Genomic DNA, 56,592 nt, shown 5'->3' with positions numbered 1-56,592 from the left:
GCGGAACTGGTCGACGAAGGACGGATCACCTGGAACGAAGCCTTGCTCAGGGTCGGCGGCGGACAGCTGACCCAGTTGATGTTCCCCCGCTTTGACGAACGGGCCGCGGCGCGGCCGCTCACCCGCGGCATTCCGGCCTCGCCCGGGGCCGCGGTCGGGCAGGTGGTGTTCGACAGCGCGGAGGCGGTCCGCCGGGCCACGGCGGGCGAGCGGGTCGTCCTGGTACGCGAGGAGACCACACCGGACGACCTGCCCGGGATGATCGCGGCGCAGGCCGTGCTCACCAGCAGGGGCGGCAAGACCAGCCACGCGGCGGTGGTCGCCCGCGGCATGGGCAAGGTCTGCGTGTGCGGTGCCGAGCACATCCAAGTCGACCCCGTCCGACGCCGGTTCACCACCGGCGACGGGCAGGAAGTGACGGAGGGCACGGTCCTCTCCGTCGACGGAGCCGCCGGAACGGTGCACCTCGGTGCGCTGCCCCTGGTCGACTCACCGGTGATGCGGTACCTGGAGACCGGTGAGCGGTCCGCGGGCCCGGCCGAGGCGGTGGACCGGATGCTGCGACAGGCAGACGCCGTGGCCCGGCTGGAAGTGCGCGCCAACGCCGACACTCCCGAGGACGCCGCACGGGCCCGCAGGTTCGGAGCGCGGGGCATCGGACTGTGCCGCACCGAGCACATGTTCCTGGGGGAGCGCCGGCACCTCGTCGAAGACATGATCCTCGCCCGGACCGGCGGCGAACGGCAGAGCGCGCTGGACGCGCTGCTGCCGCTCCAGCGGGCGGACTTCACCGAGATCCTCGCGGCGATGGACGGCCTGCCGGTCACCATCCGGCTGCTGGACCCGCCCCTGCACGAGTTCCTGCCCGACCGTACGGAACTGGCGGTGGACATCGCCTCGGCGAAGGCGGCCGGACGCGCTCCGGATGCCCGCGAGGTGCGGCTGCTGGAGGCCGTCGAGCGGATGCGCGAGCAGAATCCCATGCTGGGCCTGCGCGGAGTACGTCTGGCGCTGGTCGTTCCCGGGCTCACGGCCATGCAGGTACGGGCCATCGGTGAGGCCGTCGTCGCGCGGGTGCAGGCCGGGGGCGATCCGCGTGCGGAGATCATGGTGCCGCTGGTGGGTACCCATGAAGAGCTGCGCGTGATGCGCGAGCAGATCGAGACGGCACTGTCCGATGTCTTCGCGGCCGCGGGATGCGCGGTGAACTGCCCGGTCGGCACCATGATCGAATTGCCGAGGGCGGCGCTGACCGCGGCCGGGATCGCCCGGTACGCCGACTTCTTCTCCTTCGGCACCAACGACCTGACCCAGACGACCTGGGGCTTCTCCCGGGACGACGCGGAAGCATCCTTCTTCGCCCCCTACCTCGACCAGGGAATCCTGCCGGCCTCACCGTTCGAGAAACTGGACGAGGACGGCGTGGGCCGCCTGATCCGCATGGCCGTGGACGAGGGCCGGGCCGCCCGCCCCGGTATAAAGATCGGTGTCTGCGGTGAGCACGGCGGAGACCCGGACTCCATCCGTTTCTTCCACGCCGCGGGGCTCGACTACGTCTCCTGCTCCCCGTTCCGCGTTCCCGGCGCACGCCTGGAAGCGGCACGGGCCGTCCTGCCGTCAGCGGGCCGGGACGAGGGCCGCGGGGCGTAGGCGTGAGCTGATCGTCCTGGTGCGCGTGCCGCCGGGCTTGAGCGTCGGCCGGCGTGCGCCAGGGACCGTACGGGCCTTGTACCGCCCCGGACGGCCCCAGGCGGGGCACCGCATCCTGGCGGCACGCTGAGACTGACTTGAGCGCATCCGTCTTGGGGGTGGGTTTCCGTGACCGGTCACATAGCCGTCGGACTGGACGGTTCACGCGAGAGCCTGGCGGCCGCCGACTGGGCTGCCAGGGAAGCCCGGCGCCGCGGACTGACCCTGCGGCTGGTCCACGCCTGGGAAGGACTGACGGACCCGGACCGGGGGCCCGGCCTGAGCGAACCGGTGCTCCCCGAGTTGGCGGTGCCCAGGCACTGGGCGCGCCGCATCCTGCGCTCGGCGGAGAACGACCTGGGCCTGCGGCATCCGGGGCTGCCGATCGTGGCGGACCTGGTGGCCGAACCGCCACCGGCCGCCGTGGCCGAGGCGGGGCGGGAAGCCGATCTGCTGGTGCTCGGATCGCGGGGGCTGGGCGGGGTGACCGGGTTCCTGGTCGGCTCGGTGGCACTGTCCGCCGTGGCCCGCGCGGACCGGCCGGTCGTTCTGGTCAGGGCCGGGTACCGCGCCGAGGACGAACGGGTACCTGACGTGGAGGGGCACGCCGCGTCACCTGCGCCGTACCGGGCAGTGGTACAGGGGCTGGATGCCCGGCGCCCGTGCGACCCCGTGACGGAGTTCGCCTTCGATGCCGCCGCCCGTCGTGAGGCACCGCTGCACGTCGTACACACGTGGAACCCGCCGTCCTCGTACGCCGACCTGGCGGGGGCCCCGCATGAACGCGGTGCCGACGCGCGATTCGAGGAGCGAGCCCGCCGGTCGGTCACCGCGGCGCTGCAGCCATGGCGGGAGAAGTACTCGGGGCAGGCAGTCACCGAAGAACTGCGGACCGGCAAGCCCGCCCGTAACCTGATCGCACTCAGCGCGGGCGCGGGGCTGCTGGTCGTCGGGCGCCGTAGGCGGCGTTCTCCGGTCGGTGCGCATCTGGGGCCGGTCGCGCACGCGGTGATCCATCACGTCGGCTGCCCGGTCGTCGTCGTGCCGCACGACTGAGCGGACCATACGTGCGGGAAAGAAGGAGGACCGGGCCCTGCCCGGTCCTCACCTGTCTGTTCGGATCGTGTCATTGTTTGCTGATGTCGGTGGCAATGGTGTGGGCCCAGGCGCGGATCTGGTCGAAGTCCCGCCAGTCGTGGGCCATTCCCCGTTTGGCCATGGAGCGGGCGAGCCGGCCTTCGGGGTGGGGGCCGAGGCGGTGGCGGAGGCGTCGAGCGGGCCGCTGCTGAAGCACCACACGGGGCGCTCCCGCAGCGGGGCCTTGAGCCTGCGGGCGAAGCGCCGGGCGTCGTGCTGCCGGCGGCCGGCGTACAGTCCGCCGCCGAGGACGACCGCGTCGTAGGAGGACAGGGCGTCGATGTCCGCCGCCGAGCGGACCTCGGCGGCCAGGCCGTCCTTTTCGAGTACCGCCGCGATCTCGTCGGCGATGCCGGCGGGTCATGGGTGTTCAGCTCCGTCCGAAGATCCAGGCTGCGGAAGAGGTCAGATCTTCCGCAGCCATTCCTCGGTGATGCCGTGCAGGGCGATGGTCCGCGCTCGGGTGTGCGGGCCTTCTTGAGGCCGTATGTCAGGTGTCGGGCAGAAGTTCGACCAGCCCGCGTATGACGTGGCCGGCGCCCCGTTCGCAGAGTTCGACGGCGTGCTCCGCCCGGCCCGCCCGGTCCAGGCCGATCACGGTGCCGAAGCCGCCGCGCCGGGCCGCCGTCACCCAGGCCGGCGCGGCCACCACCACAGCGGTGCGCAGGGGCGTGGCCCGCAGCCGCCTGGCCGCCTCCTGCAGCTGGGCCGGGTCCGGACCGGCGGAGCGGTGCAGCACGCCCGTCCACCACGGCGTCGAAGCGGTGCTGCACGCCCGCCGCCGCCAGCAGGGCGTGCGCGCGGCGGGAGGCGGACACCGCGGCGACCGGCACCGCGTGCCGGCGCAGGGCGCCCACCAGCCGCAGGCTGTCCGGCCAGACCGGCACACCGTGGTGCTGCATGTACGCGGCGAAGAGTTGGTCTTCCTGGGCGACGAGCGTCCGGACGGTACGGCTTTCCGGTGTCCAGGTACCTTCGTCCTCCGGCGGTGGAATGCCCCGCGCGGTCAGGAACGCCTGGACGCCTTCGGTGCGGGCGCGTCCCTGGAAGAACCGCCGGAAGTCCCGGTCCGGGTCGAAGGGCCGGGTGGCGTGCCGCGGGAGGTGGTCGGCCTGCCGGAGGAAGGCGTCGAAGGCTCGTTGCCAGGATGTGGCATGGATGCGCGCGGTGTCCGTGACCACACCCTCGACGCCGATGATCAGCGCGTGGTACCGGGTGAGCGGCGTAAGGCGGGCCTCGACCGGAATGGGCGTCTCACAGACGCCTCGACGGGCGGTCGGTCCGTAGGGGAGTGTGGGCCGGTCCTGCTGGGGTGAGACGGTGGTCATCGTCCTGCCTCCTTGGTGGGTTCGGCAGGCAGTGGTTCGCCCAGTTCGCCTGCCACGGCGTCCGCCATCGCCCGCAGTACGGCGAGCGTGCGGGCCGCCTCGGCCTCGTCGACGGTGGTGATGGCGAAGCCGACATGTACGACGACGTAGTCGCCGACGGTGGCCTCGGGGGTGTACTCCAGGCACGCTTCGCGGCGGATGCCGCCGAAGTCCACACGGGCCATGCGCAGTCCGGCGTCCGCGTACGTCTCCAGGACGCGGCCCGGGATACCCAGGCACATCGGAGTCACCCCCTTCTCAGGCGGGCGGCGGCGACCGCTGCCTGGCCGTAGCTGATGCCGCCGTCCCCGACGGGCACGGCACTGCCGACCACGACCCGCATCCCCTGGACGCGCAGCAGCCGGGACACCTCCGTCAGCAGGCGGCGGTTGACGAAGCAGCCGCCTCCCAGGCAGACGGTGCGCGGGGCGCCGCCGGCCACGGCCCGCTCGGCCAGCGCGGCGGTCACTTCGGCGATCGTCGTGTGGAAGGCGGCGGCCAGCAGCGGTACGGGCGTCCCGTCGCCGAGCCGGCCGAGCAGGGCGGTCAGGGTCGGCGCCGGGTCGTAGACCCACAGCCCGTCCGCGCGCACCAGACGCCAGGGAAGGGCGGCGCGCCGCGCAGGGCCGGCGGCGTTTTCCAGAGCGACGGCGGCCTGCCCCTCGTACGAGATGCTGTCGGCGAGCCCGAGCAGCGCGGCAGCGGCGTCGAAGAGACGGCCGGCGCTGGAGGCACGGGGGCAGTTGAGGCCGCGCCCGACCATGGTGCGGATGGTGGCGACCTCGCGCGCGTCCAGCCGTTCGGTGAAGTGGCGGGCCAGTTCGAGTGACGGGGGCGGCACGCCGAGCGGTTCGAGGCCGTACAGGTAGCCGAGCGCCATCCGCGCCGGACGGCGCACCGCGGCCTCTCCGCCGGGCAGCGGCGCGGTGGCGAAGCGGCCGATGCGACGATAACCGGTGTAGTCGGCGACCAGGACTTCCCCGCCCCACAAGGTGCCGTCGTCACCGAACCCCAGGCCGTCGTAGGCGATGCCCAGGAAAGGACCGCGCAGCCGGTGCTCTGCCGCACAGGCGGCGATGTGCGCGTGGTGGTGCTGGACCGCGACGCGCTGCTCGGGCGCGAAATGCGCAGCCGCCCACTGGGTGGACAGGTAACCGGGGTGCAGGTCGTGTGCCACGACCAGCGGCGCCACACCGGTGAGGGCCACGAGGTCCGCGTAGCAGCGCTCGAAGGCTTCCATGGTGCGGGCGTCGGACAGGTCCCCGGTGTGCGGGCCCGTCACGGCGCGGTCGCCGCAGGCCACCGTCACGGTGTGCTTGCTCTGCGCACCGGCCGCCACGACCGGCGTACGGGTCGGCACCGGGAGCGGCAGGGGAGCAGGGGCGTACCCGCGGGCGCGCCGGATGGTCAGGACCCGGCCCCGTACGGCTTGCGTTACGGAATCGTCGTAACGGGCTGCGATCGGACGGTCGTGGGCCAGGAAGCCGTCGGCGACCTCCGCGAGGCGTGTGCGCGCGTCGGCGTCCGCGGTCGCGATCGGCTCGTCGGAGAGGTTCCCGCTGGTGACCACCAGCGGCCGGTCGAGATCGCGCAGGAGGAGATGGTGCAGACCGGTTGCGGGCAGGAAGAGCCCGATGCGTCCGGTGCCGGGGTGCACGGCCTCGGCGCTCGCCCTGCCGCCCGGCCCGTCCGCGACCAGCACCACGGGCCGGGCGGGCGAGACGAGCAGACGGCTTTCGGTACGGGTGAGCCGGGCGGTGCGGTGCGCCGCGGCCAGGTCGGCGACCATCACGGCAAACGGCTTGTGCGGCCGGTGCTTGCGCCGGCGCAGCAGCAGAACGGCCGCCGGTTGCCGCGCGTCGCAGACGAGTTGGTAGCCGCCCAGCCCTTTGACGGCGACGATGCCGCCCTGCGCGATCAGTTCCTCGGCGGACCGGAGAGCGGCCGGACCGGTCGCACTCCGACCGCCGGAGTTCCATGACAACCGGGGCCCGCACACGGGGCAGGCCAGCGGCTCGGCGTGGAAGCGCCGGTCGGACGGGTCGCGGTACTCGGCCGCGCACGCCGGGCACAGCGGGAAGGAGCGCATCGTCGTACGGGGCCGGTCGTAGGGAAGACCTGTGATCACGGTGGCGCGTGGCCCGCAGTCGGTGCAGTTGATGAAGGGGTAGCGGTACCGCCGGTCGGCCGGGTCGAACAGTTCGGCCAGGCAGGCGTCGCAGGTCGCCGCGTCCGGCGGGATCTCGCGCGGCGTCGCCCGCCTGTCGGCGGCGGCACTGGATCGTACGGTGAATCCGGTGCCCGCTATGGGACGTTCAGGGACATCGGCGGAGCTGTGAATGCGGCGCACGACGGACAGCGGCGGTGCCTGAGAGCGCAGGGCGACAGTGAAGCGGTGCAGTGATGGTGCGGGTCCGGCGGTGTCGATGACGACGTGGCCGTCGACGTTGCGTACCCAGCCGTCCAGGCCCAGCCCGGAGGCGAGGCGCTGGACGAACGGCCGGAAGCCGACGCCCTGCACCGTGCCGTACACCTCGAAGCGCCGTGCTTCCCGGTCGCTCTCCATGGGGCTCACCCGCCCGTCGGGCGGGGCTCGCCGCCCGAGTGGTGGTCCGTGTTCCGTGCGCGCGCGTCCCGGTGCCGGGTGATCTCCGCTTCCACGGTCTCGGCCAGACCGTCGACGACGGCGGCGACGGCCGGTGACAGGCCGGTGCCCAGGGACGCGTCCGCGCCTTCGACGGCGAAGACGATCAGCCTGTCCGGCAGACGTCCGAGCACGTCGGACAGCTCGACGGCTTCCCCCAGGCCCAGGCCGTGCGAACTGGTGGCGGCCGGACGGGCGTAGGGACCTTCGTGGTCGAAGCGGTGGACGCGGCCGGGGTGGCCGGGGTGGGCGTGGGCGGCGTCGATCACGATGGCCAGCTCCGCGCCCTCCCATACGGATATCAGCCGTCCGGTCTCACCGTCGCTGTCGACGAGGGCGACCGACGGCGGCAGCGGACGGTCCACGGCCCGCTCGCGCAGGCGTCGCACGACGGCCGGCCCGATGCCGTCGTCGTGGCGGAACGCGTTGCCGACGCCGATCACTGCGATACGGGGCGGCGCCTTCATCACGGGACTCTCCTGTCCGGGAAGCGGCCGGTCGGTGGGCCGGAGCCTGGTTCCCCGGAACCGCCGGCACACCAGGGCTCCGGTCCCTTCTCCGTCAGAGTGCGCCCCCGCACCGCTGCCCGCTTGGGGCCGAACGGCCCTCGACATGCCCCGAACCACCCCTGCGCGGCGGCAGCACGCGGGCCCATGCTGTGGGCAGCCGGACTCCGGAAAGGCGGTGGCTGAGGTGGAACGACCTGTCGTGGTGGGTGTGGACGGTTCCGACGACAGCATGCACGCGCTGGACTGGGCGGCCGAAGAGGCCCGGCTGCGCGGCCTGCCGCTGCGCATCGTGCACGCCTCCCTCTGGGAGCGTTACGGGGAAGGGGCTGCCGAGGAGGGAGAAGCGGAGGAGCGGGTGCTCTCCGACGCGGTCGAGCGGGCCGCACGGTGGGCCGGCGGCCCGCAGGTGACGGCCGAGGCGGTGCCGGAGGAGCCCGCCGTGGCACTGACCGTGGAGTCCCGCGCCGCCGCGCTGCTGGTCGTGGGGCACCGGGGCCGCGGCGAACTGGCGTCCCTGCTGCTGGGGACGGTGAGCCTGACGGTGGCGGGACGGGCGCGCTGCCCGGTCATCGTCGTACGCGGAGATGGCCGGACCCGGTCTTCAGCAGGCCGGGGCGGCCGCATCGTCGTGGGCGTCGGCGAGGGTACCGGCAGCGGGGCCACGGTCGCTTTCGCGTACGGCGAGGCGGCCCTGCGCCGCGGGGAGATCGAGGCCGTACACGCCTGGCGGTGTCCGGGCAGTGGCCTTGCCGAGGAGAGCGGGCCGTACAACAAGCGCCGCGAGGAACACATCCGCCGCGCTTCGAACACTCTCGAAGCCGCCCTCGCTCCCGTGGCGTGCGAGCACCCGGAGATACCCGTGGCGCCTCGCCCGGCCGAAGGCAACCCCCGCGACGTCCTCCTCGCCGCCTCGGTTGGCGCTGACCTCCTGGTGGTCGGCGTCGAACGCCACCGGCACACTCGCGGCCTGCAACTGGGACCGGTCAACCACGCCGTGCTCCACCATGCGCACTGCCCGGTGGCCGTCGTACCGCGCGCGTAGCGAGAGCCGTCCGGCCTGAAGACAGATGACGCCGGACGGCCGGACCGCCCCGGTGGCTCATCCCGGTTCGTCGTGTTCCGTGTCGCGGTGGCGGAGCTTCTCGGCCAGGACCGCGGCCTGGACGCGGCGCCCGACCCCGAGCTTTCCGAGGATGGAGGAGATGCGGTTTTTGACGGTCTTCTCCGCCAGGTACAACCGCTGGGCGATCTGGCCGTTGGTCAGGCCCTCACCGATCAGTTCGAGGATCTCGCGTTCCCTGGGGGAGAGGCGGGCCAGTTCGGGTGGTACAGGATCTTCTTCGCCGCGGACCCGGGCCATGACGCGCGCGGTGGCGCCCGGGTCGAGCAGGGACGCGCCGGCCGCCACTGTACGGACGGCCGAGACCAGGTCGAAGCCTTTGATCTGCTTGAGGACGTAGCCGGCGGCCCCGGCCATGATGGCGTCGAAGAGGGCCTCGTCGTCGTCGAAGGACGTCAGCATCAGGCAGGCCAGGTCCGGTAGACGGGCGCGCAGTTCGCGGCACACCTCGATGCCCCCGTGGTCACCTTCGGGGCTGCCCGGGTCGAGCCGTACGTCCAAGAGCGCGACATGCGGACGCACCGCAGGGCCCCTGGCCAGGGCTTCGCGCTGGTCGGCGGCCTCGCCCACCACTTCGATGTCCGGTTCGCCGTCGAGCAGTTCGCGTACGCCCCGGCGGACCATTTCGTGGTCGTCCAGCAGGAAGACGCGGATCGGGTGCGGGGCGGCTGGTGCGTGCATGAGGCATCGCTCCGTCCATGAGCGTCGGCGGGCCGCTGCCGAACCCGGCCCGCTGAGTCAGAGGACCCGGAGGCTTGGCGCGGTTGCGTTTTGATGGTGCTCCTTCTCGGACGGGGCCGACAGAAGTCGGTGTGCGATGTCCCTGGCCCACGCGTCGATTTCCTGCCAGTCCCGGTGGTCCCCGTAGTGGCCGCCCATCGCCCGGAAGATCAGGTGACCGGGCAGGGAGGTGTGCTCCTGCTCGAAAGCACCGGCCAGCAGGCGGTGGTCCACGGGGGAGAGGAGGTCGCGTACGGCGGGCAGTGGGTCCGGGTTCCGGGACCACCGTTCGAGGGGACCGCCGAAGACGCGGGCCAGGCCGACGCTGAAGAGCCACAGGGGCTGCCGGGCGAGTTCGGGGGTGTAGCGGCGTACGTACTCGGCGGCCGCGGGCATCCAGCGGCCGCTGTGGATGGCGCTGCCGAGCACGCAGGCGTCGTGGTCGGGGGAGGCGGCACGCTCGTCGGCCAGGTCCGTCAGGTCGGCCTGGAGTCCCTGCTCCGCGAGCGTGGCCGCGATGCGTTCGGCGATGCCGCGGGTGGACCCGTGCTCTCCCGCATAACCGATGAACACGCGCATGCTTCCTCCTCGGACAGTGGTCAGCAGATGCGGGGCAGTTGTTCGCCCAGCGGCATGTCGATGACGCGGTGGGAGCCGACGCGGGTGCGCAGCTCCACGCGACCAGGGTGCGCGGCGGTGGTTCGCCCGATAGGCACCGCCGCCGCTCCTTCGGGCACGCCGCGCATCGCGTCCAGGACGTCGTCCGCCCGGGCTTCCGGTACGCAGGCGACCAGGCAGCCTTCGTTGGCGACATGCAGGGGGTCGAGTCCGAGCAGGTCGCACGCGGCGGCGACGGGCCCGGGGACGGGAACGGCGGTCTCCTCGATCAGGGCTCCGGTGCCGGACGCCGCGGCGATCTCGTTGAGAGTGGCGGCGAGCCCGCCGCGCGTCGGGTCCCGCAGCGTGTGGATGTCGCTGCCGAGTGGGGCGAGGGCGCGTACCAGGCGGTGCAGAGGACGTGAGTCGGAGGCGATGTCGGCCTCGAAGCCCAGACCCTCGCGGGTACTGAGCACGGCGGTACCGTGCAGGCCGATGGGCCCGGAGAGCAGGATCGCGTCGTGGGGGCGGGTGCGCGCCGCCGAGGGGTGGAGAGCGGGGATGCGCCGCCCGACGCCGGTGGTGGTGATGAACAGCCGGTCGGCGGCGCCACGCCCGACGACCTTCGTGTCCCCGGTGACCACCGGCACTTCCGCCTCGGCGGCGGCCTTGCCCAGCGATTCCACCACCGACCGCAGCTGGGCCAGCGGCAGACCCTCCTCGATGACGAGAGCCACCGCCAGGGCGACCGGTTCGGCGCCGCGCATGGCGAGGTCGTTGACCGTGCCGTGGACGGCGAGGGAGCCGATGTCGCCGCCGGGGAAGAACAGCGGGCTGACGACGAAGCTGTCGGTGCTGATGACCGGCAGGCCCACGGGAGGCAGTACGGCGGCGTCCTCCAGCGGGCCGGGCGGCGCCCCCAGCGCCGGAAGCAGAAGGGTGTCGAGGAGTTCCGCGGTGAGGCGGCCGCCCGCGCCGTGGCCGAGCAGGACCCGCTCGTCCTCGTGTCGTGGTGTGGGGCACTGGATCGTCATGGTGGGCTCCCTGCGGGGGCGGCACGGGTGCGTCCGGCCGCGAAGTAGGCGGCGCAGGTGCCCTCGGCGGAGACCATGGGGGCACCGAGCGGGGTGCGTGGGGTGCAGCGGACGCCGTAGGCGCCGCAGTCGGTCGGTTCCCGGGCGCCGGTGAGGATGGCGCCCGCGATGCATCCGGGGTGCTCGGCGGAGCGCACGTCCATGACGCGGAAGCGGCGCGCGGCGTCGTAGGAGGCGAACGTCGGGGCGAGTTCGAGGCCACTGGCGGGGAGCGGTCCGATGCCGCGCCAGGTGCGGTCGGTGATCCGGAAGGCCTCGGCCACAACCTGCTGTGCGTGGCGGTTCCCGGCACGCCGGACTGCGCGCGCGTACTGGTTCTCGACCTCCTTGCGGCCCTCTTCCAACTGTTCGACCGCCATCAGGACGCCTTCGAGGAGATCGAGGGGTTCGAAGCCGGTGACCACGATGGGCACGCGCCAGCGGGCGGCGATCGGCTCGTACTGCCGCCAGCCCATCACGGCGCACACGTGCCCGGCGGCGAGGAAGGCTTGCACCTCGCAGTCCGGATCGGCGAGCAGTGCCGTCATGGCCGGTGGCACGAGGACGTGGCTGACCAGCACGGAGAAGTTGGCCAGCCCCAGCCGGCGGGCGTGCAGGACGGCCATCGCGTTGGCGGGGGCGGTCGTTTCGAACCCGACGGCCAGGAAGACGACCTGGCGGTCGGGTTCGGCGACGGCGATCCGTACGGCGTCCATCGGGGAGTACACGACCCGTACGTCCGCGCCTCGCGCCCGCAGCGACAACAGGTCGGTGTGCGTGCCGGGGACGCGCAGCATGTCCCCGAAGCTGGTGAAGGTCACCTCGGGGCGGGCGGCGATGGCCATGGCCCGGTCCAGGGTCTCCAGCGGTGTCACGCAGACCGGGCAGCCGGGGCCGTGGATCATGCGGATGCCGGCGGGCAGCAGTTCGTCGATGCCCTGGCGCACGAGCGTGTGGGTCTGGCCGCCGCAGACCTCCATGATGCGCCACGGGCGGGTGGCGATGCGCCGGAGCCGGTCCAGCAGGCTGCGGGCCAGCTCGGGATCGCGGTATTCGTCGAGGTAGCGCATCAGGGTTCCGTCGTGCCGGAGGCCGGTCCGCCGTGTGGCCCGTCGTGTTCCCAAGTGACGTCGACGACGCCCTCGACGGCACGGCACAGCCGGGCCGCGACGGGCACGAACGTACTGTCGCGTACTCGTCCGCCCAGCTTGACCACGCCGTCTTCCACGGTGACGTCCACGCTCTGCCCGGGGAAGACCCGGTCGATCACCACGCGGCGCACCTCCTCGGCGATGTCGGTGTCGGAGCGCAGGAACACCTTGAGCAGGTCGCTGCGGCTGATCACGCCTTGCAGCAGCCCCTGGGCGTCGGTGACGGGCAGGCGTTTGACGTGCCGTACGGCCATGATGCGGGCGGCCTGGGGGAGGGCCGCGTCGGCGTGGACGCAGATGGCGGGCGCGGTCATCAGCTCCCCTGCGGTCAGCGCTCCGGCCTTGGCCAGATCCTCCAGCCGCCGGCGCTGCTCGAACCGGGAGGGGTCACTGTCGCGGAACTCCTCCTTGGGCAGCAGATCGGCTTCGGAGACGACGCCGATCACCCGGCCCTCGCCCTCCAGCACCGGCAGGGCGCTGACCTTCCACTGCTCCATCGTCTGGACGATCTCCTTGAACGACGCGTCGCGGCCGACGGCCACGACGGTGTGGGTCATCACGTCGCTCACGGTGTGCAGACCGTGCTCCTGCGGGTTGCCGGGGTCGGTCACGGGCATGGCGGGCTCCTTCGTGCGCGGTCGACGGCCTCGACGGTGAGGTCGAGGAAGTGGGCGGAACAGGAGATGCACGGGTCGTGGTTGCGGATGCCTCGTTCGCACAGGGCGGTCAGCTCCGCCTCCGTGCCCCCCGCGCCGGCGTCCAGCCGGGCCTGGACGAGGCGGCGCAGGTCGTCCTCGATCGCGCCCTGGTTCTGGGAGGTGGGCGGCACAAGGGTGGCGGCGGCGATCAGTCCGTCCGCGTCCAGCGTGTAGCGGTGGTAGAGCAGGCCGCGGGGGGCTTCGGTGGCGCCGTGCCCGGTCGCGGCGCGCGGTGGCACGTCCACGTAGGGGCGGCTCGGCGGCTCGTACGCGTCGATGATCCGCAGGGCCTCGTCGATCGCGTACAGCGCCTCGACGGCCCGTACGACGATGCTGCGGAACGGATTGCGGCACACCTTCCCGGCCGCCGGGTCGCCGAGCCCGCCCTCCCGCGCCGCTTCCTGTGCGAGCGGCGACAGCCAGCGCCCGCTGACCGCGTAGCGGGCCAGCGAGCCGGTGAGGTAGCGCTCGCCGTCCAGCGTGGCCTGGAGGGCGGTGGAGTAGGGAACTTGCTCCTCGGTGACCTCGGACGGGAACGCGTACACGGGGAACTGGCGCAGGGGCAGGGGAGCGGCCGATGTGGACGGCAGGCCGTGGGTGTGCGGGGCGGCCATGACAGTGGGGGTGCCGGAGTCGATGGCGTAGCGGCCGGGTTCGGCGAGTGCCAGCAGGGCGTGGTCCAGTCCGGCGTCGGGGAAGTCGAAGCCCGCGACCCAGCACACGGTCTCCCACGCGTCGTCGCGGGCCCGGCGCAGCCGCTCGGCCAGTGGCTTCAGTTCTCCGGCGGCCGGTACGCGGTGGAAGCCGCCGAGCCGCACGTTGACGGGGTGGATGGCGCGCCCGCCGAGCTGTTCGAGGATCGCGTTGCCTGCCTGCTTGATGCGCAATCCGCGCTCCACGTGGGCGCGTTGGGTACGGGCGAGTTCGATCGCGCCGTCCACGCCGAGGAAGTCCGGGGCGTGCAGCAGGTGGATGTGCAGGATCTGGCTCTCGATCCACTCGCCGCAGTACAGCAGCCGCCGCAGCGCGGCGATCTGCCCGGCCACCGTGACGCCGCAGGCGTCCTCGACGGCCCGGCAGGCGCTCATCTGGTACGCGACCGGGCAGATGCCGCACACCCGGGCGGTGATGTCCGGCGGCTCGGTGTAGGAGCGGCCGCGCAGGAACGCTTCGAAGAACCGCGGCGGCTCGTAGATGCGCAGCTCGGCGCCGGTGACCGTGCCGTCGTCGACCGTCAGGTGCAGCGCGCCTTCCCCCTCGACCCGGGCGAGCGAGCCGACGTGCAGCACGCGCGAGCCACGGTGCGTCATGACGGCGCTCCCTTCACTCCGGCTCCCCCGGCCCCGGCTCCCTTCACCTCGGCGAAGGACGCGGCGTTGTACGTGCGCAGGGCGCGCCGTACGTCGTCCTCGCTCATGCCGTCCCGCCGCAGCAACGGGATCAGCGCGGGCAGGTTGACCGAGCCGGACGGCCCGAAGCAGCCGTAACAGCCGCGCCCGTACGCCGGGCAGATGGCCCCGCACCCGGCATGGGTGACCGGTCCCAGGCAGGGCGTGCCGTGCGCGACGGTCACGCACACGGTGCCGCGCCGCTTGCAGGCGAAGCAGACGCTGTGGTTCGGCACGTCCGGCTTGCGGCCCGCCAGGAAAGCCGTGATCACTTCGAGGAGCTGGCCGCGGTCGATGGGGCAGCCGCGCAGCTCGAAGTCGACCGGAACATGGGCGGAGACAGGCGTGGAGGTGGCGAGGGTGGCGATGTAGTCGGGCCGGGCGTAGACGGTGGCGCGGAACTCCTCCACGTCGGCGAAGTTGCGCAGCGCCTGGATGCCGCCCGCCGTGGCGCAGGCGCCGATGGTGACCAGGAAGCGCGCGGCGGCCCGGATCTCCCGTACGCGCTCGGCGTCCTGCGGTGTGGTGACGGACCCTTCGACGAGGGCGAGGTCGTACGGGCCGGGCCGTACGGCGCTGGACGCCTCCAGGAAGTGCGCGATCTGCACCCGCCCGGCCACGGCGAGGAGTTCGTCCTCGCAGTTGAGCAGGGTCAGCTGGCAGCCGTCGCACGAGGCGAGCTTGAAGACGGCGAGGGACGGGCGGCGGCCGCCGTCGGGAGGACCGGGGCGCGGGGCGCTCATCTCACAGCTCCTTCACGGCGAGGAGGGGTTCGGCGCGGTCCCAGCCGGTGACCGGCCCGTCCCGGCAGAGCAGGAGGGGGCCCAGCTGGCAGTGGCCGCAGTTGCCCTCGCCGCAGCGCATGTTGCGCTCCAGCGACACCTGGATGCGGTGCGGCGGGACGCCTGCTCGCATCAGGTCACGCGCGGTGGCGTGGATCATCGGCTCGGGGCCGCAGACGAAGGCGGTACTGTCGGCGGGTGTCCATCGGACACGCGGCAGCAGCCGGGTGACCACGCCCACGTCGCCCTGCCAGCCGGCCTCCGGCCGGTCCACCGTGACCGCCACCCGCGCCGCCGTACGCCACGCGCGGGCCTGGAGCCGGTACAGCAGATCGCTCGGTGTGCGGGCACCGATCAGGACGCTGATCCGCCCGTAACGTCCGGGCTCCGCCAGCATCCGCAGCACGAGCGGGCGCAGCGGCGCCAGACCGATCCCACCGGCGATCATGAGAACGTCCCGTCCCAGGGCCGTCTCCGGGTCCCAGCCGGTGCCGTACGGCCCCCGCACCCCCACGGTCTCGCCCACACCCAGCCCGCACAACGCCCGGGACACCGCGCCGACCGCCCGCACGGTGTGCACCAGCGCGTTCTCACCAACCGGAAGACCGGACACGGAGACCGGTATCTCGCCGACCCCGAAGGCGTACAGCATCGCGAACTGCCCCGGCCGGAACTCCGGCAGCGGCCGGCCGACCGGACGGACCTTCATCGTCACGGTGTCCGTGGCCTCCCGCCGACGCCAGGTGACCCGGTAGGGCACCGGCACGGAAGAGACAGGGGCCGTGGTCATCGTGGCAGCCCGCTTCCGTACGGCCCGTACAGGTCCAGCAGCCGGGTACGGGCGCACTCCAACCGGTGCCCGATGACCTCGGCCACCGCCAGCACCAGCGCGTACCCCAGCTTCGGGTCCTCCCGGCACAGCCGGCGTACGGCCTCGGCGTCGAACTCCCAGGCCCGCACGGGGCTCTGCGCCTCCGCCCCCAGGTGCCAGTTGCGCGGCGGGAACAGCCAGGACCAGCCCACCAGGTCTCCAGGGCCCAGGGTCTCGATCACCGCGGCCCGGCGGCCCGGGACGTGGAGGTCCAGCACGACGCTGCCGGTCCGCACGATCCAGAACCGGTCGGCGGCGCGGCGCTCCTCGAAGAGCCGCGCACCTGCCGGGAAGGACACTTCGCGGGCCAGTCCCATGAGCCGGTCGCGCTGGTCGTCGGTGAGGGCGTCCAGCCGGCACAGCATGGTCTTCAGCCCGGTCCTGGTGGTCATGACGTCTCCTCCTCGTCGGTGGTACGCGAGCCCCGGGCCTCCGCGTGCAGGGCGGCGGCCTCCTCGGTGATGTCGATGCCGACCGGGCACCACACGATGCAGCGCCCGCAGCCGACACAGCCCGACTCCCCGAACTGGTCGTGCCAGGTGCCGAGTTTGTGGGTGAGCCACTGCCGGTAGCGGCTGCGCGCGGACGCGCGGACCGGGCCGCCGTGCAGATGGCTGAAGTCCAGATCGAAGCAGGAGTCCCAGCGCTGCCACCGCTCCGCGTGGTCGCCCGTCAGATCGGTGACGTCCTCGGTGGTGGTGCAGAAGCAGGTCGGGCAGACCATCGTGCAGTTGCCGCATGTCAGGCAGCGGGCGGCGACGTCGTCCCAGCGGGCGGCGTCGTGCGAGCCGGCCATCAGGGCGTGCAGGTCGACCGGCGGCATCGCCTTGTCCATGTGCTGTACGGCGGCGGTGACGGTCTCACGGGCAGCGGCCCGCGTCGATGCGTCGCAGGTGCGGCGGGGGAGCCGGGCCAGGACGCGCTCACCGGCCGAACTGCCCGCCCGTATCCGGAAACGATGCCCTTCCTCGTCCAGCACCTCGGTCAGCGCCAGGTCGTACGCGGCCGGGCCGTCCTCCCCGACGCCCGGCCCCGTGCCCATCGACGTGCAGAAGCAGGTAGCACCCGGATCGGTGCACTCCACGGCGACGATGAACGTACGGTCCCGGCGGCGCCGGTAGGCGGTGTCCGCGTGCGGGCCGCCGCCCAGCACCCGGTCCTGGATGGCAATGGCCCGCAGATCGCACGGCCGTACGCCCAGGAACGCGTACGCGGGCGGCTCGCCGTCCTCCTCATGGAAGGCGAGCCGGCCCCGCGCGTCCCGGTCCACCGTCCACAGCCGCTCGCGCTGCGGGTGCAGGTACGCCTTCCACGACTGCGGCCCGGCACTGTGCGCGAAGATCATCGCGTCCGGGCGGCGCACCAGCCGGTACCGGCCGGCCGCCAGCTCCACACCGCAGCCGTACGGCAGCTCGTCCGCCGCGGCAAGCTCCGCGAGCACGATCGCGCCGTCACGGACGGTGGGGCCGATGACGGTGTGCTCCTCGGCGAGGACACCGACCAGCGTGGCCAGCCCGTCCGTCGCCGAGATCACCGCGTCCCGTACAGCTGCGCTCTGGGACATCAGCGCCTCCTCGGCAGCGTCCCATGGGGTCCGTGTCCTCATCGTCGGCCGGAGAACTCCGGCGGGCAGGGGGCCGAACGGCCCTGGTGCGCGCCGCCCGGCCCGGGAGTCACCGGCGGTGGTGGGTGGGCGGGTCACCGTAGTAGTGCCGCTCCTCAAGGACCGTTCCGCTCCCGCCGGGGTGGCGGTGCGGCCCGTACCAGAGGCCCGAGACGGTGAGGGCGATGATGCCCACGAAGATCAGGAGCCACGGGAACGCGGCGCTGTCGGCTCCGCCGATGATGGTCACCCCGCCCCAGAGGATGGCGGCGATACCGAATCCGATGATCCACATGGCTGCCTCCTGCCCCCTCACCAGAGACGGGTGCGGAACTCCGTCTGCTGTCCCCGTCCCTTCAGAGTGGGCCGTCGCGGCCCGTCTGCCGAGGGGCCGTCCAGCCCGGCCGGAGGGTTGCTCGGCGCAGGCCACGCCGTCACTGGCCCGGACCGTCAGTCAGGGACGGGATGGTCCGGCACCCGGGTCTGGGCGTCTCGCGGCGGGCGGCGGTAGCCGGTGGACGGCGGCCGGGGCGGGAGGCTGAGGGCAGGCCCCGCCACCTCGTGATAGGGAAGCGTGGACAGCAGGTGCGCGATCATGTTGATCCGGGCCCGCCGCTTGTCGTCGCTCTCGACGACGTACCAGGGGGCCTCGGGGATGTCCGTGTGCGCGAACATCGTGTCCTTGGCACGGGAGTACGCCTCCCACCGCGTGATGGACTCCAGATCCATCGCGGACAGCTTCCAGCGCCGCGTCGGGTCCTCCAGTCGGCTGCGGAACCGCTGCTCCTGCACGGCGTCGCTCACCGAGAACCAGTACTTGCGCAGCAGGATGCCGTCCTCCACCAGCATCCGCTCGAAGACCGGGCACTGCCGCAGGAAGCGCCGGTACTCCTCTTCGTCGCAGAAGCCCATGACGTGCTCGACGCCGGCCCGGTTGTACCAGCTGCGGTCGAACAGCACGATCTCCCCGGCGGTCGGCAGCCGCTCCACGTACCGCTGGAAGTACCACTGCCCCCGCTCCCGCCCGGACGGCGCGGGCAGCGCGACGATCCGCGCGACCCGTGGATTGAGATGTTCGGCGACGCGCTTGATCACACCGCCCTTGCCCGCCGCGTCCCGCCCCTCGAAGACGACCACGAGCCGGGCACCCTCGGCGCGCACCCACTCCTGAACCTTCACCAGTTCGGTCTGCAGATGCAGTAACTCGCGCTTGTACGCAGCCCGGGGAACGGAACCCGGCCGCCGGGCCTGACGCACAGCGGCCTCCGCGTCGGACTCGGATCTCCTGCCCACCGCTTGCCTGGCCTTCGTCTCGGTATCCGGAATTTTCCTGGAGGGGCGTGTGGGGGCGAGGGCGCACCGCGTGCCGTGTCCAGGAAGATCCCCTCCTTCGCCTGGGTGCATGACCCGTTGGCCCTGCCACTGTGGCGCTGCGGGCATCCACGTCACACCGGGCCGGCCGTCTCCAGCCGCGGCCCGTACGACCCCTTGACGGCCGCGTGCTCGCATTCCTACGACTGCCGGGCCCCCGCCTTGGTGACCGAGTTGACCGGTGCGATCCGAGAGGGAAACAAAGCCGCGGGGTGGGGCAGTGCCGCTGTCCGGCGGGTTCCCGTCTCGCCCCACAGGCCGCGAGCGCGGCAGTCTCGGTGGTCCGGGCCAGTGACAGCCGCCGTCCGAAGGTGGCGCACAGCGCCTCCGGGAGAGGCGTGGTGAGAAGGAGCCGTGCTCCGTGCGGCGCCCTGGCGTCCTAGTCGTTCCTGGACTTCCTCTCGGCTCCCCGGCTGTCGTCGGCCGGTTCCCCGGCGCCCAGGTCGAGCCGGAACGGCGGGTAGACGTCGGTCAGCAGGGCCGCGTAGGCCGCCACCCGCATCACCCAGCGATTGAGCCCCATGACCAGGGCGAAGATGCCACCGGGGTACCGTCCGGTGAACAGCACCGCCACGGCGGCGAAGAGCACCAGCAGCCCGATGAGCCCGCCCCAGTTCCCGTAGCCGGAGGTGAAGACCGCTACGAGTGCGTAGTGCGGCAGGGCCAGCAGCCACCATTTGACCAGGGCCAGGCCGCGGGACAGGTGCTCGGGATACGCCACGTCGAAGTGCGCCGGGTAATCGGGGACGTCGGCCAGGCGGAACGGCGGGTAGCGGTCCGTTCCGAGCGCGGAGTAGCTGTAGAACGACACTCGCCAGGTCCAGCGCAGTACCCCGACCTGGAAGTCGAACAGAGCCCGCGGGTACCGGGCCGTGAACAGGATCGCGAACCACCCCACCACGCTCACGGCGAGGAACGCGACCCACAACAGCGACAGCACGATCGCATGCGGGACGATGAGCAGCCATTTCACCAGCCACAACCAGCGGGACACCCGCGCGGGGAAGTCCGCTTCCAGACGGGCCGGGTAGGCCTGACGGGGCGGATAGGACGGATAGGGCATGACGTCCCTCCTTCACCCTTTCTGCGAACGTTCCATGGAACGCGCGGCGTTCGCGCACCCTTCGTTTCTCGCCGTCCTCGTCCCCGTAGCGTCCGCCCGGTGCGCTTCGCGGAGCAGGGGCCGATATTTAGACGTACGTGCGCGACACTCCGCTCCGCTGTGTCACGCGTCCATGGTTTCTGTGCCGGCCCTCATCACTTCTTGGCTGCGAAGTAGCTGCTGAGGATTGCTGCGAGGGCGAACAGCGCGGCGATGACGACCACCGCGGTGGGCCAGTTCATCGGTTCCTCCCCGTGCTCGTGGGTACGGCTGGGGACCACGCCCATGACCCGGCGGGCGCCTGACCCGCGAGTCGAGCAGCGTGTTCGTACCTCCATCGTCGGTCCGGTGTGCCGGGACGGTGCCAGGTGCCGAACGGCCCTGTCCTGGGCCGGGTCGGCCCCTGGGCCCGGCGGGATGGTGGGAAGACGCTGGCGCCATGAGCGGAAACCGACCGATGTTCCGGTCCCTCCCTCGGGCGGGCGCCGTCATGGCGGCCGTCACCTACGGCGTCGTCATCCGTCCGCGGCTGCTGACCTGGGGTGCCACCCGGGCGGAGGCCGCCGGCGATTGGCCCGGTGACGAGCTGATTCCCCAGTACGACGGGCAGTCGACCATGGCGACGACGCTGCCGGCGCCGCCGGATGCCGTCTGGCCCTGGCTGGTCCAGATGGGCTGCAACCGCGCGGGCTGGTACAGCTTCGACCGGCTCGACAACGCCGGGCGCCCGAGTGCCGAGCGCATCGTCGCCCAGTGGCAGGGCTTGAAGGAGGGGCAGCGCCTGGAGGCGGTGCCCGACGGCGGCGCGTGGTTCACCGCCGCGCTCGTCGAGCCGGAACGGGACCTGGTGCTGCGGATGACCCTGGAGCTGCCGTCCGGTCATCCCTTCGACGCGCGGTTCGGGCCGTTGTCCGGGGCGTACACGGACGCCGTCTGGGGCTTCCATCTGCGCCGGACCGAGCAGGACGGTACCCGGCTCGTCGTCCGGACGCGGGGCCGGAGCCGCCCGCGGCCGATCACCCGGCCCCTGGACCTGCTGCTGTGGGAACCCGTGCACCTGTTGATGCAGCTGCGGCAGTTCCGGAACCTGCGCACTCGCGTGAGTGCCGACCCGCAGTCGCGTACTGACGCCACCACAGCCCGGTGACAGGCAGCCGTGGGCGCGAAATGAACTCCGAGAGCCCCGACAGCCGTTCCCGTGCGGTGCCGACGGGGCCCGGGGGCTTGGACGGCAACGAGGGGCGGGGAAGCCGGCCAAGCAGCTCAGCGTGTCCGCGGGCAGCAGATCACCAGCCGATCGGAAACTTCGCCTGACAGCCGTGGTGGCGGTGGACGACACGCTGTTCAGACGGCGTGGGAAGAAAGTTCTCGGCGCGGCCGGGCGGCACGACGGCGCCGCGCGGGGCAAGCGGCCCGTCAGGTACGGCACGTGCTGCGTCGTGATCGGCCTGATCGTCCAGCTGCCGGTCCTCCAACGGCCGCTGTACCTGCCGGTACTTTCCCGGCTGCACCGCCCGGGCAGGGCCCGTCGAAGGTCGAGCAGGCCGCGCAGATGATCCGGTTCCTGTCCGCGTGCCACTGCCGCCGCTTGGCGCTCAAATGGGGATGAAGCTGTTTTGGTGTGAACCCTGGCCTGGCGGGCTAGAAGTGCCCGGGTTTCGTTGGCACCTAGGTCGTTTCTGACGGCTTTTGCCGGGTGGGGTGGATCAGGTTTCGGGCCGGGCAGGCGTCGGGCATGGTGCGGGGACATGAACTGACCGATGCGCAGTGGCGGGTGATCGAGCCCTTGCTGCCGGCCAATGATGTGGCCCAGGCGACTGGCTCAGGACCGATCGGGTCGCTCGTGTGACGTACGCAAGCACTGTCACGTCCCCACGGGAGTGAGAACGGACAGCCGCTCAGAGCGCCACGGAAGAGAATCCGACGGCACGAACCGGCTTCGGGCGCTCTCGTCCTCGTAGCGGGCAGCCGGCGGGCCAAGCCGGCGCCGCGCCCGGTGGTGCTTCACGGTGTGGCCCGGTCGGCTGCTTCCCGGGTGATGTCGGCGTAGAGGCGGAAGAGGACGGGGCGGGTCCGGCCGTGGTCGCGTTCGTGCAGCGCCGCCCAGCACCGGGCGACCAGTTCCCGGGCCTGAGTGCCGGGCCAGGGGTGGGGCAGGAGCTGGGGCGGCAGCAGTGGGTCGGGCTCCATGGCGCGGGTGAGTTCGGCGGCCAGCTCGACCGCGATGGTCACCAGCGCGGACGGGCAGAGGCCGGTGTCGTCGGTGAGCCGGGCGAGGCGGGACCGGGCGAGGCGGCCGAGGCGGTGGTAGCGGTCGGCGATCTCCGCCAGCGGCCACAGGCGGCGGGCGAGTCCGGTGGGGTCTTCGGTGCCGCCGCTGCGCAGGTCCGTCGTGGTCAGGAGGGTGAGCGCGTCGTGGGCGCCGAGGCGGTGGGCGGCGTCCTCGACGTACGGTTCCCAGGCGTTGGCGCAGACGTACAGTCCGCCCTGGAGCGGGGCGCCGCCGAGGTGGACGAGGGTCTCGCGCAGGGCGTCGCGGGCCGTGCGTGCCGCTTCGGGCACCGCGAAGGCGGCCAGGTGCCAGACGCCGTCCCAGGGGGCGAGTCCGGCGTCCTGGCGGAACGCGTGCCGCAGGAAGTCCGCGTTGGGGGCCAGGGCGTGCCTGGTGTCCTCGGTGGCGTGCAGCACTGCTCTGCGGCCGCGGCCTTCGTGGGTGAACCGGCCCTCGGCCACGAGGCGTTTGATGCACAGCCGTACCTGCTGGTCGCTCATGCCGAGGGCGGCGGCCACGGTGTAGAGCTCGCCGGCGTCGACCGTGCCGTCCTCGCGGATCAGGGCGTGGACGAGCATGCGGGTGGGGATCTCGACGTGATCACTCATGGTGTGCACCGGCCTTACGGCTGCGTCGTCCCGACGGGGCGGCACATGGTGGTCACCGCGCCGAATCCCAGCAGCCCGCGCAGGCAGGGCGTGGGCCGGGTCCGTACGGCCGTGAAGCCGCGCCGCCGGTAGAGGGCCTCGGCGCGCGGGTTGGTGTCGATGACGTCCAGTCTGATCTCCCGGCAGCGCCGCTCGGCCGCGACGGCGGCCACTTCCTCGATGAGCAGGCTTCCGATGCCGTGGCCCCGCAGGTCCGTGTGCACGGCGATGCCGTCCATGACGAGTTGCCCCGGGGCCGGGCGGCGTTCGAACAGGGCGAGGAGCAGGAGCCGGTGCAGCCCTCGCAGGTGTCCGTAGGCGCGTAGCACGGCGGCGGCCGATCCCCCGGTGAGGGCCCGGCCGTCGACCTGGTAGCCGGCGAGGCCGACGACCCGTTGGTCCAGAAGCGCGCAGACCGCGCGATCGGCGTTCAGGTGGGCGGCGAGGAAGGCCACCGCCTGGTCCGGCGGGTTCAGGGCGGGGCCGAGTTTGCGGCCGAAGGCGCCCCAGTACAGCTCGGCGGCCTGCTGCTCGGCGCCGGCCGGAAGCCCCCGCCGGAGCGTCACCCGCCCCGCGCCGGTGCCCGTCGTGTCCGGTTCCATCCCCGCCCCCTTCTCGGTGTTGCCCTCCGACAAAAACTATCACTTGCGATACGGCCGTATGAGCAATGATAGTTTCCATGTCGCTGTGCGACCCCGAACGGAAGCGGCCGGATCCCATGCACCCAGACACCAAGCCCCGAAGACGCCTGCTGCGCACCACCGCCTGGGCCCTCGTCACGATCCTGGTCGTGACCGCCGGCCTGGTCGGCGTGGCGCTGTGGCAGCACAGCTACGAGATGCACGAACAGCGGGTCTCGATCCGCTACGGCGGCCACACCCTCAACGGCGTACTGGCCACCCCGAAGGACGGACGCGACCGCCACGGCCTGGTGGTCCACGTCCACGGCGACGGGCCCATCGACGCCACCCACGACGACGGCTACCGGCCCCTGTGGGAAGCGAACGCCAAGGCCGGCTACGCCTCCCTGTCCTGGGACAAACCGGGCGTCGCCGGGGCTCCCGGCAACTGGCTCGACCAGTCCATGGACGACCGGGCCGACGAAACGGCCGCCGCCATCGCCTGGGCACGCACCCGCCCCGACATCGACGGTGACCGGATCGGGCTCTGGGGCGCCAGCCAGGCGGGCTGGGTCCTGCCGAAGGTCGCCGCCAAAACACCGGTGAGCTTTGTCATCGCCGTCTCCCCCGCCGTCAACTGGCTGCGGCAGGGCCGCTACAACCTCCTCGCCGAGCTACGCGCCGAAGGCGCCTCGCCGGCCCGCATCGAAGCCCGGATCGCCAGAAGCGACGCCATCCGCCGGCTGCTGGAACGCCACGCGACCTTCGGCGAGTACGCCGCGGCCCTGCACGGCGACACCGACGGCATGACCGCCGGACGCTGGGGCTTCATCTCCAAGAACTACACCGCGGACGCCACCCGGGACCTCCGCGCCCTGCGCGGCGTACCGGTCCTGCTGACCCTCGCCGGCCACGACCTCAACGTGGACACCGCCGACACGGAACGCACCTACCGCAGACTGCTGGACGGGGGCGACGCGCTGACCGTCGAGCGCTACCCGGACGCGACCCATTCACTGCTCAAACAGTCCATCGAGCAATCCGACGTCAAGACCACGCTCACCGCGCTCTTCTCCCCCCGCTCCCTCTTCGCCGCCGGTTTCCTGAACGACCAACGACGGTTCTTGAAGGGGCTCGGTTGAGGCACCGACGTCACTTCCTGACGGCATGGCGCCAAGAGGCCCCACAGAAGTCGGGCCGCGGCCTCCGGGTGTTGCCGGGCTCGATCCGGCCGTGCTCGACCTCCCGGTTCCGGGCCCGGGTCAGCCCGGTGGCCACATGGGCGTGGGTGACGAGTTCCGCCCCGGTCAACAGCAGCTGCGCTCCGCATGACCGGCGCGGGGCGGCTGCTACGGCCGCAGCGGCGGCGGACAGGACACGGAAGCGGCCACCCCGAACCGACCCCTCGTCGGCCGGTATGACGAACCCGCGCGTCCGCTTGATCGCCGGAGCGACCGCGAACGGGTTCTGCGCGAGGAGGTCACGCGCTGCCGCGCCGGTTGCCCACTTCGACGGCACTGCATCCATCGCATACCCGGTGTTAAGGACCGCTCGTTCGACGCGCTTCAGGACGCTGAAACGTGACTTGCCCAATCACAGACGGACGCCGGGCGTGGCGAGTTTGTTGACCCGCGAGACGGCGCCATTTCCCTTAAGGATTACATCGGCAGCCACTGGTGGCCTACGCAGAGCGGGGACCCATCCACTCTCGAACGTGTCGAGCAGCGAGTGCGCCTTCACGCCCTCCCTCATCTCGGTCCTCAGCCGCTGAACCACATAGGGGTCTGGGCGTCGCTCTCCGGCATCCTTCAAAACGCCGTCGAGGACCGTCGCCTCGTACACAACCCGTGCCGCTCCGGCACGGTCGGCCCGCCGGCGGCCGCACCAGGCAGGGTCGGGGCATGGCCGCCTGAGCGGCTGAGTCTGGAGGACATCGGCTTCGCCAAGGAGGCCGTCCATGTCCGGCGTCAGGTAAAGCGCGTGGGCTCCAGCCTGTGCTTCGCGCTTCCCAAGGGCCGCAAGGTCAGGGACGTCAACCCGGACGTGTGGAAGCCGGCCTTGGCCAGAGCAGGTGTGATCGATCCGCTGCAAGAGGGCCGCTCAGGGCGTTCTCGTGTGTGGGAGCCGTCCAGGGAGCACGGCTCTCATGCCTTGCGCCACTTCTACGCCTCCGAGGAACTTGAGGCCGGCGAGTCCGTTGTGTCCCTGGCGCGGTGGCTCGGGCACTCGGATCCCGGCTTCACGCTGCGGACGTACTCCCACTTCTTGCCCCGCGCCGGCGCACGGCACCGCCGCCATCGATGCGGTCTTCACGTAGATCGGATTGGGGCGCACCGAGTCCGGCCTTGGCCCGGGGGGAGTCAGCTGGTCTCGGCCGGTGCGCAAAGTCCCAGAGAAGTCCCACAGCTTCGTCGCCCCTCAGGCTGCCCTGCGTTTTCGCAGGCCAGAGAGCTTCCGACGCTCCTCCTCGTCCATACCACCCCAGATGCCGTAGTTCTGGCCGATCTCCAGTGCCCATTCCAGGCACTCGGCGGTCACCGGGCATTGTCGGCATACCGCCTTGGCGTCCGCTTGTTGCTGGGCGGCGGGGCCTGTTACTCCTACGGGGAAGAAGAGTTCCGGGTCCTCGTCCAGGCACGCCGCTTGTTCCCACCACTCCATGTCTGCTTTCCCTCGCCGAGTCGCCAGGAGATTGCTGTCGGATTCCGCAGGCTCCGCGGCGGCGCGCACCGGGCCGGATCCGCGCGGCGGGGCGGCACACCGGCCGGCCCGGCGCCAAAGGCGCGGCGGGCTCTGATGATCGGCCGGTGCGGCGCCCTGGTGTACGGGACCGCACATGGAGCCTGGGTGTCCCGGGTTCCCTGGTGGGCGGGATTCAACCGCGTGATGCGGAAGGGAATGCGCACACGGCCAGGGCGCGTTCGTGGAGGCTGCCGAGGACCAGATGGCCGTCGTGCTCGTGGACGCTGGTGACCATGCGGTAGTCGGGGCTGCGGCGGCGCAGGTCGTGGACGATGCGGCCGGAGGCGTCGAGCGCCAGGACACCGGTGAGCGGACCCGGCTTCGGGCGGACGTGCCGGGCCACGCTCCCCACGGCCTGGCGCAGCGCCGGTTTGCCGCGGTGCAGCCGCTCCAGGCTCGCGGAGCGCGGTCCGGCCAGCGCCACCCAGAACAGGCCGCCGGACCCGCGCGACATGTTGTCGGGGTAGCCGGGGAGATCGTCGGCGAGTACGTCGCGCTGTCCTGCCCGCGGTCCGGTGAGCCAGAGCCTGGTCAGCCGGCGCGAACCGGTCTCCGCCACCGTCACGAAGGACTCGTCCGGCGCCAGCGCGACGCCGTTGGCGAACTGGAGCCCGTCCAGGACGACTTCGGGCCTGCCGCCGGGGCGCAGCCGGACCAGCTGCCCCGTGCCGGAATGCTCCAGGATGTCGCCGAGCCAGTCCTCCAGCGGGTAGTGGCGGCTGGAGACGCTGAAGTAGACCGTGCCGTCGGCGGCCGCCGTGGCGTTGCTGCAGAAGCGCAGCGGGGCGCCGTCGACGGTGTCGGCGAGCGTCCGTACCGTACCGTCGGACGGGTCGACGCGCAGCAGGCCCCGGCGCGCGTCGCACACCAGGACACCGCCGTCGGGCAGCGGTTCCAGCCCGAGCGGCCGGCCGCCCGTGCGGGCGATCACCTCGGCCCGCGGCACACCGGCCACCACGCCCTGCGGTCCCTTCGGGAAGAGGTCCAGCCGCAGCACCCTCCCGTCCTCCACCCCGGTCAGCACCCGCCCGACCGCGTCCACCACCACGTCCTCCGGGCCCCTCCCGTCCAATGGCACCGTCCGCAGCGGCGGCATGGGGAGGGGGATCCGGTTCGTCTGCTGTGTGTTGGCCATGTCCCCCTGACTACCCGGGTGCGACGGCCCGTACCAGAGGTGGCGGAACGGTCAGGGGGCGGTCCGGTTCGCGTCGTGCCGCGGGGTCGGGGGTTCGGTGGCGGCGGGCGGGAGTTCGTACGTGCGGCGGCCCGATACGGCCCACCAGGCGGTGGCCAGGGACAGGACGAGGAGCAGGGCCACAGGCGCGTAGTTGAAGGTGGCGAGGGAAATGGGAGCGGACTGCGGGAGGCAGAAGAGGACGGTCACGAAGGCCACCCAGACGACGGCCACCCAGCCGACCGGGACGCCCCAGCGGCCCAGGTTCCAGGGGCCGGGGCGGAAGCTGTCGCGGTGGCGCAGGCGCAGATAGATGGGGATCGCGTAGGCCGGGGTGATGCCGATGACGTTGATGGAGGTCACGGCCGCATACGCCGCCGAGGAATAGAGGGAGGGCAGGGCGAGGACGAGGGCGACGGCGACGGACAGGAGGACGGCGCGGGTCGGCGTGCCCGTACGCGGCGACACATGGCGCCACCAGGCGGAGCCGGGCAGCGCGCCGTCGCGGGAGAACGCGAACACCATCCGCGAGGTGGCCGCCACCTCCGCGTTGCCGCAGAACAGCTGCGCGACGATCACCACCAGCAGCAGCGCCTTCGCCCCGCTGACGCCCAGCGCGTCCAGGAAGATCTGCGCGGGCGGCACCCCGGTCGGCGTGTTCCGTACGCCCGCGTAGTCCTGGATGGCGAAGGTGAGCCCGGCCAGCAGGACGAAACCGGCGACCCAGGACCAGCGGATGGCGCGGACGATGCCGCGGGCCGCGTTCACCTGGGCCCCGGTGGTCTCCTCGCTCAGGTGCGCCGAGGCGTCGTACCCGCTGAAGGTGTACTGCGCCAGCAGCAGGCCGATCAGCGCCACGTACAGCGTGCTGTGCCAGCCGGTTTCATTGACGAACGTGGTGAACACGAAGGAGACCGGCTGATGGTGGGACGGAACCAGCCACAGTACGCCCACGATCAGGGCGACTCCGGCCAGGTGCCACCACACCGAGACCGAGTTCAGGATGCCGACCAGGCGTACCCCGAAGAGGTTGAGGGCCGCGTGCAGGGCGAGGACGCAGACGTAGATGACCATGAGGGAGCCGGGGGTGGGCTCGAAGCCCCACTGGAGGCCGGCGAACGCGCCCATGAACAGGGCGCATCCGTAGTCGATGCCGGCGATCGCGCCGAGCAGGCCGAGGAGGTTCAGCCAGCCGGTGTACCAGCCCCAGCGCTTGCCGCCGAGCCGGTCGGCCATGAAGTACAGGGCGCCGGAGGTCGGGTAGGCGCTGGTGACCTCGGCCAGGCCGGCGCCGACGAACATCACCATGATGCCGACGCCGATCCAGCCCCACATCATGACGGCGGGGCCGCCCGTGGACAGCCCGAATCCGTACAGCGTCAGGCAGCCGGACAGGACGGAGATCACGGAGAAGGAGCTGGCGAAGTTCGCGAAGGGGCCCATCCGCCGTTTCAGCACCGGGGTGTAGCCCAGTGTGCGCAGGAAGTCGTGATCGTCCGGGGCGGGGGAGCCGGACGGTGTCCGGCCGTCCCGGCGGAGTTGCCTTGTACGCGTCACGGAAGCTGCCTCCATTACGGGATGGACGGGCCGTTGGCGCAAGGAAAGGGCCAGGGAGGCGCATGTGTCGAGGATCTTCCGGCCGGATGTCCGGATATCTGGCCGGTCCTCGTAGGTGACCGGTTCTTGTCCGGTCGCGTCGGCACGTACGCCCGCCTCCGTTGCGTCGCTACGGACCCGTAGCGACGCAACGGAGGCGGGCGAGATGAGCAGCCGGTGGTACTTACGCGATCAGCAGTCGCAGCAGCCCCCGTCACAGCAGCAGTCGCAGCCGTCGCAGCAGCAGGAGTCCGGGCAGCAGTCACAGCTGTCGCAGCACTCCTGGCACCAGCCCTCGCGCTTCTTGCGCGACCACGCTCCTTCGTACTCCGAAGCGCAGCAGACCTTGCACGTGCAGCACAGACCGACGGCGACCACGCAGCCGGCCAGCAGGCCCCGGGGCTTCTTCGGCGGCTGGGGAGTGAAGTTCGGCATCCCGCCGCCCCCGAAACCGCCGCCCTGGCCCCCGGAACCCCCGGAACCGCCCGGCCCGCCGCCGTATCCCGCACCCGAGCCGCCCCCGGGCGGCACCGGCCCGCCCGTCGCGTACGGATTCTGCGGGCCGTTCAGATGCTGCGGACCGTGGGCGTACGGGGCGCCGGCCGGCACCTGCCCGTAGCCGGGTGCGGGCTGACCGGGCTGGACCGGCCCGTACCCGTTGCCGTACGGGTTCCCGTGCCCCTGATGCGCGCAGGCCCCCGTACCGAAGGCCCGGTCCACCGACCGCCGCAGCTCGTGCACCAGCAGGACGTGGACCAGCTTGGAGTCCGCGAATTCCACGTCGCGCAGCGCGAGGCGAATGCCGTGCAGCGCGTCGTCGCACAGCCGGCGGGCCTGCGCGAGGGAGGCGCCGGTGGCGGTGATCGGGTTCCAGGCGCCCTCGGCGGCGTCCGCTGTACGGTCCTCCACCGCGTCCAGCAGGTGGGCCAGCCGCCCGAAGAGCCGGCCCGCCTCGGCGAGCGGCGCCGCGTTGCCGGGCCGCCCGGCGAGCGCGGCGGTGTGTGCGAAGGCCGCCGCGGTCGCCGTCTCGGTCGGCTCGGTGATGACCGTCAACGGCGTGCCGGGGCCCGCCAGTTCCTCGATGCCCACCTGCCGGTCGACCGCGTCGACGAGGACGGACGTGTCGAAGCCCAGCGTGGCGCCGGTGCGCGCACCGGCCCGGTCCCAGCCGGCCGCGACCTTGCGTGCGGCGGCGGCCACGGGGCGGCGGCGCAGCAGCCCGTTCCGGTCGGCGACATGGTCGCGGATCTTCGCCGAGGCGAGCACGAGCGAGACCGAAGCGGCCAGCCGGGCGCCCTCACCCTTGGCCACCGAGGCGGTGCGCATGCCGCGCAGCGGGCAGGGCCCGGCGGTCCGGCGCCGGTCCGCCACCCGGCCGGTCTGGGCGTCGGTCAGGACGGACACGATCAGCCCGTCGTAATTGGTGACCACCCGGGCGAACTGCCCGTGATCGGCGCGCAGGGCGAGGCACAGCCCGCACAGGTGGGCCATCCACTCCGCCTTGAGCCCCTGGGACAGGCGGTGGGTGCAGGGCCGGACGATTCCGAACACGTGAAAGAGACCCCCGTAAGACTTCGGTGACGATCGGTTGTGGCTGGAAATCGTATTACCCGGCATGGCGCGGGCCGGTGGGGGTGGTGCGGCCCGGTCGGCGCAGGGGGCCGCCGGGTCGGCGGGCGGGCGTGCCGGGGCGTGCCGGACGGGGCAAGCAGCAGGCACGACGACCGAAGCCGGAGGAGCAGCCATGAAGGATGCCGCGACGGCGACGACCGGGCCGGACCCCGCCCGGGTCCGCCCGTCCGCATGTGCCGTCCGGGTCGCCCGTACCCGTACAGCACCCGCCGCACGCCCGGAGGGACGATGAAGAGCCGCCGCGTCAGGACCCGCGCCGGGCTGCCGGTGTCCGAGAGCGAACGGGTGCTGTTCGGCGGCGCCCTGCGCTACGACCTGTCGTTCACACGGCACGAGATGCCGCTGCTGCGGATGGGGCTGTGGGCGATGGCCCGGCAGTTTCCCGCCATGATGGGCACCGTGGCCAGGGCCGCCTGGCGCGAGGACCGCTGCGCGCTGCTGGCGCTGCTCGGTGCCGAGGTGGGCCAGGGCGTGCTGCGCGCCTTCACGCTGGTGGCCACCAACCAGGTGCTCGTCGCGCTGTTCGCGGCCGGGCCCACGCCCGCGCGGCTGCGCCAGGCGCTGCCCGCCCTGGCGGCCGTGGCCGTCGTCGCGGTGCTCTCGTCACTGCTGTCGGCGGTGTCCACCGCGGCGTCCGGGCAGCTGGAACCGAAGATCGAGCGTGTCTGCACGGCCCGCTTCTACCAGGGCGTCATCCGCGTCGAACTCGCCGCCCTGGAGGACCAGAAGGTGCACCGGGCCCTGGACGCCGGCCGGTTCGGCACCGACTCGATCCGGATGATGCTCGGCTCCTCCGTGCTCGTCCTCAACGCGCTGATCGGCCTGATCGCCGCCGCCGGGGTGCTGCTCCTGCTGCACCCGCTGCTGGTCCTGATGCTGTTCCTGGTCGCCGCGCCGAAGGGGTGGAGCGCCGTGCTCTCGGCCCGCCGCCAGTACGACTCGCGGCACACCTGGATCGAGCACCGCCGCGCCATCTCCGTCATCACCCAGAAGCTCACCGACCAGGCGTGCGCCGCCGAGATCCGGGTGCACGGCGCCGGGCGCCTGCTGGTGGACGCGTACGCGGACATGTCCCGCACGATGGAGCGCGAGCAGCAGCGGCTCGCCCGCGCCGAGGCCGCCACCCAGACCGTCGCCTCGGCGGGCTCGGGCCTGGCGGCGCTGGGCGCCTACGGCGTGCTGTGGCTGCTGCTGACCGGCGGCGGCATGCCGCTGGCCGTGGCGGGCACCGCCGTGATCGCCGTACGGACCTCCAGCGCCGGCCTGCTCGCGCTGGTCATGCAGTTCAACCGGCTCTACGAGGAGGCCATGTACCTCAAGGACTGGGAGGACGCCTGCACCCTCGCCGAGCGGCACGCCATCCCCGACAGCGGGGACGCGCTGTCCGGGCCGCTGGAGGAGGTCCGCCTGGAGACGGTCTCCTTCACCTACCCCGGCGCCGCCTCGGCCGCCCTGGACAAGGTGGATCTGACCATCCCGCGCGGCACGGTCGTGGCGCTGGTCGGGGCCAACGGCTCGGGCAAGTCCACGCTGGCCAAGCTCGTCGCCGGCCTGTACCTGCCCAGCGACGGGCGGCTGCTGTGGAACGGCACCGACACCCGCGACGCCGACCGCGAGGCCGTCTTCGGCCAAGTGGCGCTGCTGGCCCAGGACTTCCCGCACTGGCCGATGACCGCCCGCGCCAACGTCCACATCGGCCGCAGCGACCAGCGGCTCGACCAGTGGCGCGTCGAGCGGGCCGCGGACGGCGCGGACGCCACGGACATGATCACCGCGCTGCCGCACGGCTGGGACAGTCTGGTCGTCAAGGGCTTCGAACGCGGCACCCAGCTCTCCGGCGGGCAGTGGCAGCGCCTCGGCGGCGCCCGCGCCCGCTACCGCGAAGCTGCGCTGCTGGTCGTGGACGAGCCGACGTCCGCGCTCGATCCCCGGGCCGAGATCGAGACGTTCCGTGCCCTGCGCGCCCTGACGGGCGGGGGCACCACCGTCCTGCTGATCACCCACCGGCTCGCGGCCACCGCGAGCGCCGACCTCATCTACGTCCTCGACGCCGGCCGCCTCATCGAGCAGGGCACCCACACCCAGCTCATGGCCCTCGCCGGCGGCCACTACCGGTCCCTCTACGAGATCCAGGCGGCCCAGTACGCGACCGCCGCACCGGACGGCTCCGGGAGGCGCGACTCCGCGGACGGTGAAAAGCACCCGAAGACCGCGGATTAGCGGATCGGCGGTCGTGCGGCAGCGGACCGCGGGGCCCCGGACCACCCGGTCCGGAACCCCGCGGTCGCGTCCGTGCGGAGCCGCGGCTATTCCGTCAGTGACTTCGCGAAAAGGCCGTACAGTTTCTTGTACGCGTCTTCCTGCGTCGGAATGAGCACCAGGACGCGAATGGTCAGATGTCCCTTCGCCGGGACGATGTGCACGCCCTCCGGAGGCGAACCGAGGACGACATTTCCGTCCGAGCCGTCACTGATGATGAGCCCCCAGAAACTCGCCTCGAATTCCGGGGCCAGCACCGAACCGTCCGGGAGCTGGCCGAATCCGACGTTCCAGTGCTTCACATCGGTCTCCCCGGCGTACAGGGTGACGTCGTAGGAGTAGATGTACTTGTGGGTCTGCCAGTCCTGCCAGGAAGAGTTGAAGGTGAACTCGACCTTCAGATTCTTGTTGGCCGCCGTGAAGTCGACGGTGTCCGGCTCCGACTCCTGGCTGCCGCTGACGGCGGTCGCCGTCACACTGTGCTTTCCGGGCGGCCAGCCGCCCTCGCGGCCGAAGCTCCAGAGGTTGGTGGTCACCTTGACGCTGCCGAGCGGACTGCCGCCCTCGGTGAGCCGCACCGTGTCGGCGTTGAACGCGACGCCGTCGACGGTGACGCCGCTGTCCACCTCGGCGCCCTCCTGCGGGGACCTGATGTCCACCACGGGCGTCGGCAGGGTGACGTAGAAACGTAACGGTGCCTTGCCGGACTGCACGTCGTCGCGCACGGCGATGGCGGAGAGGTCGTGCTGGCCGAGCGGCCAGTCGGTGTCCGGGGTGTACTCCCACGCGCTGTCCTTGACCGGGCAGGTGCCCAGCGGCTTCGCGCCCTCGTACAGCAGCACCTGCTGGACGTCGGGGGCCGCCTTGCCCTGGACGGCCTGCCGGCGGTCCTCGGTCTGGGCGCTGGGCCGGGGAGCGGTGAACACCGGCAGCGGCACCGGCTTGTTGAAGGCGAGCGCGGACTGGGCCTGGTCGTTCCAGGTGCCGGTGGAACTGCCGGACAGCGGGATGCGCGTCAGGTCGCCGACCGAGGAGTTGGCGGACACCGGCAGCTGCGAGCCGCCCTGGTTGGTCCGCGTGAAAAGGATGTTGTCCCGGTCGGTGTTGTTGACGACGCTGCTCACCCCGTCGTCGCTCTGGTCGAATCCGTAGTCGCTGAAGTTGTTGGCCGTGCCGTTGACCGGGATGACGAGGATTTTGGTGCGCGGCCCTCCCACGTTGTAGTTGATATCGGCGAACAGGGAGAAGGCGTTCGCGGGGGCGGCGTCCTTCCCCCGGCCGGTGATGACGTACGGTTCGTCGGCGGACTTGCCATTACCGTTGGCGGTCACTCGCGTCCCCATCTCGTCGCTGTTTCGGTGCCCGCAAGGCTGCCCGTGGCATGTGGTGCCGTCAATTGCGGAAGGCGTGTTCGACGGTGTTCCGGCCATACGGGGCGCTGGCTGAATTATGGGGGTGAACGGCCGGGAAACGCCGTCGGGATATCGGCGAACTCATTCTCGGCAACCTCGTGTTCGAGCGTACGGCCACGCAACCTGCGGGGTGTCGTATGGCCCGCCGCGCTTCCCGCCGGACCGGCTCCCGTGATTCATCCCCGTACCGCGGGGCACTCGCAGCCCCATGACGCGCGGGGGAGCGTCGGCCCGCACGGGTTTTCCGACCAGGAGGTCACAGTGAGAACAGCGAGCACACGTCCGCGTCTCTTAGCCGTGGCGGCAGCCGGGACGCTGTCCCTGGCCGCCGTCGCCGGCTGCGGTGGCGCGGACGGCAAGGCATCGGGCAAGCCCTCGGACCAGCAGTCCGGGTCCCCGGCCGCGCCGGGCGGGGCGGCGGACGGCCCGCAGGCGGTACGGGCCGCGCACCAGAAGACCACGAGCGCCGGGACCGCCAAGATGACGCTGGTCACCAAGGCGCAGAGCGGCGGGACGAACGCCGAGGTCCGCGGGTCGGGTGTGGTGGACCTGGCCAAGGGCAGCAGTGAGCTGGTGCTGCTGACCGGCAACCAGCGGATACACCAGCGGATGGTGGAGGGCATCCTCTACCAGCAGCCGCCCGCCGCGCAGCGCGAGCAGCTGCCGCAGGGCAAGTCGTGGCTGAAGGTGGACGTGAAGAAGCTGCTGCGGCAGACCGGCAGCAGCTCGCAGTACGAGGACCCGACCTCCTCCTTCGGCTACATGAAGGGCGTCAGCGACAAGGACGTCAAGAAGGTCGGCACCGAGACCGTCGACGGCACGGCCACCACCCACTACAAGGTGTCCGTCGATGTGACGCAGCTGGCCAAGGACAACGCGCGGCAGGCGAAGCAGCTCCGGGCCCAGCTCGGCGACCGGCTGCCGCTCGACGTGTGGCTGGACGGGCAGGGCCGGGTCCGCCAGGAGAAGTTCGAGGTCAGGCCCAGGACCGGCCAGCAGGGCAACAGCGGCGCACGGGCCGCCGTCACCACCACGCTGAAGTTCAGCGACTTCGGTACGGACGTGAACGTCACCGCGCCGCCCGCCAAGGACACCGTGGACATCACGGACAAGGCAGCTAAAGCGGCACAACAGGCGCAGCAAGGGCAGCAGGGTGCCACGCAGTCCTGAGGGGTGAGGGGCTGACGCGGGAGTCCGCCGAGGGCGCCGGGTGATGATCCGGCGCCCTCGGCTTCTGCATGTTCGGCCGCGCCCCTGAAAGTGAGCCGCATCACAGGCGGTCGCGGATGCCGTCGTGGGGTGAGGTCGTCCGGCCCGTGGTGCGGGTGGCAGACTGAGGCGGGTGGGAAACGCGGTGTCCGGCGGCGCCGGCGGGGCCGGCGGCCGGCAGGACCGGGCGGCGGCGACGTACGGGCCAGGTGCGGGCCACGGGAGCGGAGGAGTAGCAGCGGTGCGGGTCGAGGCGGTCTCTTGAGATTTCTGCACACCTCCGACTGGCACCTCGGCCGCTCGTTCCACCGCGTGAACCTCCTCGGCGCCCAGCGTGCCTTCCTCGACCACCTGGTCGAGACGGTCCGTACGGAGGACGTCGACGCGGTGCTCGTCGCGGGCGACGTCTACGACCGCGCCGTACCGCCGCTCGCCGCCGTGGAGCTGTTCGACGACGCGCTGCACCGCCTCGCCGGCCTGGGCGTGCCCACCGTCATGATCTCCGGCAACCACGACTCGGCCCGCCGGCTCGGCGTCGGCTCCGGACTGATGCGGCAGGCCGGCATCCACCTGCGGACCGACCCGGCGGCCTGCGCCGACCCGGTCGTGCTGCGCGACGCGCACGGCGAGGTCGCCCTGTACGGCCTGCCGTACCTGGAACCGGCCCTGGTCAAGGAGGAGTTCGGCGCCCGGCGGGCGGACCACGCGCAGGTGCTGGGCGCGGCCATGGACCGGGTGCGCGACGACCTCGCCGGACGCCCGGCGGGCACCCGCTCGGTGGTGCTCGCGCACGCCTTCGTCACCGGCGGCGCCCCCAGCGACAGCGAGCGCGACATCACGGTCGGCGGCGTGGAGTCCGTACCCGCCGCGGTCTTCGACGGCGTGGACTACGCGGCCCTCGGGCATCTGCACGGCTGCCAGACGATCACCGACCGGGTCCGCTACTCCGGCTCGCCGCTCGCCTACTCCTTCTCCGAGGAGCACCACCGCAAGTCCATGTGGCTCGTGGAGCTGGACGCCGCGGGCGCCGTACGGGCCGAGCGCCTGGACTGCCCGGTGCCCCGGCCGCTGGCCCGTGTCCGCGGCAGGCTCGCCGACCTCCTGGAGGACCCGGCGCTGGCCCGGCACGAGGAGGCGTGGGTGGAGGCGACGCTGACCGACGCCGCGCGCCCGCACGAGCCGATGGCCCGGCTCGCCGGGCGGTTCCCGCACATCCTCAGCCTCGCCTTCGAGCCGGAGGAGGGCCCCGCCCGCTCCCTGGCCTCGTACGCGCAGCGGCTGCGCGGGCGCAGCGACCAGGAGATCGCCGAGGACTTCGTGGAGCACGTACGGGCCGGCCGCGCCGTGGACGACGAGGAGCGGGCCGTCCTGCGCTCGGCCCTGGACGAGGTGCGCGTCGACGACGTGCTGCGGGAGGTGGCGCGGTGAGGCTGCACCGGCTGTCGGTCACGGCCTTCGGCCCGTTCGGCCGGACCCAGACCATCGACTTCGACCGGCTCGCGCGGGCCGGTCTCTTCCTGCTGCACGGACCGACCGGCGCGGGCAAGACCTCCATCCTGGACGCCGTCTGCTTCGCGCTGTACGGGTCCGTGCCGGGCACCCGGCAGAGCGGCCAGGCGCTGCGCAGCGACCTCGCCGACCCGCTGACGCCCACCGAGGTGGTCCTCGAACTGACCGTGGGCGGGCGGCGGTTGGAGGTCACCCGGCTGCCGGAGCAGCCCCGCCCGAAGAAGCGGGGGACCGGCACGACCCGCGAGAAGGCGCAGAGCCGGCTGCGCGAGTACGTGACGGACGGCGACGGGCGGGAGGGCGGCGCCGGGCACTGGAAGGCGCTGAGCCGCTCCCACCAGGAGATCGGCGAGGAGATCGGTCAGCTCCTCGGCATGAGCAAGGAGCAGTTCTGCCAGGTCGTCCTGCTGCCGCAGGGGGACTTCGCGCGTTTTCTGCGGGCCGACGCCGAGGCCCGTGCCCGGCTGCTCGGCCGGCTCTTCGACACCCGCCGGTTCGCCGCGCTCGAAGAACAGCTCGCCACCCGCCGCAAGGCCGCCGCCGACCGGGTCGCCGCCGGTGACGACCGGCTGCTGGCGCTCGCCCACCGGATGGACCAGGCGGCGGGAGAGTCGGCCGATCTCGAAGATCCGGTGCCGGGGCGTGCCCCCGAAGCTGCCGGGTCCGGCCGCCGGAGCGGTACGGGCCGTACGGCGCAGCGTGCCGGTACGGGCGCGGCGCGCGGCGGGACGACGGCCACCGCGACCGCGGTCGTACCGGGGCAGTACGGACGCGAAGCCGACGCGAAGGCCGCCGCCGAGGCGCCGGGCCCCGGTGATCCCGGCTTCGCCGAAGCCGTACTGGTACGGGCGGCCGTGGCCCGCTCCACCGCGCGGGAGCGGTACGCGATCGCCCGGCTCGCCGTACGCTCCGCCGAGACCGCGGAGGCCGCGGCCCGCGCGCGGGCGGACGAGGAGCGCGAACGGGACCGCCTCCAGCGCCGGTACGCCGAGGCGCGGCGGCGCGCCGGCGAACTGGCGGCGCGCGCCGGCGAACGGGACCGCGCCCGGGAGCGGCTGGCGCGCGCCCGCGCGGCCTCCGAGGTCGCCCCGGCGCTGGCCCTGCGGGACGCTGCCTGGCGCGAGCACGGGACGGCGCAGGCCGCCGAGCGGAGCGCCCGCTCCCAGCTGCCGCCGGACCTCGCCGGCGCGGACGGCGAACGGCTCGCCGCGCTGGAGCGCGAGCTGCGGCAGGACCTCGGTTCGCTGACGGCGGCCCGCCGGGCGGAGGGACGCGCCGCCGAGATCCGCCGGGAGCGCGCCGGAATCGAACGGGAAGCGCGCGCCGACGAGCAGACGCTGCTCGACGCCACCGCCTGGCTCGCGGACTGGGAACCGGCCCACCAGGAACACCAGCGGCGCATCGAGGCCGCGCAGGAGGCCGCCGCCCGCGCCGAACAGCTCCACGCGCAGCTCGACCCGGCCCGCCAGCGCCTGGACGCCGCGCGGCGCCGCGACCGGCTCGCGGACGAGGTGCGGGCCGCCGACGAGGAGGCGCTGCGCACCCGGGAACGCGCGGCGGCGGCCCATGAGCACTGGCTCGACCTCAAGGACCGCCGGCTGCGCGGCATCGCCGCCGAACTCGCCGCCGGGCTGGAGGACGGCGCCGCGTGCGCGGTGTGCGGGGCCACCGAGCACCCCGCCCCGGCGCGTACCGAAGCCGGTCACGTGGACCGTACGGCCGAGGAAGCCGCGCTGGACGCCTACCGGCGGACCGAGACCGTACGCCAGGAAGCGGAGCGCGCCCGCCAGACCCTGAAGGAGGAACTGGCCGCCGCGACCGCGACCGCCGGGGACACGCCGGTCGCCGAACTCGCGCGTACAGCCGACGAGTTGCACGAATCCTACGCGCGCGAACGGGCCGCGGGCGCCGGTCTGCACGCCGCCCGGGAAGCGCTGTCCCGCGCCGAGCGGGAGTACGAGCGCCGCCGCGCCGAGCAGCAGGAGGCCGAGCGCCGCGCCGCCGCCCGCACCTCCCACCGCGAAGCGCTGGACCGCGAACTCGCCTCCATCGAAGCCGAGTTGAACGAGGCGCGCGGTGACTGCGCGACCGTCGCGGATCGGGCCCGGCGCCTGGAGCGGCAGGTCGCGCTGCTGGCCGAGGCCGCGGCCGCTGCCCGTACCGCCGAAGCCTGCGCCGAACGGCTCAAGGAGGCCGACGCCCACCTGTCCGACGCCGCCTACCGCGCCGGATTCGACACCCCGCAGGCCGCGTCCGACGCGCTGCTGAGCGACGCCGACTGGCGCGACCTGCAACAGCGCCTGGACCGCTACCAAGCCGAATCGGCCGCCGTGGAAGCCGAGTTGGCCGACCCGGAGGGCATCGCGGCGGCAGCGCTCCCGCCCGCCGAACCGGACCGGGCCCGTGCCGAGCTGGACGCGGCAGGGCGCAGGCTGCGCGCCGCCGGTGCCGCCTGCGCCGCCGCCGAGGAACGCTGCGCCGAACTGGACCGGCTGGCCGCGCAGGCGCACGCCGACGCCCGGCGGCTGGCCCCGCTGCGCGTCGAGTACGAGCGCGTCGCCCGCCTCGCCGCGCTCGCCGCCGGTACGTCGGCGGAGAACGAACGGCGGATGCGCCTGGAGTCGTACGTCCTCGCCGCCCGGCTCGAACAGGTCGCGGCGGCCGCCAGCGCGCGTCTGCACCGGATGTCCTCCGGCCGCTACACGCTCGTGCACTCCGACGAGCGCGCCGGCGGCGCCCGCCGATCCGGCCTGGGCCTGCACGTCGTCGACGCCTGGACCGGCCACGAGCGGGACACCGCCAGCCTCTCCGGCGGCGAGACGTTCTTCGCGTCGCTCGCGCTGGCGCTCGGCCTCGCCGATGTCGTCACCGACGAGGCGGGCGGCACCCGCCTGGACACCCTCTTCATCGACGAGGGCTTCGGCAGCCTGGACGAACAGACGCTGGACGAGGTGCTGGACGTCCTGGACTCGCTGCGCGAGCGGGACCGCAGCGTCGGCATCGTCAGCCATGTCGCGGACCTGCGGCAGCGCATCCCCGCCCAGCTGGAGGTCGTCAAGGACCGGGCCGGATCGTCCGTACGCCACCGGGTACAGGACTGAGACGGGGGCCGCGGCCCCTCAGTGGCTGATCGGGCGCCGGGGGAGCGGCGAGGAGTACACGACGCTGGTCGTCACCGATCCCAGCGCCCCCACCCGTCCCGACACCTCCTCCAGGTGCTTCATCGAGCGGGCGGCGACCTTCAGCACGAAGCAGTCGTCGCCCGTGACGTGGTGCGCCTCCAGGATCTCGGGCGTGGTGTCCAGCAGGTCGTGGAACGGTTTGTAGTTGCCGTTCGGGTAGCGCAGCCGGACGAACGCGAGCACCCCCAGCCCGATGGCCTCCGGCTCGATCACCGCCGCGTACCCGGATATCACCCCGGCCTCCTCCATGCGCCGGACGCGTTCGGTGACCGCGCTCGCGGACATGTTCACGGCACGGGCCAGCTCGGCGTACCCCGCGCGGCCGTTGCGCTGGAGGACGTCGAGAATGCGCCAGTCGGTGGCGTCGGGGGAATAGTCGGTCATGTGAGGTGTTTAGCAGTGGAATCCCCGGCGGATCAAGGCTTCTGCCGGTGATCATTACTTCTCGGCACCGCACCGTGACCATAGATTCATCCGCATGACCACACCGATTGTCTCCCCCGCCTCCCCGTCCGCCGTCTCCCCCGTCCTCCGGACACCGCCCGCCGCTCCCGCCGAGGCCGCCGCCTACTTCGCGGCCCGGCTCGCCTTCCACACCGACGCCGCCGACGTGCACGCCGCCCTCACCGGCGGCGGCGACCCCGGCTTCGTCCTCGTCGATGTCCGCAGCACCGAATCCTGGGAGCAGGGACACATCGCCGACGCCCTGCACCTGCCCACGGCCGACATCCCGCAGCACGCCGCCAAGCTCCTGGACCCGGCCGTCCCCGTCGTCGTCCACTGCTGGGGCCCCGGCTGCGACGGCGCCACCCGCGCCGCGGCGGCCCTCGCCGAGCGGGGATACCAGGTCAAGGAGATGCTCGGCGGAATCGAGTACTGGATACGCGAGGGACACGCGGTGCAAACGGCGCAGGGGCCCGAACAGCACGCGCCCGACCCGCTCACCGCACCGGTCGGTGACGGGGACTGCGGCTGCTGACAGCGTGCGGGGGCGCCGGACGGAAAGCGGAAACAACCCGGAAGAGGGTTTCCGGCGCCGAAGCGATGTGCGGGTCCCGTTCCCGCTGGCATGGTGCCGGATGTGAACAACGAACGCGAAGTCGTCCGCTATTACCGGCAGCCGGGATCACGGCTCGGATATCGCCTCTTCCTGCACGGCACCAAGCATTTCGGTTTCTACCGCGAGCACGACTCCCCCTGGAACTGGCCGAAGGCGCTGCGCCGCATGGAGGACCTCCTGGGGGAGCGGCTCGCGCAGCCGCCCGGCGCGCGGGTGCTGGACGCCGGGTGCGGTGTCGGTGACGTGGCCGCCCGCCTGGCGGACCGCTTCGGTCTGCGTATCGACGGCGTGGACCTGGTCGCCGCCCATGTCGCCGAGGCCCGGCGCCGGGCCCGCCGCCGCGGCCTCGACCCGCTGCTCACCTTCGCGCACGGGGACTACGCCGTACTGGATTTCCCCGACGAGAGCTTCGACGCCGTCTACACGATGGAGACCCTGGTGCACGCGGCGGAGGCCGAGGCCGCGCTGCGGGAGTTCCACCGGGTGCTGAAACCGGGCGGCCGGCTGGTCATGTTCGAGTACGCCAGGGAAGTGCCGACCCGGATGCCCGGGCCGGCGGCCGAGACCTTCCGGCAGCTGAACGACTGGGCCGCGATGCCGTCGTTCCAGCGTTTCGTGCACGGCACGCTGGAACGCCTCACCGCGGAGGCCGGATTCTCCGTCCGGCGGGTCGAGGACATTTCCCGCAGCATGTGGCCGATGCTCCGGAGTTTCGCGGTCATCGCGCGACTGCCGTACGCCGCGGTCCGGGCGGTGGGGCTGGAGCGGTATGCCGTGAATTCCATGTCCGCCGTCGAATTCTGGCGGCACCGGGCGTTCTGGCGGTACGAAATTCACAGCGCCGAGAAGTGAGCAGGGCCCGCGCAGGAGTCACGCCTGCGCGAAGACATACGTCCGCAGCCCGTCCCGGTCGCCGGACGGCACGAACCCGGCCCGCTCCAGCACCCGCTGCGACGGTATGTTCGCCGGCTCGGTCACCGCCCGTACCGTACGGACCTCGGGGCGGCCGGACGCCCAGTCGGTCAGCAGGCGCGTCGCCTCCGTGGCCCAGCCCGCGCCGCGCGCCGCGGGGCAGAGCGTGTACCCGATCTCCACCTCGCCCTCGTCGTCCGGCGGGCCGTGGAAGCAGATGGAGCCCACGGCCGTACCGTCGTCGGCCCGGGTGATCGTGAACAGGCCCCAGCCGGGGCGGTACGGACCGAGCGTGACGGACTGCGCGACAGCGGCGGCGGTGGAGGCGGTGGCCTCCGGCGGCCGTCCGCCCACCCACACCGGCCCGCCGGGGCGGTCGTCGAGGCCGTCGCCGTCCGCCAGCCGCGCCGCCGCGGTCGGCAGGACGGGCCGCAGCACCACCCGGCCCGCCGCCAGCGTCAGCGGAAAGCCCGCACCGGCCGTGGCCAGCGCCTCGATCAGCGTGCCGGTGTCCGCGCCCTCGGGCAGCCCGCTGACCTGCCCGTCGCCCACCTCGATCACCCGCCACACGCCGTCCGTGCGCAGCGCCAGGTCCGTGGTGACGAACCGGCAGCCCAGCTTGCGCAGCGCTGCCCGTACGACGGGGGCGACGGCCGAAAGATCCGGCACCGGATACTGCCCCGGCGTATCCGGATGCGCGCCGACGAGCACCGGCTCGCCGTCCACCCACCACACGCGCGCCTCGCCCGCCGTCCCGTACGGCTCGAAGGCGCGCAGCACCACGCCGCCGGTCAGGAACTCCTCCTGCAAGTCCACGAACCGGCCGACCACCGAAGCCAGGCGCGCGGTGTCGGACGTGTCCGGGACGTACGCGGCCTCGTCCCACTCGTGCTTGCGGGACTTCACCCAGTCCTTGACCACGGCGGGCCCGCCGCCCAGCGGCGCGGCCAGCCGGGCCAGCTCCGCCTCGCCGGGCGGCTGTCCCGGCGCGCACGGCAGCCAGCGGCTGTACGGGGTGAGGCCGGCGAACGTCTCGTACCAGCCGGGGAGTTCGTGGGCGGCGCGGTAACTCTCGGGCTTGGTCAGCAGCAGGCAGCCGCGCTCGCCGAGGGCCGCGGCGAGCGCGGCGTACCGCTCGGCCGGAAGCATCCAGCCGCGGTACCACGCCGCCCCGGCCCCGCCGGGCACCCGCGCCACCGCCCGTGCCGCGTCCCCGGCGACCAGCGCCTCGTGGTCGATCACCGCGCCGCGCACGCCGATGGCCCGTACCGCGGCGGCGTCCCGGGCGAACTCCGGATCCGTGCGGCCGGGGCGCAGCGGATCGCCGGGGAAGAGGAACACGCGGTCCGCCGGTCTCAGATACGCGACAGTTCGGCCAGCAGGTCGTCCAGACCCAGCGAGCCCTGCGACAGTGCGGCCATGTGCCACGCCTTGAGGTCGAAGTCCGCGCCGTGCCGCTGCCGGGCCGCCTCCCGGCCCTGGAGCCAGGTGCGCTCGCCGAGCTTGTAGCCGATGGCCTGGCCCGGCATGCCCTGATAGCGGATGATCTCGCTCTCGACGAAGTCCGCGGAGCGGCTGGAGTGCCGGCCGAAGAACTCCTGCGCCAGCTCGGGCGTCCACCGCTCGCCGGGGTGGAACGGCGAGTCGTCCGGAATGGTCAGCTCCAGGTGCATACCGATGTCGATGACGACGCGGACCGCGCGCATCATCTGCGCGTCCAGATACCCGAGCCGGCGCTCGGGACTGGTCAGGAAGCCCAGCTCGTCCATCAGCCGCTCCGCGTACAGCGCCCAGCCCTCGGCGTTGGCGCTGACCATGCCCACCGCCGTCTGGTAGCGCGAGAGGTCCTCGGCCACGTGCGCCCACTGCGCCAGCTGGAGGTGGTGGCCCGGCACGCCCTCGTGGTACCAGGTCGAGACCAGGTCGTACGCCGGGAAGCGGGTCTGGCCCATGGTCGGCAGCCATGTACGGCCGGGGCGGGAGAAGTCCAGCGAGGGGCTGGTGTAGTACGGCGCGGCGGCGCCGCCGGGCGGGGCGATCCGCGACTCCACGCGCTTGACCCGCTCCGCCAGCTCGAAGTGGGTGCCGTCCAGCGCCTCGATGGCCTGGTCCATCAGCGCCTGGAGCCACTGGCGGGTCTCCTCGACGCCCACCACGGCCTCGCCGTGCTCGTCCAGCCAGGACAGCGCCTCCCACGGGGTCCTCGCCCCGGGCAGCACCTTCTCGGCCTCCTGGACCATCTCGGCGTGCAGGCGGTGGAACTCCGACCAGCCATAGGCGTACGCCTCGTCCAGGTCCAGGTCGGTGCCGTTGAAGTAGCGGGCGAGGCGGGCGTAGCGCTCGCGGCCCACCACGTCGGGCGCGCCCTCGATCGCGGGCGCGTACCGGCCGCGGAACCAGTCGCGCAGCTCCACGAGGGCGCCGGTCGCCAGCGCGGCGGCGGCGTTCAGCTCCGCGCGCAGCGCGTCGGGGCCGGGCTCGGTCAGCTCGGCGAACCAGCTGCGGTCCGTACCGATCCAGGTGTCCAACTGGCCGATGACCGTGGCGACCTGGCGCGGCCCGGCGGGCAGGTCCCGCTTCAGGCCCGCCTCCAGCGAGGCGCGGTAGCCCTCCAGCGCGGCGGGCACGGCGCGCAGCCGCTGGGCGAGCGCCGCCCAGTCGTCGTCCGTGTCGACCGGCGTGATCGTCATGACCTCGCGCACCGCGTGCAGCGGCGAGTGGAGGTTGCTGACCGTGCGCAGCCCCTCGCCCGCCTCGTGCACGGCCAGCTCGGCGGTCAGCCGCTCGCGCAGCAGCCGGGCGCAGCGCCGCTCGCTCTCGCTGTCCGCGCCCGGCCGCCGCTCGGCCTCGGCGAGCCGGTTCAGCGTTGTACGGGCGAGCTGCGCCACCGCTTCTTGGCCGGTGGGCGAGAAGTCGGGCAGCCGGCTCGAACTCTCCGGGACGCCGAGGAAGGTACCGGTGATGGGGTCCAGCTCGACCAGGGCGTCGACATAGGCGTCGGCGACCTGGCGGGGGAGGGGAGCGTTGTCGGAAGCAGTGGTGTGGGACATGCGCCCCATCCTCGTACGGAAGGCCCCGGTACGTCATCAGCAGCGCGCCGTACGTCCGCCTCCGGAGCGCCCCGTCCGCGCAGGGCGAACGGGGGAACGCGCCGGGTCCGCCGGAGCGGAAGGCCGCCTTCATTGGTCCGGACCGGACTATTGCTCCCGCCCGAGCGGACGCTCCAAGCTCACAGAATGGACCTGGAATTGCGGCATTTAAAGACGATCCGGACAATAGCCGACGCGGGCAGCCTCACCAAGGCCGCCGCACAGCTCGGCCTGGCCCAGCCCGCCCTGAGCGCCCAGCTGAAACGGATCGAGCGCACCCTCGGCGGCAAGCTCTTCGAACGCGGGCGCTTCGGGGTACGGCCCACGGCGCTCGGCGCATTCGTGCTGGAGCGGGCGCGCGTGGTGCTGCCCGCGATCAGCGAGCTCCAGCAGGAGGCCGTACGGTTCGGCAGCGCGGGCAGCAGGATGACCGGCTTCCGGCTCGGCGGTACCCACGGCCCGCTGCTGGGCGGCCTGGTGGACCGGCTCGCGACCGCGCACCCGGGCGTGCCGGTGACCACCTTCACCACCTGGTCCGAGCGCGAGATCGCCGCCTCCGTCGCCGCCGGACGCCTGGACTTCGCGCTGATCGGCGCCTGCGGGGAGGCGCCGGCGCCCGAGCCGGAGCGGCTCAGCTGGCGGGAGATCGCGGTGGACCCGGTCTTCGTCATGCTCGCCGACCGCCACCCGCTGGCCGGACGGCACGAGATCGGCCTCGCGGAACTGGCCACCGAGGCATGGGCGGACGTGCCGGGCGACGGCTGTTTCGCGGACTGCTTCACCCTCGCCTGCGCCCGCGCCGGCTTCACCCCGGCCCGGGTGTACGAGACGGACACCGCGTCCTGCATCCACCTCGTGCAGGTCGGCCGCGCCGCGGGCCTGTGCCGGGCGACCCTGCCGCCCACCCCCGGGATGGTCACCAGACCCCTGGCCGGTACGCCGCTGTCCTGGCGCCACCTGATCGGCTGGCACCCGGCGACCCCCGCCGCGAACTCCGCCCCCGAGGTCGTCGCCCAGGCCCGCGCTGCGCACGCCGACGCCGCCGCGCGCAGCGAGAGTTATACGCGGTGGCTCGCCGACCACCGGACGGCGGCGGATGCCGGACCGGTGCCGGACGGCGCCCGTCCGCAAACGTCCGGCCATGAAGAGGCCGATCCGGGGCCACCGGAATCCACCGGCTACCCAGGTCCTCCGGGCGGTATCCATAACGTTCCGCAGAAGGACAACTGACATCTTCTGCGGGCCGCCGCACGGCTCCTACGGTTTCCGCACCTCCCCCCCCGAGACCGAGGAGACCTCCCTCATGCGCCACAGACACGCCCGAGCGGGCGCGTGTGCCGTCATCACCGCCGTCGGCGCACTTGTCCTGACCGCGCTGCCCGGTTCCGCGGCGGCCCAGATACGGGCGGACTCGACGACTCCCCAGACCCCCCACCGGTCGGCCGCCGAGGCCCTGTCCGTCGGTGCCACCTCCGACGCCGTGTACCGGGCGATGCAGCGCGACCTCGGCCTGAACCGGGCGCAGGCCGAACGGCGGCTCGCCAACGAGGCGGAAGCCGGTGCCGTGGCCGGGCATCTGAAGAACGCGCTGGGCGCGTCCTTCGCCGGCGCCTGGGTCCGCGGCACCGAATCCGGCACGCTGACCGTGGCCACCACCGACACCGCGCGCCTCGCGGCCGTCCGCGCGGCCGGTGCCCGCGCCGTCCACGCCACCCACTCGCTCGCCCAACTCGACGCGGCGAAGGCCAAGCTGGACCGCGCGGCACAGCACCGCACGGCTCCCGAGGCGTCCTCATGGGCCGTGGATGTCCGGACGAACACGGTGCAGCTGCGGGCCGCCGACCCCGCGGCGGCCCGGACGTTCGTCGCCGCCAGCGGCGCCGACCGCTCCCTGGTCAGCGTGGGCGCTACCGCCGAACGCCCGCGCCCCCTCTACGACATCCGCGGCGGCGACGCGTACTACATGGGCGGCGGCCGCTGCTCCGTGGGCTTCGCCATCACCCGCGGCAGCCAGCAGGGCTTCGCCACCGCGGGCCACTGCGGACGCGCCGGAACCTCCACCACCGGCTACAACCAGGTGGCCCAGGGCAGCTTCCAGGCGTCCACCTTCCCGGGCCGGGACACCGCCTGGGTCGCCGCCAACAGCAACTGGACCTCCACGCCGTACGTGAAGGGCCAGGGCGGCCAGAACGTACGGGTCGCCGGCTCCACCCAGGCGGCGGTCGGCGCCTCCATCTGCCGCTCCGGCTCCACCACCGGCTGGCACTGCGGCACCATCCAGCAGCACAACACCAGCGTCACCTACCCGCAGGGCACCGTCAGCGGTGTGACCCGGACCTCGGTGTGCGCCGAGCCGGGCGACTCCGGCGGCTCCTTCATCTCCGGCAGCCAGGCCCAGGGCGTCACCTCCGGCGGCTCCGGCAACTGCCGCTCCGGCGGCACGACCTTCTACCAGCCCATCAACCCGCTGCTCCAGGGCTACGGCCTCACCCTGAAGACCGGCACTAGCGGCTCCGAGGACCCCGGCCCCAGCGAGCCGGGCGGGACCACCTGGGCCGCCGGCACCGTCTACGAGGCGGGCGCCCAGGTGACGTACGACGGGATCACCTACCGCTGCCTGCAGAGCCACCAGGCCCAGCCCGGCTGGGAACCGGCGAACACACCGTCCCTCTGGGAGCAGGTCTGAGAACCACGGCGACCGACGGTGGCTGAAGCCACCGCAGGCCACTGAGGTACGGCACCGATCCGCACCGGTCCCCGTACCGCCCGGGGCCGGCTGGTACGAGCGCTCGCGTACCGGCCGGCCCCACTCCTGTGTCCGCCGTGTCCGCCTTGTTCGCGTGCGGTCACCCCGTCACTGCGTCCGCGGGCCGGCGTCCGGCGCGGTCCGGGCCGCCGCCGGCCGCACGGGCACCCCGGCCGGCCGGGCGGTGATCACCAGCGTGCCCTCCTCGATCTGGTAGTCCAGCGGCAGGCCCAGGCCGCGCATGGTGGCCACCATGCCGGTGTTGGACGCCTGGGTGATCGCGTACACGCTCGTGCAGCCCGCCTCCGCGGCCATCTGGACCAGCCGGCGCAGCAGTTCGGCGCCGATGCCGCGCCGCTGCCAGGCGTCCTCCACCAGCAGCGCCACTTCGGTCTCCTCGCCGTCCCACAGCAGATGGCCGAGCGCCACCAGCCGCCCGGACGCCGTCTCGACCGCGAGCGTACGGCCGAAGCGGGGGCTGAGCAGGTGGTTCAGATAGCGCTCGGCGTCGGCGACCGAGCCCTGGTAGCGCATCGCCAGTGTCCGGGACGAGCAGCGGCCGTGCAGCGCGCGGGCCGCCGCCAGGTCCGAGGTGTCCGCGCGGCGCACCGTGATGGGGTTGCCCTCGGGCAGCGTGAGCACGTCACGGCGCGGCGGCACCCGCTGGCCGAGCCGGGCGTCCAGCTCGACGAGCGCCCGTACCCGCGCGAACTCGGTGGGCGTGAAGGGAAGGTGCGGGCGTTCGATGGTGACGGAGCCCCCGGACGGATCACGGAACGTCATGGTGTGCTCTTCGAGAATGCCCTCCTCCGGCACCCGTTCGGCGTCCCGCTGTCCGTTCCGGGCCCGCGCGGGCACCGAATGGATGGTGCAGCGCCCCAGCAACTGACGTAGCGCGAGCGGAAGTTCGGCGGAATCCAGCGCCGTACGGGTGGCCAGCCCGAGCATCCGGGTGGGGGCGTCCACCAGATCGTGCGCGTCCGCCCGCTCCAGCCAGGTGTGCGCGCCACCCGCCCCGGCGACCGTCCGCGTCAGATCGGCGGGCAGCAGCGCGGCGGGGGCGCGCAGCAGGAACTCGTCCACCGTCCCGTCCGACAGCGGGTGGGTCTGCAGGCTCAGGATGTCCACCCGGTGCCCGGCCAGCGCCGTGCACAGCGCGGCCAGGCTGCCCGGCTCGTCCCGTACGGTCGTACGCATCCGCCACAGCGCCGTCTCCTGCCGCTCCTCCTGCGGAGCGCCGGGGGACTTCGGCGCTGCGGCGCCGGTATCGGTCGGCGGCGGCGCGTTCTCGTGGCGGCGTGCCCACCAGGTGTGGAACGCGGCCGTGGCGACCAGTACGACCGCCGAGCAGCACAGCAGCACCGGCCCGGACGGGCCGTGCGCGATGGTGTTGGCCACGGCGTCCGCCACCGCCACGGCGGTGAACAGGGCCGCCAGCTCGACCAGCTCCCGCCGCCAGTGGTGGCGGCGGGAACTTTTGGCAGATGTCGCGTCAGTCATACGGCCAGCCTCACCGACCGGTGTTGCGTGATCGCGAACGCTCTGTGACCGATGGGTAAAGGAGACATTCGAGGCACAAAGCGATTGGGTGTGTCTGTTCAACCGTGCGGTGCAGTCCTAGACAGCTCCACCGCACCGGAGGTCTTCGCCATGATCAAGTCCCGCCATCGTTAACAACGCTCGTGATCAATACACCTAGCTGCCCGGCTGCCCCACCCGCCCGGGCTGCAGCACCTTGCGGAACAGTACCTGCCCGTCGTCCTGCCGCAGCCGTACGGTCAGCTCGCCGCTGTCGCCGTCGATGTCGACCTCGCCGAAGAACTGCGGGTTCTCGGCGGGGGAGACGTTCGCCCGCTGCGGCGCCTTGACGAAGGGCTGGGCGGGCCCGAACGTACCGTCCAGCGGCACGGCCGGGAAGCCGCCCGCGTTCAGCGGCCCCGACACGAACTCCCAGAACGGCGCGAAGTCCTTGAACGCCGCGCGCGACGGGTCGTAGTGCTGCGCCGAGGTGTAGTGCACGTCCGTGGTCAGCCACACCGTGCCGGTGACGCGCCGGTGCTTGATGAACCGCAGCAGCTCCGCGATCTGGAGCTCCCGGCCCAGCGGCGCGCCCGGATCGCCCTGCGCGACCGCCTCGAAGTCCGTCTTGCCGTCCGCGACCACCAGGCCCAGCGGCAGATCGGCGGCGATCACCTTCCACACCGCGCGGGACCGCGCCAGCGACCGCTTCAGCCAGGCCAGCTGCTCGGCACCGAGGATGCCCTGCCGGTCGGCGGGCTGCCGGTTGGGGGAATTGGCGTTGCGGTACGTGCGCATGTCCAGCACGAACACGTCCAGCAGCGGCCCGTGGCGCAGCACCCGGTAGACCCGGCCGCCCCGGTCCGAGCGGAGCGTACGGATGGGGAAGTACTCCCGGAACGCGCGCAGCGAACGCGCCGCGAGCACGTCCACGTCCTTCTCCGTGTACCGGGCGTCGTCGAGGATCTGGCCCGGGTACCAGTTGTTGCGCACCTCGTGGTCGTCCCACTGGATGACGGTGGGCACCTGCGCGTTGAAGCGGCGGAGGTTGGCGTCCAGCAGGTTGTAGCGGAACGCGCCGCGGTACTCCGCCAGTGTTTCGGCGACCTTCGACTTCTCCTCGGTGGTCACATTGCGCCAGATCCGGCCGTCGGGCAGTCGCACACTGGCCTCGATCGGATTGTCCGCGTAAATGTTGTCGCCGCTGCACAGGAAGAAGTCCGGGTCCCGGCGGCGCATCTCCTCATAGATCCGGTAGCCGCCGAGATCCGGGTTGATGCCCCAGCCCTGCCCGGCGAGATCGCCCGACCAGGTGAAGCGCACCCCGTCCCGGCGCCGGTCCGAGGCGGTACGGAAGGTGCCGGTGACCGGCTCGCCCGTACGCCGGTAGTCGTGCGGGTCGGCGAGCACCACCCGGTAGTGGATCTGCTCGCCGGACGGCAGGCCGTGCAGCGCGGTGGTGCCGGTGAAGTCCGTACCGGGGCCGAGCAGCGGGCCGTGCCAGGTGCGGGCATTGCGGAACGACTCGGTCGCCGCGGTCTGCACGATCATCCGCGCCGGCCGGTCGGACCGCACCCACACCAGCCCGGACGAGGCCGTCACGTCCCCGGCCTGCACGCCCCACGGGGCACCCGGCCGCCCGGCCCGCGCCAGTGCCGGCGCGCCCGCGACCCGGGACGCGGCCCTGGCTTCCGTTGCGCCGGCGACGCCGGGGAGGGCGAGCGCCGCGGTACCGGCCGCCGCCCCGTGCAGCAGTGACCGCCGGTCGACGGCTCTGCCGGGTCCCTGCGCCATGTGAAACCTCCCGTGTGACGACCGATCTTGGTGACCTCCCGTTCGTACCGGGGTCCGGTGCCACGCGGCCGAACGGGTGGTGAACTCCAGGGGGCGGGCCCGGACCGGGCGGGTCCGTCCGGCCGGTTATCAGCGCGCCGTGTCGAGGATGACCCGGGCGACCAGCGCCGGGTCGTCGTTCATCGGCACATGGCCGCAGCCCGGCAGCCGTACGAGCCGGGCGCCCGGTATCGCGTACTTCGCCCGTACCCCTTGCCGCCGCGGCAGCAGCCGGTCGCGGCTGCCCCAGGCGAGGGTCACCGGGACATCCGGTACATCATCGGTGAACAGTACGGTGCGCCCAGCCGCCAGAGTCGGTACGAAACCGGTCGCGTTGCGCAACGCACCGGTCTCGGCGACCACCGCCGACGGCGAACGGCGGCCCGGATGCGCGTAGATGGTGCTCGTCAGCGAGGCCCGCCCGACCGCCGAACGGGCCAGCAGCCCGACCGCCGGCCGCGGCAGCACCTTCGCACCGGCCCGCATGCCGCGCAGCACCCCGAAGGCGTACCGCCGTTCGGCCTGCGTCCAGAACCCGGCGGGGGACAGCGCGGTCACCGATCGTACGCGCCGGGCCCGGCCCAACTGCAGGGCCGGCAGGCCGCCGAGCGAATTCCCGGCGATGTGCGGCCGGTCGAGGCCGAGCGTGCCGAACGCGGCGGTCAGCAGCGGGACGACCGAGTCGAGGTCGTAGGCCACGCCGGGCGGCAGCGCGGGCGAGGCGCCGAAGCCGGGCAGGTCCAGCGCGACGACCTCGTGGGAGGCGGCGAGGATGCCGGAGACCGGCTCCCACGCCTGGAGGTGGTGCCCGATGCCGTGCAGCAGGACGAGCGGAGGGCCCGATCCCTTGCGCTGGTAGGCGACGGTGAAGGGCGGGCGGTCCGGCGGGGTGACGCGGGCGAAGGAGACCGGGGCCGGGGTACCGGCCGGGACGGTGCTTCGGCGCCGTGGCGATCGTACGGCTCCGCGCGCCGCGCGCTCTGTGCCGCACACCACGTCCGAACGCGTCTGTTTCCGACCGTTTCCGCTGGACAACGACCGGTCGGCCCGCTGGGATGAAGGCGTGCAGACCGACCCCGCAACCGATGTCTTCCAGGAACACCGCCCGGTCCTGATGGGCGTGGCCTACCGCATGCTCGGCCGGGTGGCCGACGCCGAGGACGTGGTCCAGGAGGCGTGGCTGCGCTGGTCGTCCGCCGACCGGGAGCAGGTACGCGAACCGCGCGCCTATCTGGTGCGCGTCACGACCCGGCTGGCCATCGACCGCCTGCGGCAGGTACAGGCGCGCCGCGAGGCATACGTGGGCCCCTGGCTGCCCGAGCCACTGGCCACCGACTTCGTGACGGCCGCCCCCGACTCCGCCGACCGCGCGGTCCTCGCCGAGTCCGTCACTCTCGCCGTCCTGGTGGTCCTGGAATCGCTCTCGCCCCTGGAGCGCGCGGTGTTCGTCCTGCGCGAGGCGTTCGGCTACCCGTACGCGGAGATCGCCACCGTACTGGAGCGCGGCGAGGCGGCGGTGCGCCAACTCGCCGGCCGCGCACGGCGCCACGTCGAGGAACGCCGCCCGCGCTTCGAGGTCGACCCGGCCCAGCAGCGCGACCTGACCGAACGCTTCCTCGCGGCGGCCGCGGGCGACGACCTGGACGGGCTGCTGCGCCTGCTGGCCGAGGACGTACGGCTGGTCGGCGACAGCGGCGGCAAGGCCAAGGCGCCGCTGCGGGTCATCGAGACCGCCGACAAGGTCGGCCGCTTCCTGCTCGGCGTGGCCCGGGGCGGCATCCCGGCGGCGGAGTTCGTCTTCACGGAGCTCAACGGCGGCAGCGCGCTGCTCGTGCTCTCCGAGGGCAAGCCCGACTCGGTCTTCCAGCTCGACGTCGTGGACGGCCGGATCCAGACCGTTTACATCATTCGCAATCCGGACAAGCTGGGGGCGCTGGACGCCGCGGGCTGAGTGGCTGAGGAGGTGCGGCAAGAGCCGCGGTCAGGCGTCGTCCGACGCCGTCCGCGGCTCTTCCCGTACCTGCCCCGGCACGGTCCGGGGCCGCGCCGCGCGTCCCGTACTCCGTACCGACCCCGGCCGCCGGGCGCCGGCCGACGACGGATAGGCGCATTGGTCTTGACCAAGGGTGGGGGCGGCCATATCGTCACAGGGATACTGCAACAACCTTTAATAAAGAAGCGCTCATATCCGAAGAGCGCGTGCGGGGCCAGGGACAGGCCCGCGGCCGACGGGGACCAGCCCCGTCGGGAAGACGGCCACGGCGGAGGACAGGGTGGGGACCACGCAGCTCGAAACGGCTCCGGAGCCGAAGTACTGGCACCTCAAGACCGTGCTCAGCGAGGCGCTCGACTCGGAGTTCGCGGTCGGCGAGATCCTGCCCAACGAGCGGGAGCTGGCGGCGCGGTTCGGCGTCGCCCGGGCCACGCTGCGGCAGGCGCTCGAACAGCTCGAACTGGAAGGCCGTCTGCAGCGCCGCCGCGGTGTGGGCACCACCGTCGCGCCCCCGCGCGTGGGCGTGGCCGTCGACCCGGCGCGCCACACCTGGCCGGGCGCCCCCGGTGACGACTGGCAGCCCGTCGACGCCGTCGAGTCGTCGGAGGTGCCGGCGGCCGTGGCACGCCTGCTGGAGCTGACGTCCGGCGAGCGGGTGCACATCGTGCACCGCAGCCGCGTCACACACGGCCAGCCGGTCGCCGCCGAGCAGCTGTACGTACCCGTCCGTACGGTGCCGGACGCCGCCGTCACCGGCACGGACGCTCCGGCCCGCGCCCGCGCCGTGCTCCGCGCGCTCCAGCAGCGCGAACTGGAAGGCCAGGACCGGGCGGTGGAACTGGGCTCGGCCCGCGCCGACGACGCCAGGGAACTGGACCGCCTGCCCGGCGCCCCCGTCCTCGTCGTCACCACCCGCTACTTCACCGACGGCCGCACCGCCGCCGTAGCCCTGTCCACCTACCGCGCCGACACCTGCCGCCTCACCTTCGGCGACAACGAGAGCGAGGCGGGGGTGCCGGTTCTGGCCGGCTAGCGGCCGTCGCTCGGATGCCGTCAGCTGCTACGGCGCCATCGTCCGCCTGCTGTCCCCGGACGAACAGGCCGCGTCACGCGTTTCCGTGTGACAGCTACCGCCCCGCCTTTGCGCGAGAATGACCGCATGCTGAAGGTCGGGTCGGTGGTGCTGGGCGCCTCGGATGTGCGGCGGGCCGCCGCTTTCTGGATGGACGCGCTGGGGTACGTCCCGCGCGAGGACATCGAGGACGACTGGGTGGTGCTGGTGCCCGCGGACGGGCCCGGTGTACAGATCGCCGTCGGACTGAGCGGGACGCCGGTCCAGGAGCACCCGCGTGTCCACCTGGACCTGTACGCAGGAGACGCGGCCGACCAGGCCGCCGAGGTCGAGCGGCTGGTCTCCCTGGGCGCCCGGCGGGTCGACTGGGACCTTTATCCGGACGACCCCGACTTCGTTGTGCTCGCCGACACCGAGGGCAACCGGTTCTGCGTCATCGACACGTCGCGCGGCTGAGGGCGGGCCTGCTCCCGCCACCGGCCGGGGCCGTGCGTGGCTCAGCCGGCGTGGCGGCGAGCGCGGGCAGTATGCCGCCGAAGGTCAGGTCGATGGTGAGCAGGCCGCCGTGCAGGAGGACCAGCGGCTGCCCCGTGCCGTGGATTTCGTAATACAGGTTCAGCCCGTTGACTTGCGCGTACCCGGCGGACGACGGGTACGTGGCGGATTCCTGTCCCTCGCTCATGCCCTAGCCTCCATGGCTCGCAGCGCACCTGACGACCGGCCCCTAGCCCTGCTCGGCCCGATCCCGGGGCGACTGCTCAGCACACTAGCCGGGGGGTGTGACAACGCCCTTGCATCGCGCCGCGCGCAGGCGGGGCAGGCCGGTGGGCAGCCGCTGCGGGCCCCGTCTCAGCGCCGGGCCGTGACCGTGCCCTCCACTGCGAACAGTTCGCCCTCGACGTGGTCCAGCGCCAGGCGTAGCGCTCCTGTGGCTACTGCTGCTTCGCCGAGTACGGATGGGGCCATTTGGGGCGACTGCTCAGCACATCAGCCGGAGGTGTGGCAACGCCTTCGCATCGCGCCGTGCACGGGCGGGGCAGACTGGTGGGCAGCTGCTGTGGGCCTCGTCTCAGCGCCGGGCCGTGACCGTGCCCTCTACTGCGAAGAGTTCGCCCTCGACGTGGTCCAGCGCCAGGCGCAGTGCTCCTGTGGCTACTGCTGCTTCGCCGAGTACGGACAGGGCCACCTGGGGCGGGCGCAGGCAGTAGCGGGACAGTTCGGCGCGCAGGGGCTCCAGTACGTCGTCCAGACCGGCGGCCCAGCCGCCGACCACGACCAGTTCCGGGTCGAGGGCGAGCACCAGTGCCGCGACATCGTGGACGAGCCGCCGGATGAAACGGTCCATCGCGTCCCGGGCCCGCGCGTCGCCCTCGCGCGCGAGGGCGAACACCCGGGCCACCTGCGCCTCGTCCAGGGGATGCAGCGGCTGCCCGGTCGTGGACAGCAGCTTCTCCGGCGTGGCCTCGCGCCCCAGCAGGTGCAGCGCGCCGATCTCCCCGGCCGCGCCGCCGAAGCCGCGGTGCAGCCGTCCTCCGATCAGGGCACCGGCCCCGGGGCTGAGGCCCGCGAGCACGAACACGATGTCGTCGGAGCCGGCGGCTGCGCCCTTCCAGTGTTCGGCCACGGCGGCGGTGTTCGCGTCGTTCTCCACCAGGACGGGGCACCGGAACGAGCGGCGCAGCCGGTCGCCGAGCGGCAGCCCGGTCCAGCCCGGCAGGGCCGTACCCAGCCGTACGGTGCCGTCCGCCTCCACGATGCCGGGGCTGCCCACCCCGACCGCGCGCAGCGAACTGCGGGCCACGCCCGCCCGCCGCAGCAGCTCGGCCACCGCGATCCTTACCTTCTCCAGCCGTTCGTCCGCGGGCGCGGTCTCCTCGACCGCGCGCTGCGCGGAGCCGAGGACCCGCCCGCCGAGGTCGGACAGCAGCGCGGCCACCCGGTGCGGGCCGATCTCGATGCCCAGGAGGTGCCCGGCCTCGGTACGGAAGCGGAAGCGGCGGGCCGGGCGGCCCTGGCGGCGGGCGGCGCCCTCGTCGGCGGGCGCCTCGGCCACCAGACCGGTCTCGATCAGGCCCTCGACGACCCCCTCGACGGTGGGCCGGGACAGCCCGGTCACCTCCACGAGGTGGGTGAGCGTCGGGGAGTCGGCGGCGCGCAGCGCATGCAGCACCACCGCGGAGTTGATCCGTCGCAGCAGGGAGGGGTCCCCGCCGGTTAGCCGCCCCAACGTCCGTCTCCCTCGCATTGCGTGTGTGGCGGATCGTAGCCGGTCAGCCGGTGTGCGGCGAGTCCC

Annotated in this window: 51 protein-coding genes and 3 pseudogenes (1 of these 54 only partly in view); 16 read left to right on the top strand and 38 right to left on the bottom strand. The window is 72.8% G+C overall.

The features are described from left to right. Together ppdK and ADK86_RS27740 are read left to right on the top strand one after the other, a co-directional pair. Positions 1-1,650 carry the 3' portion of a pyruvate, phosphate dikinase gene (gene ppdK, locus ADK86_RS27745; protein WP_053699082.1) on the top strand. It extends 1,044 nt beyond the left edge of the window, so 1,650 of the gene's 2,694 nt are visible here — the last part of the coding sequence; its start codon lies off the left edge, out of view; its stop codon occupies positions 1,648-1,650. Positions 1,651-1,818: 168 nt separating this feature from the next. Continuing rightward, a complete protein-coding gene (locus ADK86_RS27740) occupies positions 1,819-2,745 on the top strand; it encodes a universal stress protein (protein ID WP_053699081.1) in 927 nt (308 codons plus the stop codon). 70 nt (positions 2,746-2,815) lie between these two features. On the opposite strand, the gene ADK86_RS45470 is transcribed toward ADK86_RS27740, so the two are convergent. From ADK86_RS45470 to ADK86_RS27715, 7 genes and pseudogenes are all read right to left on the bottom strand, one after another. Beyond that, on the bottom strand, positions 2,816-2,986 hold the full coding sequence (locus ADK86_RS45470) for a hypothetical protein (protein ID WP_324611421.1): 171 nt from the start codon (positions 2,984-2,986) through the stop codon (positions 2,816-2,818). A 20-nt stretch (positions 2,987-3,006) separates the two neighbouring features. Next, positions 3,007-3,138: pseudogene (locus tag ADK86_RS45465) on the bottom strand (flavodoxin); the annotation flags it as partial. A gap of 178 nt (positions 3,139-3,316) precedes the next feature. After that, complete coding sequence (locus ADK86_RS41480; protein WP_053699080.1) at positions 3,317-3,565, bottom strand: hypothetical protein; 249 nt, start codon at positions 3,563-3,565, stop codon at positions 3,317-3,319. Positions 3,566-3,623: 58 nt separating this feature from the next. Further along, a pseudogene (locus tag ADK86_RS45740) lies at positions 3,624-4,154 on the bottom strand (hypothetical protein); the annotation flags it as partial. Beyond that, a complete protein-coding gene (locus tag ADK86_RS27725; protein ID WP_053699078.1) occupies positions 4,151-4,435 on the bottom strand; it encodes a HypC/HybG/HupF family hydrogenase formation chaperone in 285 nt (94 codons plus the stop codon). The gene ADK86_RS27725 and the pseudogene ADK86_RS45740, both read right to left, overlap by 4 nt. Before the next feature lie 5 nt (positions 4,436-4,440). Next, positions 4,441-6,759, bottom strand: a complete 2,319-nt coding sequence (gene hypF, locus ADK86_RS27720) for a carbamoyltransferase HypF (protein WP_053699077.1) — start codon at positions 6,757-6,759, stop codon at positions 4,441-4,443. A gap of 5 nt (positions 6,760-6,764) precedes the next feature. Then, the gene (locus ADK86_RS27715; protein ID WP_053699076.1) at positions 6,765-7,304 is read right to left on the bottom strand and encodes a hydrogenase maturation protease; all 540 of its coding nucleotides are present in this window, start codon (positions 7,302-7,304) and stop codon (positions 6,765-6,767) included. 226 nt (positions 7,305-7,530) lie between these two features. Here ADK86_RS27715 and ADK86_RS27710 point away from each other — a divergent pair, with 226 nt between their 5' ends. Then, on the top strand, positions 7,531-8,388 hold the full coding sequence (locus ADK86_RS27710; RefSeq protein WP_053699094.1) for a universal stress protein: 858 nt from the start codon (positions 7,531-7,533) through the stop codon (positions 8,386-8,388). A 57-nt stretch (positions 8,389-8,445) separates the two neighbouring features. On the opposite strand, the gene ADK86_RS27705 is transcribed toward ADK86_RS27710, so the two are convergent. The 14 genes from ADK86_RS27705 to ADK86_RS45290 all read right to left on the bottom strand — a co-directional run bounded on the left by ADK86_RS27705 (position 8,446) and on the right by ADK86_RS45290 (position 20,109). Next, the gene (locus ADK86_RS27705) at positions 8,446-9,147 is read right to left on the bottom strand and encodes a response regulator (RefSeq protein ID WP_053699075.1); all 702 of its coding nucleotides are present in this window, start codon (positions 9,145-9,147) and stop codon (positions 8,446-8,448) included. Positions 9,148-9,204: 57 nt separating this feature from the next. After that, entirely contained in the window at positions 9,205-9,765 is a 561-nt protein-coding gene (locus tag ADK86_RS27700) for a flavodoxin domain-containing protein (protein ID WP_053699074.1), read from the bottom strand. 20 nt (positions 9,766-9,785) lie between these two features. Next, positions 9,786-10,817 (bottom strand): hydrogenase expression/formation protein HypE, encoded by a 1,032-nt coding sequence (gene hypE, locus ADK86_RS27695; protein ID WP_053699073.1) that lies wholly within the window; start codon positions 10,815-10,817, stop codon positions 9,786-9,788. Beyond that, positions 10,814-11,926 (bottom strand): hydrogenase formation protein HypD, encoded by a 1,113-nt coding sequence (gene hypD / locus ADK86_RS27690; protein ID WP_053699072.1) that lies wholly within the window; start codon positions 11,924-11,926, stop codon positions 10,814-10,816. The genes hypE and hypD overlap by 4 nt, the downstream gene beginning before the upstream one ends. Further along, the gene (locus ADK86_RS27685; protein ID WP_053699071.1) at positions 11,926-12,624 is read right to left on the bottom strand and encodes a CBS domain-containing protein; all 699 of its coding nucleotides are present in this window, start codon (positions 12,622-12,624) and stop codon (positions 11,926-11,928) included. Before ADK86_RS27685 ends, hypD begins: the two co-directional genes overlap by 1 nt. Beyond that, complete coding sequence (locus ADK86_RS27680; RefSeq protein WP_053699070.1) at positions 12,615-14,015, bottom strand: Ni/Fe hydrogenase subunit alpha; 1,401 nt, start codon at positions 14,013-14,015, stop codon at positions 12,615-12,617. The genes ADK86_RS27685 and ADK86_RS27680 overlap by 10 nt, the downstream gene beginning before the upstream one ends. Then, positions 14,012-14,836 carry an oxidoreductase gene (locus tag ADK86_RS27675; RefSeq protein ID WP_053699069.1) on the bottom strand — a complete coding sequence of 275 codons (825 nt, stop codon included), beginning with the start codon at positions 14,834-14,836 and terminating at the stop codon, positions 14,012-14,014. Before ADK86_RS27675 ends, ADK86_RS27680 begins: the two co-directional genes overlap by 4 nt. Before the next feature lies 1 nt (position 14,837). Continuing rightward, a complete protein-coding gene (locus tag ADK86_RS27670) occupies positions 14,838-15,665 on the bottom strand; it encodes an FAD/NAD(P)-binding protein (protein ID WP_053699068.1) in 828 nt (275 codons plus the stop codon). Continuing rightward, entirely contained in the window at positions 15,662-16,138 is a 477-nt protein-coding gene (locus ADK86_RS27665) for a cyclic nucleotide-binding domain-containing protein (protein ID WP_053699067.1), read from the bottom strand. The genes ADK86_RS27670 and ADK86_RS27665 overlap by 4 nt, the downstream gene beginning before the upstream one ends. Continuing rightward, positions 16,135-17,310, bottom strand: coding sequence for a 4Fe-4S dicluster domain-containing protein (locus ADK86_RS27660; protein WP_107088575.1), 1,176 nt, complete (start codon positions 17,308-17,310; stop codon positions 16,135-16,137). Before ADK86_RS27660 ends, ADK86_RS27665 begins: the two co-directional genes overlap by 4 nt. Positions 17,311-17,419: 109 nt before the next feature. Then, positions 17,420-17,644 (bottom strand): hypothetical protein, encoded by a 225-nt coding sequence (locus ADK86_RS27655; RefSeq protein WP_053699065.1) that lies wholly within the window; start codon positions 17,642-17,644, stop codon positions 17,420-17,422. Between the two features lie 155 nt (positions 17,645-17,799). Beyond that, positions 17,800-18,606, bottom strand: a complete 807-nt coding sequence (ppk2, locus tag ADK86_RS27650) for a polyphosphate kinase 2 (protein ID WP_053699064.1) — start codon at positions 18,604-18,606, stop codon at positions 17,800-17,802. A 493-nt stretch (positions 18,607-19,099) separates the two neighbouring features. After that, complete coding sequence (locus tag ADK86_RS27645; RefSeq protein WP_053699063.1) at positions 19,100-19,783, bottom strand: DUF4389 domain-containing protein; 684 nt, start codon at positions 19,781-19,783, stop codon at positions 19,100-19,102. Positions 19,784-19,977: 194 nt separating this feature from the next. After that, positions 19,978-20,109, bottom strand: coding sequence for a hypothetical protein (locus ADK86_RS45290; RefSeq protein ID WP_267888815.1), 132 nt, complete (start codon positions 20,107-20,109; stop codon positions 19,978-19,980). Positions 20,110-20,261: 152 nt separating this feature from the next. On the opposite strand from ADK86_RS45290, the gene ADK86_RS27640 reads away from it, so the two are divergent. Further along, the gene (locus ADK86_RS27640; protein ID WP_053699062.1) at positions 20,262-20,969 is read left to right on the top strand and encodes a hypothetical protein; all 708 of its coding nucleotides are present in this window, start codon (positions 20,262-20,264) and stop codon (positions 20,967-20,969) included. Between the two features lie 857 nt (positions 20,970-21,826). On the opposite strand, the gene ADK86_RS27635 is transcribed toward ADK86_RS27640, so the two are convergent. Next, complete coding sequence (locus tag ADK86_RS27635) at positions 21,827-22,702, bottom strand: PaaX family transcriptional regulator C-terminal domain-containing protein (RefSeq protein ID WP_053699061.1); 876 nt, start codon at positions 22,700-22,702, stop codon at positions 21,827-21,829. A 14-nt stretch (positions 22,703-22,716) separates the two neighbouring features. Beyond that, positions 22,717-23,343: a GNAT family N-acetyltransferase gene (locus tag ADK86_RS27630; protein ID WP_053699060.1), complete on the bottom strand. Its 627-nt coding sequence runs from the start codon at positions 23,341-23,343 to the stop codon at positions 22,717-22,719. Between the two features lie 116 nt (positions 23,344-23,459). Here ADK86_RS27630 and ADK86_RS27625 point away from each other — a divergent pair, with 116 nt between their 5' ends. Then, positions 23,460-24,503: an alpha/beta hydrolase family protein gene (locus ADK86_RS27625; RefSeq protein ID WP_053699093.1), complete on the top strand. Its 1,044-nt coding sequence runs from the start codon at positions 23,460-23,462 to the stop codon at positions 24,501-24,503. A gap of 451 nt (positions 24,504-24,954) precedes the next feature. Here the strand turns inward: ADK86_RS27625 and ADK86_RS44840 are convergent, their stop codons facing one another. From ADK86_RS44840 to ADK86_RS27600, 5 genes are all read right to left on the bottom strand, one after another. Next, positions 24,955-25,203, bottom strand: coding sequence for a hypothetical protein (locus ADK86_RS44840; RefSeq protein ID WP_234346064.1), 249 nt, complete (start codon positions 25,201-25,203; stop codon positions 24,955-24,957). A 576-nt stretch (positions 25,204-25,779) separates the two neighbouring features. Continuing rightward, positions 25,780-26,022: a WhiB family transcriptional regulator gene (locus ADK86_RS27615; protein WP_053699058.1), complete on the bottom strand. Its 243-nt coding sequence runs from the start codon at positions 26,020-26,022 to the stop codon at positions 25,780-25,782. Positions 26,023-26,236: 214 nt separating this feature from the next. Next, positions 26,237-27,238, bottom strand: a complete 1,002-nt coding sequence (locus ADK86_RS27610; RefSeq protein WP_053699057.1) for an SMP-30/gluconolactonase/LRE family protein — start codon at positions 27,236-27,238, stop codon at positions 26,237-26,239. Positions 27,239-27,289: 51 nt separating this feature from the next. Beyond that, on the bottom strand, positions 27,290-28,834 hold the full coding sequence (locus ADK86_RS27605; RefSeq protein WP_053699056.1) for an amino acid permease: 1,545 nt from the start codon (positions 28,832-28,834) through the stop codon (positions 27,290-27,292). A 231-nt stretch (positions 28,835-29,065) separates the two neighbouring features. Beyond that, complete coding sequence (locus tag ADK86_RS27600; protein ID WP_053699055.1) at positions 29,066-30,424, bottom strand: DUF5685 family protein; 1,359 nt, start codon at positions 30,422-30,424, stop codon at positions 29,066-29,068. A gap of 309 nt (positions 30,425-30,733) precedes the next feature. Between ADK86_RS27600 and ADK86_RS27595 the strand changes: the two genes are divergently transcribed. Beyond that, positions 30,734-32,725 (top strand): ABC transporter ATP-binding protein, encoded by a 1,992-nt coding sequence (locus tag ADK86_RS27595; RefSeq protein ID WP_053699054.1) that lies wholly within the window; start codon positions 30,734-30,736, stop codon positions 32,723-32,725. 86 nt (positions 32,726-32,811) lie between these two features. Here the strand turns inward: ADK86_RS27595 and ADK86_RS27590 are convergent, their stop codons facing one another. Beyond that, positions 32,812-34,107 carry a hypothetical protein gene (locus tag ADK86_RS27590; protein WP_159393985.1) on the bottom strand — a complete coding sequence of 432 codons (1,296 nt, stop codon included), beginning with the start codon at positions 34,105-34,107 and terminating at the stop codon, positions 32,812-32,814. Positions 34,108-34,473: 366 nt separating this feature from the next. On the opposite strand from ADK86_RS27590, the gene ADK86_RS27585 reads away from it, so the two are divergent. The 3 genes from ADK86_RS27585 to ADK86_RS27575 all read left to right on the top strand — a co-directional run bounded on the left by ADK86_RS27585 (position 34,474) and on the right by ADK86_RS27575 (position 39,995). Continuing rightward, positions 34,474-35,346: a hypothetical protein gene (locus ADK86_RS27585; RefSeq protein ID WP_053699052.1), complete on the top strand. Its 873-nt coding sequence runs from the start codon at positions 34,474-34,476 to the stop codon at positions 35,344-35,346. Between the two features lie 300 nt (positions 35,347-35,646). Then, complete coding sequence (locus tag ADK86_RS27580) at positions 35,647-36,813, top strand: exonuclease SbcCD subunit D (protein WP_053699051.1); 1,167 nt, start codon at positions 35,647-35,649, stop codon at positions 36,811-36,813. Continuing rightward, positions 36,810-39,995 carry an AAA family ATPase gene (locus ADK86_RS27575; protein ID WP_053699050.1) on the top strand — a complete coding sequence of 1,062 codons (3,186 nt, stop codon included), beginning with the start codon at positions 36,810-36,812 and terminating at the stop codon, positions 39,993-39,995. The genes ADK86_RS27580 and ADK86_RS27575 overlap by 4 nt, the downstream gene beginning before the upstream one ends. Before the next feature lie 18 nt (positions 39,996-40,013). Here the strand turns inward: ADK86_RS27575 and ADK86_RS27570 are convergent, their stop codons facing one another. After that, positions 40,014-40,460, bottom strand: a complete 447-nt coding sequence (locus ADK86_RS27570; protein WP_053699049.1) for an Lrp/AsnC family transcriptional regulator — start codon at positions 40,458-40,460, stop codon at positions 40,014-40,016. Positions 40,461-40,554: 94 nt separating this feature from the next. On the opposite strand from ADK86_RS27570, the gene ADK86_RS27565 reads away from it, so the two are divergent. Beyond that, complete coding sequence (locus ADK86_RS27565) at positions 40,555-41,055, top strand: rhodanese-like domain-containing protein (protein WP_053699048.1); 501 nt, start codon at positions 40,555-40,557, stop codon at positions 41,053-41,055. Positions 41,056-41,157: 102 nt separating this feature from the next. Then, a complete protein-coding gene (locus ADK86_RS27560; protein WP_199834485.1) occupies positions 41,158-41,988 on the top strand; it encodes a class I SAM-dependent methyltransferase in 831 nt (276 codons plus the stop codon). 18 nt (positions 41,989-42,006) lie between these two features. Here the strand turns inward: ADK86_RS27560 and ADK86_RS44835 are convergent, their stop codons facing one another. The 3 genes and pseudogenes from ADK86_RS44835 to ADK86_RS27550 form a co-directional block, all read right to left on the bottom strand. Beyond that, on the bottom strand, positions 42,007-42,486 hold the full coding sequence (locus ADK86_RS44835; protein ID WP_234346066.1) for a GNAT family N-acetyltransferase: 480 nt from the start codon (positions 42,484-42,486) through the stop codon (positions 42,007-42,009). 39 nt (positions 42,487-42,525) lie between these two features. Continuing rightward, positions 42,526-43,407, bottom strand: a pseudogene (locus ADK86_RS44830) (ATP-grasp domain-containing protein); the annotation flags it as partial. Beyond that, on the bottom strand, positions 43,404-45,098 hold the full coding sequence (locus tag ADK86_RS27550) for a DUF885 domain-containing protein (RefSeq protein WP_053699046.1): 1,695 nt from the start codon (positions 45,096-45,098) through the stop codon (positions 43,404-43,406). The pseudogene ADK86_RS44830 and the gene ADK86_RS27550, both read right to left, overlap by 4 nt. 186 nt (positions 45,099-45,284) lie before the next feature. On the opposite strand from ADK86_RS27550, the gene ADK86_RS27545 reads away from it, so the two are divergent. Both ADK86_RS27545 and ADK86_RS27540 read left to right on the top strand, forming a co-directional pair. Continuing rightward, positions 45,285-46,367: a LysR family transcriptional regulator gene (locus tag ADK86_RS27545; RefSeq protein ID WP_053699045.1), complete on the top strand. Its 1,083-nt coding sequence runs from the start codon at positions 45,285-45,287 to the stop codon at positions 46,365-46,367. 73 nt (positions 46,368-46,440) lie between these two features. Beyond that, entirely contained in the window at positions 46,441-47,823 is a 1,383-nt protein-coding gene (locus ADK86_RS27540; RefSeq protein WP_053699044.1) for a carbohydrate-binding protein, read from the top strand. Between the two features lie 168 nt (positions 47,824-47,991). Here the strand turns inward: ADK86_RS27540 and ADK86_RS27535 are convergent, their stop codons facing one another. From ADK86_RS27535 to ADK86_RS27525, 3 genes are all read right to left on the bottom strand, one after another. After that, entirely contained in the window at positions 47,992-49,383 is a 1,392-nt protein-coding gene (locus ADK86_RS27535; protein WP_053699043.1) for a GNAT family N-acetyltransferase, read from the bottom strand. A gap of 195 nt (positions 49,384-49,578) precedes the next feature. Then, positions 49,579-51,195 carry an alkaline phosphatase D family protein gene (locus ADK86_RS27530; RefSeq protein ID WP_053699042.1) on the bottom strand — a complete coding sequence of 539 codons (1,617 nt, stop codon included), beginning with the start codon at positions 51,193-51,195 and terminating at the stop codon, positions 49,579-49,581. Between the two features lie 129 nt (positions 51,196-51,324). Continuing rightward, positions 51,325-52,230 (bottom strand): alpha/beta fold hydrolase, encoded by a 906-nt coding sequence (locus tag ADK86_RS27525; RefSeq protein ID WP_234346062.1) that lies wholly within the window; start codon positions 52,228-52,230, stop codon positions 51,325-51,327. 67 nt (positions 52,231-52,297) lie between these two features. Between ADK86_RS27525 and ADK86_RS27520 the strand changes: the two genes are divergently transcribed. The 3 genes from ADK86_RS27520 (at position 52,298) to ADK86_RS27510 (ending at position 54,755) form a co-directional block, all read left to right on the top strand. Continuing rightward, positions 52,298-53,185 carry an RNA polymerase sigma-70 factor gene (locus ADK86_RS27520; protein WP_053699041.1) on the top strand — a complete coding sequence of 296 codons (888 nt, stop codon included), beginning with the start codon at positions 52,298-52,300 and terminating at the stop codon, positions 53,183-53,185. Positions 53,186-53,507: 322 nt separating this feature from the next. Continuing rightward, positions 53,508-54,260 (top strand): GntR family transcriptional regulator, encoded by a 753-nt coding sequence (locus tag ADK86_RS27515; RefSeq protein ID WP_030590221.1) that lies wholly within the window; start codon positions 53,508-53,510, stop codon positions 54,258-54,260. Positions 54,261-54,386: 126 nt separating this feature from the next. Then, on the top strand, positions 54,387-54,755 hold the full coding sequence (locus tag ADK86_RS27510) for a VOC family protein (RefSeq protein WP_053699040.1): 369 nt from the start codon (positions 54,387-54,389) through the stop codon (positions 54,753-54,755). On the opposite strand, the gene ADK86_RS27505 is transcribed toward ADK86_RS27510, so the two are convergent. Both ADK86_RS27505 and ADK86_RS27500 read right to left on the bottom strand, forming a co-directional pair. Continuing rightward, positions 54,733-54,981, bottom strand: a complete 249-nt coding sequence (locus ADK86_RS27505) for an alpha/beta fold hydrolase (protein WP_053699039.1) — start codon at positions 54,979-54,981, stop codon at positions 54,733-54,735. The genes ADK86_RS27510 and ADK86_RS27505 overlap by 23 nt on opposite strands. Positions 54,982-55,368: 387 nt before the next feature. Next, a complete protein-coding gene (locus ADK86_RS27500) occupies positions 55,369-56,526 on the bottom strand; it encodes an ROK family transcriptional regulator (protein WP_053699038.1) in 1,158 nt (385 codons plus the stop codon). Positions 56,527-56,592: the final 66 nt, after the last annotated feature.

Source organism: Streptomyces sp. NRRL F-5755 (assembly GCF_001279365.1).
Taxonomy (GTDB): Bacteria; Actinomycetota; Actinomycetes; order Streptomycetales; family Streptomycetaceae; genus Streptomyces; species Streptomyces rimosus.
Note: the sequence above shows the minus strand (reverse complement) of the source record. Positions and strands in the feature narration are given on the sequence as shown.

Excerpts from the sequence above, each read along its gene's own strand:
- ADK86_RS27725 (WP_053699078.1), bottom strand. The coding sequence starts at position 4,435 with ATGTGCCTGGGTATCCCGGGCCGCGTCCTGGAGACGTACGCGGACGCC.
- hypF (WP_053699077.1), bottom strand. The coding sequence starts at position 6,759 with ATGGAGAGCGACCGGGAAGCACGGCGCTTCGAGGTGTACGGCACGGTG.
- ADK86_RS27715 (WP_053699076.1), bottom strand. The coding sequence starts at position 7,304 with ATGAAGGCGCCGCCCCGTATCGCAGTGATCGGCGTCGGCAACGCGTTC.
- ADK86_RS27705 (WP_053699075.1), bottom strand. The coding sequence starts at position 9,147 with ATGCACGCACCAGCCGCCCCGCACCCGATCCGCGTCTTCCTGCTGGAC.
- ADK86_RS27700 (WP_053699074.1), bottom strand. The coding sequence starts at position 9,765 with ATGCGCGTGTTCATCGGTTATGCGGGAGAGCACGGGTCCACCCGCGGC.
- hypE (WP_053699073.1), bottom strand. The coding sequence starts at position 10,817 with ATGACGATCCAGTGCCCCACACCACGACACGAGGACGAGCGGGTCCTG.
- hypD (WP_053699072.1), bottom strand. The coding sequence starts at position 11,926 with ATGCGCTACCTCGACGAATACCGCGATCCCGAGCTGGCCCGCAGCCTG.
- ADK86_RS27685 (WP_053699071.1), bottom strand. The coding sequence starts at position 12,624 with ATGCCCGTGACCGACCCCGGCAACCCGCAGGAGCACGGTCTGCACACC.
- ADK86_RS27680 (WP_053699070.1), bottom strand. The coding sequence starts at position 14,015 with ATGACGCACCGTGGCTCGCGCGTGCTGCACGTCGGCTCGCTCGCCCGG.
- ADK86_RS27675 (WP_053699069.1), bottom strand. The coding sequence starts at position 14,836 with ATGAGCGCCCCGCGCCCCGGTCCTCCCGACGGCGGCCGCCGCCCGTCC.
- ADK86_RS27670 (WP_053699068.1), bottom strand. The coding sequence starts at position 15,665 with ATGACCACGGCCCCTGTCTCTTCCGTGCCGGTGCCCTACCGGGTCACC.
- ADK86_RS27665 (WP_053699067.1), bottom strand. The coding sequence starts at position 16,138 with ATGACCACCAGGACCGGGCTGAAGACCATGCTGTGCCGGCTGGACGCC.
- ADK86_RS27660 (WP_107088575.1), bottom strand. The coding sequence starts at position 17,310 with ATGTCCCAGAGCGCAGCTGTACGGGACGCGGTGATCTCGGCGACGGAC.
- ADK86_RS27655 (WP_053699065.1), bottom strand. The coding sequence starts at position 17,644 with ATGTGGATCATCGGATTCGGTATCGCCGCCATCCTCTGGGGCGGGGTG.
- ADK86_RS27645 (WP_053699063.1), bottom strand. The coding sequence starts at position 19,783 with ATGCCCTATCCGTCCTATCCGCCCCGTCAGGCCTACCCGGCCCGTCTG.
- ADK86_RS45290 (WP_267888815.1), bottom strand. The coding sequence starts at position 20,109 with ATGGGCGTGGTCCCCAGCCGTACCCACGAGCACGGGGAGGAACCGATG.
- ADK86_RS27640 (WP_053699062.1), top strand. The coding sequence starts at position 20,262 with ATGAGCGGAAACCGACCGATGTTCCGGTCCCTCCCTCGGGCGGGCGCC.
- ADK86_RS27635 (WP_053699061.1), bottom strand. The coding sequence starts at position 22,702 with ATGAGTGATCACGTCGAGATCCCCACCCGCATGCTCGTCCACGCCCTG.
- ADK86_RS27630 (WP_053699060.1), bottom strand. The coding sequence starts at position 23,343 with ATGGAACCGGACACGACGGGCACCGGCGCGGGGCGGGTGACGCTCCGG.
- ADK86_RS27625 (WP_053699093.1), top strand. The coding sequence starts at position 23,460 with ATGCACCCAGACACCAAGCCCCGAAGACGCCTGCTGCGCACCACCGCC.
- ADK86_RS27615 (WP_053699058.1), bottom strand. The coding sequence starts at position 26,022 with ATGGAGTGGTGGGAACAAGCGGCGTGCCTGGACGAGGACCCGGAACTC.
- ADK86_RS27610 (WP_053699057.1), bottom strand. The coding sequence starts at position 27,238 with ATGGCCAACACACAGCAGACGAACCGGATCCCCCTCCCCATGCCGCCG.
- ADK86_RS27595 (WP_053699054.1), top strand. The coding sequence starts at position 30,734 with ATGAAGAGCCGCCGCGTCAGGACCCGCGCCGGGCTGCCGGTGTCCGAG.
- ADK86_RS27590 (WP_159393985.1), bottom strand. The coding sequence starts at position 34,107 with ATGGGGACGCGAGTGACCGCCAACGGTAATGGCAAGTCCGCCGACGAA.
- ADK86_RS27570 (WP_053699049.1), bottom strand. The coding sequence starts at position 40,460 with ATGACCGACTATTCCCCCGACGCCACCGACTGGCGCATTCTCGACGTC.
- ADK86_RS27565 (WP_053699048.1), top strand. The coding sequence starts at position 40,555 with ATGACCACACCGATTGTCTCCCCCGCCTCCCCGTCCGCCGTCTCCCCC.
- ADK86_RS27550 (WP_053699046.1), bottom strand. The coding sequence starts at position 45,098 with ATGTCCCACACCACTGCTTCCGACAACGCTCCCCTCCCCCGCCAGGTC.
- ADK86_RS27545 (WP_053699045.1), top strand. The coding sequence starts at position 45,285 with ATGGACCTGGAATTGCGGCATTTAAAGACGATCCGGACAATAGCCGAC.
- ADK86_RS27540 (WP_053699044.1), top strand. The coding sequence starts at position 46,441 with ATGCGCCACAGACACGCCCGAGCGGGCGCGTGTGCCGTCATCACCGCC.
- ADK86_RS27535 (WP_053699043.1), bottom strand. The coding sequence starts at position 49,383 with ATGACTGACGCGACATCTGCCAAAAGTTCCCGCCGCCACCACTGGCGG.
- ADK86_RS27530 (WP_053699042.1), bottom strand. The coding sequence starts at position 51,195 with ATGGCGCAGGGACCCGGCAGAGCCGTCGACCGGCGGTCACTGCTGCAC.
- ADK86_RS27510 (WP_053699040.1), top strand. The coding sequence starts at position 54,387 with ATGCTGAAGGTCGGGTCGGTGGTGCTGGGCGCCTCGGATGTGCGGCGG.
- ADK86_RS27505 (WP_053699039.1), bottom strand. The coding sequence starts at position 54,981 with ATGAGCGAGGGACAGGAATCCGCCACGTACCCGTCGTCCGCCGGGTAC.